Annotated in this window: 57 protein-coding genes and 1 other annotated feature (2 of these 58 cut by a window edge); of the genes, 52 read left to right on the top strand and 5 right to left on the bottom strand. The window is 29.8% G+C overall.

The genetic code is table 11. The features are described from left to right. The 13 genes from DWZ53_RS02410 to murD all read left to right on the top strand — a co-directional run. Nucleotides 1-402: the 3' portion of an aminodeoxychorismate/anthranilate synthase component II gene (locus tag DWZ53_RS02410; protein WP_118431642.1), read on the top strand. 168 nt of this gene lie to the left of the window's left edge; 402 of the gene's 570 nt are visible here — the last part of the coding sequence; its start codon lies off the left edge, out of view; it ends in the stop codon at nucleotides 400-402. A 1-nt stretch (nucleotide 403) separates the two neighbouring features. Then, complete coding sequence (trpD, locus tag DWZ53_RS02405) at nucleotides 404-1,411, top strand: anthranilate phosphoribosyltransferase (protein ID WP_118431640.1); 1,008 nt, start codon at nucleotides 404-406, stop codon at nucleotides 1,409-1,411. A 12-nt stretch (nucleotides 1,412-1,423) separates the two neighbouring features. Continuing rightward, entirely contained in the window at nucleotides 1,424-2,215 is a 792-nt protein-coding gene (trpC, locus tag DWZ53_RS02400) for an indole-3-glycerol phosphate synthase TrpC (RefSeq protein ID WP_118431638.1), read from the top strand. Further along, entirely contained in the window at nucleotides 2,205-2,798 is a 594-nt protein-coding gene (locus tag DWZ53_RS02395; RefSeq protein WP_118431636.1) for a phosphoribosylanthranilate isomerase, read from the top strand. The genes trpC and DWZ53_RS02395 overlap by 11 nt, the downstream gene beginning before the upstream one ends. Beyond that, on the top strand, nucleotides 2,785-3,969 hold the full coding sequence (gene trpB / locus DWZ53_RS02390; RefSeq protein ID WP_118431634.1) for a tryptophan synthase subunit beta: 1,185 nt from the start codon (nucleotides 2,785-2,787) through the stop codon (nucleotides 3,967-3,969). Before DWZ53_RS02395 ends, trpB begins: the two co-directional genes overlap by 14 nt. Further along, nucleotides 3,962-4,729, top strand: a complete 768-nt coding sequence (gene trpA / locus DWZ53_RS02385) for a tryptophan synthase subunit alpha (RefSeq protein ID WP_118431632.1) — start codon at nucleotides 3,962-3,964, stop codon at nucleotides 4,727-4,729. The genes trpB and trpA overlap by 8 nt, the downstream gene beginning before the upstream one ends. A gap of 103 nt (nucleotides 4,730-4,832) precedes the next feature. Continuing rightward, a complete protein-coding gene (locus tag DWZ53_RS02380; protein WP_118431630.1) occupies nucleotides 4,833-5,492 on the top strand; it encodes an HAD family phosphatase in 660 nt (219 codons plus the stop codon). Beyond that, the gene (locus tag DWZ53_RS02375) at nucleotides 5,485-5,952 is read left to right on the top strand and encodes a DNA-deoxyinosine glycosylase (protein WP_118431628.1); all 468 of its coding nucleotides are present in this window, start codon (nucleotides 5,485-5,487) and stop codon (nucleotides 5,950-5,952) included. Before DWZ53_RS02380 ends, DWZ53_RS02375 begins: the two co-directional genes overlap by 8 nt. After that, nucleotides 5,952-7,292, top strand: a complete 1,341-nt coding sequence (locus tag DWZ53_RS02370; protein WP_118431626.1) for an MATE family efflux transporter — start codon at nucleotides 5,952-5,954, stop codon at nucleotides 7,290-7,292. The genes DWZ53_RS02375 and DWZ53_RS02370 overlap by 1 nt, the downstream gene beginning before the upstream one ends. Then, nucleotides 7,276-7,803, top strand: coding sequence for a class I SAM-dependent methyltransferase (locus DWZ53_RS02365; RefSeq protein WP_118431624.1), 528 nt, complete (start codon nucleotides 7,276-7,278; stop codon nucleotides 7,801-7,803). Before DWZ53_RS02370 ends, DWZ53_RS02365 begins: the two co-directional genes overlap by 17 nt. A gap of 60 nt (nucleotides 7,804-7,863) precedes the next feature. Further along, complete coding sequence (locus DWZ53_RS02360) at nucleotides 7,864-8,142, top strand: HPr family phosphocarrier protein (protein ID WP_118431622.1); 279 nt, start codon at nucleotides 7,864-7,866, stop codon at nucleotides 8,140-8,142. A 91-nt stretch (nucleotides 8,143-8,233) separates the two neighbouring features. After that, on the top strand, nucleotides 8,234-9,223 hold the full coding sequence (gene mraY / locus DWZ53_RS02355) for a phospho-N-acetylmuramoyl-pentapeptide-transferase (protein ID WP_118431620.1): 990 nt from the start codon (nucleotides 8,234-8,236) through the stop codon (nucleotides 9,221-9,223). Between the two features lies 1 nt (nucleotide 9,224). Continuing rightward, complete coding sequence (gene murD / locus DWZ53_RS02350) at nucleotides 9,225-10,574, top strand: UDP-N-acetylmuramoyl-L-alanine--D-glutamate ligase (protein ID WP_118431618.1); 1,350 nt, start codon at nucleotides 9,225-9,227, stop codon at nucleotides 10,572-10,574. A 146-nt stretch (nucleotides 10,575-10,720) separates the two neighbouring features. On the opposite strand, the gene DWZ53_RS02345 is transcribed toward murD, so the two are convergent. Beyond that, a complete protein-coding gene (locus DWZ53_RS02345; protein ID WP_158568162.1) occupies nucleotides 10,721-11,569 on the bottom strand; it encodes a PleD family two-component system response regulator in 849 nt (282 codons plus the stop codon). 99 nt (nucleotides 11,570-11,668) lie between these two features. On the opposite strand from DWZ53_RS02345, the gene DWZ53_RS02340 reads away from it, so the two are divergent. Further along, nucleotides 11,669-12,664 (top strand): FtsW/RodA/SpoVE family cell cycle protein, encoded by a 996-nt coding sequence (locus DWZ53_RS02340; RefSeq protein ID WP_118431614.1) that lies wholly within the window; start codon nucleotides 11,669-11,671, stop codon nucleotides 12,662-12,664. Between the two features lie 28 nt (nucleotides 12,665-12,692). Here the strand turns inward: DWZ53_RS02340 and DWZ53_RS02335 are convergent, their stop codons facing one another. Further along, nucleotides 12,693-14,522 carry a diguanylate cyclase domain-containing protein gene (locus tag DWZ53_RS02335; protein WP_118431612.1) on the bottom strand — a complete coding sequence of 610 codons (1,830 nt, stop codon included), beginning with the start codon at nucleotides 14,520-14,522 and terminating at the stop codon, nucleotides 12,693-12,695. A gap of 199 nt (nucleotides 14,523-14,721) precedes the next feature. On the opposite strand from DWZ53_RS02335, the gene DWZ53_RS02330 reads away from it, so the two are divergent. The 25 genes from DWZ53_RS02330 (at nucleotide 14,722) to DWZ53_RS02210 (ending at nucleotide 43,492) form a co-directional block, all read left to right on the top strand. Then, nucleotides 14,722-16,254 (top strand): recombinase family protein, encoded by a 1,533-nt coding sequence (locus DWZ53_RS02330; protein WP_118431610.1) that lies wholly within the window; start codon nucleotides 14,722-14,724, stop codon nucleotides 16,252-16,254. Between the two features lie 20 nt (nucleotides 16,255-16,274). Continuing rightward, nucleotides 16,275-16,352, top strand: coding sequence for a hypothetical protein (locus DWZ53_RS11485; RefSeq protein WP_199589043.1), 78 nt, complete (start codon nucleotides 16,275-16,277; stop codon nucleotides 16,350-16,352). Nucleotides 16,353-16,384: 32 nt separating this feature from the next. Then, entirely contained in the window at nucleotides 16,385-17,461 is a 1,077-nt protein-coding gene (murG, locus tag DWZ53_RS02320; RefSeq protein ID WP_118431608.1) for an undecaprenyldiphospho-muramoylpentapeptide beta-N-acetylglucosaminyltransferase, read from the top strand. Then, complete coding sequence (gene murB / locus DWZ53_RS02315) at nucleotides 17,454-18,380, top strand: UDP-N-acetylmuramate dehydrogenase (protein WP_118431606.1); 927 nt, start codon at nucleotides 17,454-17,456, stop codon at nucleotides 18,378-18,380. Before murG ends, murB begins: the two co-directional genes overlap by 8 nt. Continuing rightward, on the top strand, nucleotides 18,380-19,144 hold the full coding sequence (locus DWZ53_RS02310; protein WP_118431604.1) for a cell division protein FtsQ/DivIB: 765 nt from the start codon (nucleotides 18,380-18,382) through the stop codon (nucleotides 19,142-19,144). Before murB ends, DWZ53_RS02310 begins: the two co-directional genes overlap by 1 nt. 87 nt (nucleotides 19,145-19,231) lie before the next feature. Continuing rightward, the gene (locus DWZ53_RS02305) at nucleotides 19,232-20,503 is read left to right on the top strand and encodes a cell division FtsA domain-containing protein (RefSeq protein WP_118431602.1); all 1,272 of its coding nucleotides are present in this window, start codon (nucleotides 19,232-19,234) and stop codon (nucleotides 20,501-20,503) included. A gap of 22 nt (nucleotides 20,504-20,525) precedes the next feature. Continuing rightward, complete coding sequence (gene ftsZ, locus DWZ53_RS02300; RefSeq protein WP_118431600.1) at nucleotides 20,526-21,611, top strand: cell division protein FtsZ; 1,086 nt, start codon at nucleotides 20,526-20,528, stop codon at nucleotides 21,609-21,611. Nucleotides 21,612-21,657: 46 nt separating this feature from the next. Next, a complete protein-coding gene (gene proC, locus DWZ53_RS02295) occupies nucleotides 21,658-22,431 on the top strand; it encodes a pyrroline-5-carboxylate reductase (protein ID WP_118431598.1) in 774 nt (257 codons plus the stop codon). A gap of 90 nt (nucleotides 22,432-22,521) precedes the next feature. Continuing rightward, complete coding sequence (gene sepF, locus DWZ53_RS02290; protein ID WP_118431597.1) at nucleotides 22,522-22,827, top strand: cell division protein SepF; 306 nt, start codon at nucleotides 22,522-22,524, stop codon at nucleotides 22,825-22,827. Nucleotides 22,828-22,926: 99 nt separating this feature from the next. Continuing rightward, nucleotides 22,927-24,570 (top strand): AAA family ATPase, encoded by a 1,644-nt coding sequence (locus DWZ53_RS02285; RefSeq protein ID WP_118431595.1) that lies wholly within the window; start codon nucleotides 22,927-22,929, stop codon nucleotides 24,568-24,570. A 323-nt stretch (nucleotides 24,571-24,893) separates the two neighbouring features. After that, the gene (locus tag DWZ53_RS02280) at nucleotides 24,894-25,631 is read left to right on the top strand and encodes a sigma-E processing peptidase SpoIIGA (RefSeq protein ID WP_158568161.1); all 738 of its coding nucleotides are present in this window, start codon (nucleotides 24,894-24,896) and stop codon (nucleotides 25,629-25,631) included. Continuing rightward, on the top strand, nucleotides 25,631-26,326 hold the full coding sequence (sigK, locus tag DWZ53_RS02275; RefSeq protein WP_118431688.1) for an RNA polymerase sporulation sigma factor SigK: 696 nt from the start codon (nucleotides 25,631-25,633) through the stop codon (nucleotides 26,324-26,326). The genes DWZ53_RS02280 and sigK overlap by 1 nt, the downstream gene beginning before the upstream one ends. Before the next feature lie 46 nt (nucleotides 26,327-26,372). Then, nucleotides 26,373-27,140: a sigma-70 family RNA polymerase sigma factor gene (locus DWZ53_RS02270; RefSeq protein ID WP_118431591.1), complete on the top strand. Its 768-nt coding sequence runs from the start codon at nucleotides 26,373-26,375 to the stop codon at nucleotides 27,138-27,140. Between the two features lie 24 nt (nucleotides 27,141-27,164). Beyond that, nucleotides 27,165-27,404 carry a YlmC/YmxH family sporulation protein gene (locus DWZ53_RS02265; RefSeq protein ID WP_118431589.1) on the top strand — a complete coding sequence of 80 codons (240 nt, stop codon included), beginning with the start codon at nucleotides 27,165-27,167 and terminating at the stop codon, nucleotides 27,402-27,404. A gap of 63 nt (nucleotides 27,405-27,467) precedes the next feature. Then, nucleotides 27,468-27,890 (top strand): cell division protein SepF, encoded by a 423-nt coding sequence (locus tag DWZ53_RS02260; RefSeq protein WP_118431587.1) that lies wholly within the window; start codon nucleotides 27,468-27,470, stop codon nucleotides 27,888-27,890. 28 nt (nucleotides 27,891-27,918) lie between these two features. Continuing rightward, nucleotides 27,919-28,677 (top strand): RNA-binding protein, encoded by a 759-nt coding sequence (locus DWZ53_RS02255; RefSeq protein ID WP_118431586.1) that lies wholly within the window; start codon nucleotides 27,919-27,921, stop codon nucleotides 28,675-28,677. 11 nt (nucleotides 28,678-28,688) lie between these two features. Beyond that, nucleotides 28,689-29,144: a DivIVA domain-containing protein gene (locus DWZ53_RS02250; protein WP_118431584.1), complete on the top strand. Its 456-nt coding sequence runs from the start codon at nucleotides 28,689-28,691 to the stop codon at nucleotides 29,142-29,144. Beyond that, nucleotides 29,116-29,312 (top strand) — a binding site (T-box leader). (Overlaps the previous gene by 29 nt.) A 36-nt stretch (nucleotides 29,313-29,348) precedes the next feature. After that, nucleotides 29,349-32,075 carry an isoleucine--tRNA ligase gene (gene ileS / locus DWZ53_RS02245; RefSeq protein ID WP_118431582.1) on the top strand — a complete coding sequence of 909 codons (2,727 nt, stop codon included), beginning with the start codon at nucleotides 29,349-29,351 and terminating at the stop codon, nucleotides 32,073-32,075. A 119-nt stretch (nucleotides 32,076-32,194) separates the two neighbouring features. Continuing rightward, a complete protein-coding gene (locus DWZ53_RS02240) occupies nucleotides 32,195-33,886 on the top strand; it encodes an ATP-binding protein (protein WP_118431580.1) in 1,692 nt (563 codons plus the stop codon). Next, a complete protein-coding gene (locus tag DWZ53_RS02235) occupies nucleotides 33,876-37,202 on the top strand; it encodes a leucine-rich repeat protein (RefSeq protein ID WP_158568160.1) in 3,327 nt (1,108 codons plus the stop codon). The genes DWZ53_RS02240 and DWZ53_RS02235 overlap by 11 nt, the downstream gene beginning before the upstream one ends. Then, the gene (locus DWZ53_RS02230) at nucleotides 37,199-38,140 is read left to right on the top strand and encodes a MoxR family ATPase (protein ID WP_118431576.1); all 942 of its coding nucleotides are present in this window, start codon (nucleotides 37,199-37,201) and stop codon (nucleotides 38,138-38,140) included. The genes DWZ53_RS02235 and DWZ53_RS02230 overlap by 4 nt, the downstream gene beginning before the upstream one ends. A gap of 1 nt (nucleotide 38,141) precedes the next feature. Continuing rightward, nucleotides 38,142-39,311, top strand: coding sequence for a DUF58 domain-containing protein (locus DWZ53_RS02225; RefSeq protein ID WP_118431574.1), 1,170 nt, complete (start codon nucleotides 38,142-38,144; stop codon nucleotides 39,309-39,311). A 14-nt stretch (nucleotides 39,312-39,325) separates the two neighbouring features. Next, the gene (locus tag DWZ53_RS02220) at nucleotides 39,326-41,644 is read left to right on the top strand and encodes a transglutaminase domain-containing protein (RefSeq protein WP_118431572.1); all 2,319 of its coding nucleotides are present in this window, start codon (nucleotides 39,326-39,328) and stop codon (nucleotides 41,642-41,644) included. Then, nucleotides 41,634-43,145 (top strand): HD domain-containing phosphohydrolase, encoded by a 1,512-nt coding sequence (locus tag DWZ53_RS02215; RefSeq protein ID WP_118431570.1) that lies wholly within the window; start codon nucleotides 41,634-41,636, stop codon nucleotides 43,143-43,145. The genes DWZ53_RS02220 and DWZ53_RS02215 overlap by 11 nt, the downstream gene beginning before the upstream one ends. Next, nucleotides 43,145-43,492, top strand: a complete 348-nt coding sequence (locus DWZ53_RS02210) for an Hpt domain-containing protein (protein ID WP_118431568.1) — start codon at nucleotides 43,145-43,147, stop codon at nucleotides 43,490-43,492. Before DWZ53_RS02215 ends, DWZ53_RS02210 begins: the two co-directional genes overlap by 1 nt. A gap of 22 nt (nucleotides 43,493-43,514) precedes the next feature. Here the strand turns inward: DWZ53_RS02210 and DWZ53_RS02205 are convergent, their stop codons facing one another. Next, the gene (locus DWZ53_RS02205) at nucleotides 43,515-45,152 is read right to left on the bottom strand and encodes a sensor domain-containing diguanylate cyclase (protein ID WP_118431566.1); all 1,638 of its coding nucleotides are present in this window, start codon (nucleotides 45,150-45,152) and stop codon (nucleotides 43,515-43,517) included. A 158-nt stretch (nucleotides 45,153-45,310) separates the two neighbouring features. Between DWZ53_RS02205 and DWZ53_RS02200 the strand changes: the two genes are divergently transcribed. The 8 genes from DWZ53_RS02200 to DWZ53_RS02170 all read left to right on the top strand — a co-directional run bounded on the left by DWZ53_RS02200 (nucleotide 45,311) and on the right by DWZ53_RS02170 (nucleotide 51,405). Beyond that, entirely contained in the window at nucleotides 45,311-46,186 is an 876-nt protein-coding gene (locus DWZ53_RS02200; RefSeq protein WP_118431564.1) for a DMT family transporter, read from the top strand. Further along, the gene (locus tag DWZ53_RS02195; RefSeq protein WP_118431562.1) at nucleotides 46,187-47,416 is read left to right on the top strand and encodes a D-alanyl-D-alanine carboxypeptidase family protein; all 1,230 of its coding nucleotides are present in this window, start codon (nucleotides 46,187-46,189) and stop codon (nucleotides 47,414-47,416) included. It abuts the gene before it with no gap. 92 nt (nucleotides 47,417-47,508) lie between these two features. Further along, nucleotides 47,509-48,159, top strand: a complete 651-nt coding sequence (locus DWZ53_RS02190) for an HAD family hydrolase (protein WP_233541813.1) — start codon at nucleotides 47,509-47,511, stop codon at nucleotides 48,157-48,159. Beyond that, complete coding sequence (locus DWZ53_RS11160; protein WP_118607472.1) at nucleotides 48,143-48,586, top strand: DUF523 domain-containing protein; 444 nt, start codon at nucleotides 48,143-48,145, stop codon at nucleotides 48,584-48,586. The genes DWZ53_RS02190 and DWZ53_RS11160 overlap by 17 nt, the downstream gene beginning before the upstream one ends. A gap of 3 nt (nucleotides 48,587-48,589) precedes the next feature. Then, complete coding sequence (locus DWZ53_RS02185) at nucleotides 48,590-49,525, top strand: type I phosphomannose isomerase catalytic subunit (protein ID WP_199589037.1); 936 nt, start codon at nucleotides 48,590-48,592, stop codon at nucleotides 49,523-49,525. Continuing rightward, the gene (locus tag DWZ53_RS02180) at nucleotides 49,525-49,812 is read left to right on the top strand and encodes a hypothetical protein (RefSeq protein WP_118431558.1); all 288 of its coding nucleotides are present in this window, start codon (nucleotides 49,525-49,527) and stop codon (nucleotides 49,810-49,812) included. The genes DWZ53_RS02185 and DWZ53_RS02180 overlap by 1 nt, the downstream gene beginning before the upstream one ends. A 90-nt stretch (nucleotides 49,813-49,902) precedes the next feature. Continuing rightward, nucleotides 49,903-51,024, top strand: coding sequence for an Ldh family oxidoreductase (locus DWZ53_RS02175; RefSeq protein ID WP_118431557.1), 1,122 nt, complete (start codon nucleotides 49,903-49,905; stop codon nucleotides 51,022-51,024). Between the two features lie 9 nt (nucleotides 51,025-51,033). Continuing rightward, entirely contained in the window at nucleotides 51,034-51,405 is a 372-nt protein-coding gene (locus tag DWZ53_RS02170) for a VOC family protein (protein WP_118431555.1), read from the top strand. Nucleotides 51,406-51,440: 35 nt separating this feature from the next. Here the strand turns inward: DWZ53_RS02170 and DWZ53_RS02165 are convergent, their stop codons facing one another. After that, a complete protein-coding gene (locus DWZ53_RS02165; RefSeq protein WP_233541812.1) occupies nucleotides 51,441-52,130 on the bottom strand; it encodes an MBL fold metallo-hydrolase in 690 nt (229 codons plus the stop codon). Then, a complete protein-coding gene (locus DWZ53_RS02160) occupies nucleotides 52,117-52,848 on the bottom strand; it encodes a YebC/PmpR family DNA-binding transcriptional regulator (protein WP_118431551.1) in 732 nt (243 codons plus the stop codon). Before DWZ53_RS02160 ends, DWZ53_RS02165 begins: the two co-directional genes overlap by 14 nt. A gap of 133 nt (nucleotides 52,849-52,981) precedes the next feature. Here DWZ53_RS02160 and DWZ53_RS02155 point away from each other — a divergent pair, with 133 nt between their 5' ends. The 5 genes from DWZ53_RS02155 to DWZ53_RS02135 all read left to right on the top strand — a co-directional run. Beyond that, entirely contained in the window at nucleotides 52,982-54,061 is a 1,080-nt protein-coding gene (locus tag DWZ53_RS02155) for an NAD(P)/FAD-dependent oxidoreductase (RefSeq protein ID WP_118431549.1), read from the top strand. Further along, nucleotides 54,055-55,629, top strand: coding sequence for an NAD(P)/FAD-dependent oxidoreductase (locus tag DWZ53_RS02150; protein ID WP_118431547.1), 1,575 nt, complete (start codon nucleotides 54,055-54,057; stop codon nucleotides 55,627-55,629). Before DWZ53_RS02155 ends, DWZ53_RS02150 begins: the two co-directional genes overlap by 7 nt. Continuing rightward, a complete protein-coding gene (locus DWZ53_RS02145; protein WP_199589035.1) occupies nucleotides 55,620-56,171 on the top strand; it encodes a manganese efflux pump MntP family protein in 552 nt (183 codons plus the stop codon). Before DWZ53_RS02150 ends, DWZ53_RS02145 begins: the two co-directional genes overlap by 10 nt. Before the next feature lie 63 nt (nucleotides 56,172-56,234). Continuing rightward, complete coding sequence (locus DWZ53_RS02140; protein ID WP_118431545.1) at nucleotides 56,235-57,638, top strand: TrkH family potassium uptake protein; 1,404 nt, start codon at nucleotides 56,235-56,237, stop codon at nucleotides 57,636-57,638. 11 nt (nucleotides 57,639-57,649) lie between these two features. Further along, nucleotides 57,650-57,671, top strand: the start of a protein-coding gene (locus DWZ53_RS02135; protein ID WP_118431543.1) for a TrkA family potassium uptake protein. Its footprint extends 644 nt past the window's final position; 22 of the gene's 666 nt are visible here — the first part of the coding sequence; its start codon is at nucleotides 57,650-57,652; the stop codon falls past the right edge of the window.

Raw genomic sequence — 57,671 nt, 5'->3', positions numbered from 1 at the left:
AGTGAAGCAGGTATTATTGAAGATGTTATTCAAACATTTTATCAAGAAATACCAATATTAGGAGTTTGTTTAGGGCATCAGGCTATTATTGAAAGTTTTGGGGGTACAGTGAGTTATGCTAAAAAAATTATGCATGGTAAAACATCAATGATTGATGTAGATCAACAGAGTCCTATTTTTAAGGGGGTTTCATCAAAAACACAAGTCGCCCGTTATCATTCTTTATCGGGCGTACAAAAAGATTTACCAACATGTTTAAAAATCATTGCTAAAAGTGATGATGATGAGATTATGGCAATTGAACATATTCATTATCCAGTTTATGGTTTACAGTTTCATCCCGAATCTTTTTTAAGTAAAGAGGGTAAACAGATGATAGAAAATTTTTTAGGGGGTTATTAAAATGATTAAAGAAGCGATTATTAAACTAACAAAGAAAGAAGATTTAACATTACAAGAAGCTTATCAATGTATGAATGAAATTATGGATGATCAAGCTTCAGATATTCAAAAATCAGCTTATTTAACAGCACTTTCTATGAAAGGGGAAACGATTGATGAGATCGTAGGAAGTGCTCGAGGAATGAGAGAACACTGTGTCAAGTTACTTAATGATGAAGATGTTTTAGAGATTGTAGGAACTGGTGGCGATGCATCTAATTCTTTCAATATTTCTACTACTTCATCTATTGTGATTGCCAGTGGTGGGGTTAAAGTAGCTAAACATGGTAATCGTGCAGCCACATCTAAAAGTGGGGCAGCTGATTGTTTAGAAGCATTAGGTGTCAATATTTATGTGAACAATCAAAAAAGTAAAGAATTGTTAGACAAGATCAATATCTGTTTCTTATTTGCTCAAAATTATCATTTAGCAATGAAGTATGTAGCGCCAATAAGAAAAGAACTCTCAATCCGTACGATCTTTAATATTTTAGGACCACTTACAAATCCAGCAGGGGCATCACTTCAAGTTATGGGAGTATATGATGAAACATTAGTTGAACCATTAGCTCATGTATTAAGTGAATTAGGAGTAAAAAGAGCAATGGTTGTTCATGGAACAGACGGTCTTGATGAAATCTCGGCTTCAGCGCCAACTCTTGTTTGTGAAGTGGACCATGGAACATATAAGACTTATACTATTACACCGGAACAATTTGGTATGGAAAGATGTAAAAAAGAGGATTTAGTAGGGGGAACACCTCAAGAAAATGCTCAAATTACAAGAGATATATTAAATGGTGTAACGGGACCTAAGATGAACGCTGTTTTATTAAATGCCGGTGCAGGTCTTTATATTGGCGGTAAAGCTGAAAATTTAGAAAAAGGTATTGACTTAGCTAGAAAATTGATTAATGATGATTGTGCAAAAAACAAACTTGAACAATTCATTCAAGAATCAAATAGCTAAGGAGATATATTTATGATATTAGAAGATATTGTAGAAACAACAAAAGAAAGAGTAGCAGAAAATAAAAAACGCCATTCGATTTATGAATTAAAAGAAAAGGCATTTAAAATGCCTATTTCAAATCAATTCCCATTTAAAAAAGCATTAGAAAAAGAAGGGATGTCTTATATTTTAGAAGTAAAAAGACATTCACCTTCTAAAGGACAAATCGTTTCTCATTTTGATTATAAAGCGATTGCTAAAGAATATGAAATGATCGGTGCTGATGCCATTTCAGTTGTAACGGAACCAACCTATTTTAAAGGTGATGACGATTTCTTAAGTGAAATTAAAAAAGTAGTAAAAGTACCAGTATTAAGAAAAGACTTTGTTGTAGATGAATATATGGTTTATGAAGCTAAGTTATTAGGAGCAGATGCCGTTTTATTAATTACAGGTATTTTAGATGAAATTACTTTAATGCGTTGTATTAATTTAGCTCATAATTTAGGAATGTCAGCATTAGTAGAAGCTCATAGTACAATGCAAATTCGTAAAGCATTACGTGTTGGTGCTAAAATTATTGGTGTTAATAACCGTGATTTAAGAGACTTCTCAGTGGATTTAAAAACTACTTTTGATTTAAGAGATACAGTCAGTGATGATGTTATCTTTGTATCAGAAAGTGGTATTAAAACAAGAGAAGATATTGAAAAATTAGAAGCACATCAAGTACAAGGTGTTTTAATTGGTGAAACTTTAATGAAATCACATAACCGTCAACATACTTTAAATGTTCTTAAAGGATTAGAAAGTGAAGATTAAGATTTGTGGTTTAAAAAGAATGGAAGATATTGATTATGTTAATCATTATCTTCCAGATTATATTGGTTTTGTTTTTGCTTCAAGTAAAAGACAAGTTGACTTAATTCAAGCAAAGCAATTAAAAGCTAAATTAAATCAAAAAATTAAAGCAGTAGGTGTTTTTGTAAATCAAGACATTGAATACATTACAACACTTGCGAATTTACATATTATTGATTTAATTCAATTACATGGTCAAGAAGACCAAAACTATATCAATGAATTAATAAAACAGACAACTTTGCCAATCATAAAAGCAATTTGTATGAAAGATGAAAATTCATATGAGACTTATCAAAATATTGATTATTATTTATTAGATAGTAGACAAGCAGGTAGTGGTCAAACATTTGATTGGAAGTGGATTAAGCAATTAGATAAACCAATATTTTTAGCAGGGGGAATTGATGATCATAATATTGATCAAGCTTTAAAACAAAATGTCTATAGTCTTGATGTTTCAAGTGGGGTTGAAACAAATGGTGTTAAAGATGAAAAGAAAATAGAAAAGTTAATAAGGAGAATTAGACATGACAAAGGGTAGATATGGTATACACGGGGGACAATATATACCAGAAACATTAATGAGTGAGATTCATAAGATTGAAGATGCTTATGAGTTTTATAAAAATGATCCCGAATTTAATGCAGAATTACAAAAATTATTAAATGAATATGCAGGAAGACCTTCTTTATTGTATTATGCAAAAAAGATGACTCAAGATTTAGGTGGTGCAAAAATCTATTTAAAAAGAGAAGATTTAAATCATACTGGATCACATAAAATTAATAATGTTCTTGGTCAAGCTTTAATGGCAAAAAAAATGGGTAAAACAAGAATTATTGCTGAAACTGGAGCGGGGCAACATGGAGTAGCTACAGCTACAGCTGCTGCTTTATTAGACTTAGAATGTGAAATCTTTATGGGAAAAGAAGATACAGATCGTCAAGCACTCAATGTTTATCGTATGGAATTATTAGGTGCGAAAGTTCATCCCGTAACAACAGGAACAATGACTTTAAAAGACGCTGTAAATGAAACCATGAGAGAATGGACAAAAAGAGTAGATGACACAATGTATGTCTTAGGTTCTGTTATGGGACCTCATCCTTTTCCGATGATGGTAAGAGATTTCCAAAGTGTCATTTCTAAAGAAGCAAGAGCACAAATCCTTGAATATGAAGGTAAATTACCAACAGCAGTGATGGCTTGTGTTGGTGGTGGAAGTAATGCAATGGGTATGTTCTATAATTTTATCAATGATAAAGATGTGGCTTTAATTGGTTGTGAAGCAGCAGGAAAAGGTGTTGATACAGCTTTAACAGCAGCAACAATTTCTACCGGTTCATTAGGTGTTTTTCATGGGATGAAGTCTTATTTCTGTCAAGATGAACATGGACAAATTGCTCCAGTTTATTCTATTTCAGCCGGATTAGATTATCCTGGCATTGGTCCTGAACATGCACATTTACATGATATTGGTCGAGCAAGTTATGTACCAGTTACCGATGATGAAGCAGTAAATGCTTTTGAATATTTAGCTAAAACAGAAGGTATCATTTGTGCCATTGAAAGTGCCCATGCTGTGGCACACGCTATGAAAATAGCGCCAAAGATGAATAAAGATGATATTTTAATTATTTGTTTATCAGGTCGTGGTGATAAAGATGTTGCTGCCATCGCAAGATATAGGGGGATTGATCTTCATGAATAGAATACAACAAGCATTTCAAAATAAAGCATTTATTGCCTTTTTAACAGCTGGGGACCCAGTGATTGATAAAACAGTAGATTACATATTAGATTTAGAAAAAGCGGGTGCGACTTTGATTGAAATAGGAATTCCTTTTAGTGATCCCATTGCTGAAGGACCTACTATTCAAGATGCTAATGTAAGAGCATTAAAAAATAAAGTGACTACTGATGATGTCTTTAATATGGTAAAAAAAGTAAGAGAAAAAACACAAATTCCTTTATGTTTTATGACTTATTTAAATGTTGTATTCCATTATGGATATGATCGTTTCTTTAAAAAATGTCAAGAAGTAGGCATTGATGGTATTATCTTACCTGATTTACCTTATGAAGAAAGCAAAGAAGTAAGTTCAGTTTGTACAAAATATGATGTGACTTTAATTTCGATGATTGCACCAACAAGTAAAGAAAGAGTAGAAATGATTGCTAGAGAAGCAAAAGGTTTTATTTATCTTGTTTCTTCAATGGGGGTAACAGGAACGAGAAGTTCATCTAATTTTTCTGATTCATTACCAGAAATTATAGATCATATCAAAAAAGTAACAGATACGCCGGTAGCTATTGGCTTTGGTATTAATACGGCTAAACAAGTACAAAACTTTTATCGTTATGCTGATGGTGTTATTGTGGGTAGTGCCATTGTTAATATTATTAAAGAATATCAAGATCATGCCGATCAACCTTTAATAGATTATGTTAAAGGCTTATTAGAAAAATAGATAATCTTAGATTATCTTTTTTTATGCCATGAATTAATGAGGGTACATTGAAAAGAAATTAAACTATGATAAAATAAATGCAATGAGTAAATGAGGTGGAAGGATGTTAAAGAAAAAAGCAGTCATCTTTGATATGGATGGTTTAATGATTGATAGTGAAAGAATTGCATTAAAAACAAATATAGAGGTACATCAAGAGTATGGTTATCCATTAGATGAATCGGTAGCATTGGATTTAGTAGGAAGAAATTTAGCGAATACGAAAGCTTATTTAGAAGATTATTTTGGTGAGGGTTATCCTTTTGATATCATTAGAAAAGAAACTGTTAAAAGAAGAATGGATTATTATAAAGAGAATCCTTTACAAATGAAAAAAGGATTAGTTCCTTTATTAGATTATTTAAAAAAAGAAAAGATTAAAACTGCGGTAGCATCATCAACAAGAAAAGCAAGAATTATTGAAAATCTAAAAGAAATTAAAGTATTAGAATACTTTGATTATATTGTTGGTGGTGACCAAATTGTTCATGGTAAACCGGCACCAGATATCTTTTTAGATGCTTGTCATGCTTTAAAAGTAAAGCCTCAAGAAGCATTGGTTTTAGAAGATAGTAAAAATGGAATTTTAGCTGCAGTAAATGGCAACATAGATGTGATTTGTATTCCTGATTTAGTACAACATCCTCAAGAAATATTAGATTTAACATACTGTACTTTAGATTCCTTAGATCAAGTCATTAACGAGGTAACCAGCGATGATTAATCACCCTATAGAGCCAGTTTATAATCAAGATTCTAAAATATTGATTTTAGGGTCTTTTCCTTCTGTCAAATCAAGAGAAGCTAAATTCTTTTATCATCATCCACAAAATCGTTTTTGGAAAGTCTTAGCAGCTATCTTTAAAGAAGAAGTACCTCAAACAATTGATGAAAAAAAGCAATTTTTACTTAGAAATCATATTGCTTTATGGGATGTCATTGCCAGTTGTGATATTAAAGGATCAAGTGATTCCAGTATTGAAAATGTTAAAGTCAATGATTTAGATTTAATTATGCAACATTGTTCTATTGAAAAGATCATCACTAATGGAAATACAGCTTATCGTTATTATCAACGTTATTTTCATTATTTACAGCCTGTTTATAAATTACCTTCTACTTCTCCAGCTAATGCTGCTTATTCTTTAGATAAGTTAATTTCAATATGGAAGGATTGTTTTTAATGGAAAGAGATTTAACGAAAGATAAAATTGCTTCGTCACTTATTTTATTCTCCATCCCTATGATTTTAGGTAATCTTCTACAACAACTTTATAATATTGTCGATACTTATATTGTAGGAAAGTTTGTAGGGAACGGTGCGATTGGAGCAGTAGGTTCAAGTTATACACTGATGACTTTTTTAACTTCGATTATTATTGGATTGTGTATGGGGAGTGGTATTTTATTTTCAATGTATTTTGGAGCTAGAAAAGAAAATCAAATGAAAGTTTCTTTCTTTGTTTCTTTTATTTCCATTGGTTTATTATCTCTTGTTTTAGAATTACTATGTTTTATTTTACTTCCTTTCATACTCAATTGGTTACAAATTCCACAATCTATTTATCATGATACTTATCTTTATTTAAAAATTATTTTTGTAGGTATTATTTTTACTTTTATTTATAATTATTTTGCTGCTTTGTTAAGAGCGTTGGGAAACTCTAAGACGCCACTTTTATTTTTAGCTCTTTCAACAATCAGTAACATTGTATTAGATCTAGTTTTTGTTTTGGTTTTAAAAAAAGGAGTAGCCGGTGCAGCGATAGCGACTGTCATATCACAAGTATTGAGTGCGTTAGGGATAATGCTTTATGTTTTCTTTTTTAAAAGAAAAATCTTGCCTGGTAAAGAACATTTTCATTTTGATTTAGAAATCTTTAAAAAATTAAAAGATTATTCATTAATGACGTGTTTACAACAAGGAATTATGAATTTTGGTATTTTAATGATTCAGGGATTAGTCAATAGTTTTGGTCTTGATGTGATGTCTGCTTTTAGTGTGGCTGTTAAAATAGATAGTTTTGCTTATATGCCAGTTCAAGATTTTGGTAATGCTTTTTCTACTTTTGTAGCACAAAATCAAGGAGCAAAACAAGAAACAAGAATTAAACAAGGATTATATGTAGCAAGTCTTTTATCTTTTGTTTTTTGTGTTTTTATAAGTTTAGGAGTTTGTCTATTTTCTTATCAACTTATGGCTTTATTTGTTTCAGGAAATAGTCATATTATTCAAATAGGCATGACTTATTTAAGAATTGAGGGATCATGTTATATTGGAATTGGATGCTTATTTTTATTATATGGATACTATCGTGGTGTTGGAAAAATGAAAATGTCACTTATCCTTACTGTGATTTCTTTAGGCACAAGAGTTGGATTGTCTTATATATTTGCGCCAATATGGGGTAAAGAAGTGATTTGGATATCAATTGTTATAGGGTGGATTTTAGCTGATCTTGTAGGAATTGTATATGGTATAAAAAAAGAAAATTGGAGGCATGTAAATGGAGTCAATGATTGAATTTGTTCATCAAAGAATAAGTCAAAATCAATATTCAATAGGTATTGATTTTACTATGGGGAATGGACATGATACATTATTTTTAGCAAAGTATTGTCAAACTGTTCACAGTTTTGATATTCAAGAACAGGCGCTTGTATCGTCGAGGCAGTTAGTAAAAGACCAAAGTCATGTTTTTTTACATCTTGATAGCCATGAACATTTTTTAAATTATGTTGATCATTTTGATGTGGGTATTTTTAATTTAGGTTACCTACCTCAAGGTGACCATCACATCACGACTCAAAGTGATGTCACTCTTAACACATTACGACAAGCTCTTATCGCATTGAACCCTTTAGGACATATTTATTTGGTTGTTTATATTGGTCATGAAGAAGGTTTAAAAGAAAGTGCACTTATTGATGCATATGTTGCTTCTTTAGATCATAAATTATATAACGTAGCGTTGTTTAAAATGATGAATAAAGATCATGCTCCTTATGTATTAGATATTGAAAAAAGAAAGTAAATATAATGCATTAAAGTAGTAACAATGTTATAATATAAATAGAAATAGGAGGGGATTGATATGGCAAAAGCAGTAACTATTATAGTCACTGATCCGGTCGGTCTTTATGCAACTCCGGCAACCGAATTAGTTGATACAATGAAGACATTTTCTAGTGACATTCAATTAGAATATGAATCAAAAAGTGTTAACATGAAATCTTTGATGGGGGTTTTATCTTTAGGGATTCCTTGTAAAGCAACAATCAAAGTCGAAGCTTCTGGTGATGATGAAGAAGCAGTTATTGAAAGTGTAATAAAAAAAATGACAGAACTTTCAATAGGAAAGGTACAACCATAAAAAAGCCTTTAGGCTTTTTTATTTTGGTTCAATTGAAGACATAATCTTTTTGTGTTATAGTGTTAAAGATAAATAATAAAGGGGAATTCGTATGGAAAATTTTATTAAATTAATAATGGCTTTTTTAATTGGATTATTACTTGTCATAATTGCAATGCCAAAAGTCATCCCATTTCTACATAAAATGAAGTTTGGACAAGTGGAAAGAGAAGAAGGATTAGAATCACATAAGAAAAAAGGTGGTACGCCAACAATGGGTGGTGTTGTCTTTGTGATTGCTGCTTTATTATCAGCACTTATTGTTAATTTTAGTCAATTAGCTAACCCTCAATTGATTTTAATTTCAATTGTTTTAGTTGGTTATAGTGCTATTGGTTTTATTGATGATGGTTTGATTATTTTAAAACACCAAAATGAAGGTTTAAAAGCATGGCAAAAATTTTTATTACAAGCTATTTTAGCTATTATTTGTTATTGGTTTTTAAAAGAATTTATTGTTCCAGCTAATGGTATGGCCTTTACTGAAATTCAAATTCCAATTGTTAAGGTCAATATTGATTTAGGTTACTTCTATGCTTTATTAGTATTTATTATGTTTACTGGAGAAAGTAATGGTGTAAATTTATCAGATGGGTTAGATGGACTAGCAACAGGACTTACAATGGTGGCAATTGCACCATTTATCATTTACGCTATTATGATTAAAGATTATGTCGTTGCAAGTTATGGAGCAGCTATGATTGGTGCTTTACTTGGATTTATGTTCTTTAATTATCATCCTGCACGTATTTTTATGGGTGATGTGGGATCACTTGGCTTAGGTGGTTTCTTAGCTATTTTAGCGATTCTTACAAAACAAGAGTTATTATTAATTTTAGTTGGTGGTGTATTCTTAATGGAAACATTATCTGTTATTATTCAAGTTGTTTCTTTTAAAACAAGAGGAAAACGTGTCTTTAAAATGGCACCTATTCATCATCATTTTGAAATGCTAGGATGGTCTGAACAACAAGTTACTATTTCATTTTGGTTTGTTGGTTTTATTTGTGGTATTTTAGCGATTGTGATAGGAGTGTTATAAGATGCTTACAGGAAAGAAAGTACTTGTTATTGGACTTGCTAGAAGTGGTAATGCAGCTGTTCATTTATTACAAAAATTAAATGCAACCATTACAATTAATGAAGGTAAAAATAAAGAAGATATTAAAGAATATGATGAATATGTAAGTCAAGGAATAGAAATGGTAACCGGTGGTCATCCTGATGAATTATTTGAACGTGATTTTGATTTTGTTATTAAAAATCCGGGAATTAATTACCATAAACCATTTATTTTAAGATTAAAAGAGCGTCATATTCCTGTTTATACAGAAATTGAATTAGCTTATCAAGTCGCCAAAAAGCAACATTATATTGCTGTAACAGGAACAAATGGTAAGACAACAACAGTTACATTAATTTATGAAATCTTAAAAAATCAATATTCTCATGTTCACTATGCAGGAAATATTGGTAAACCTTTATGTGATGTTGTTTTAGAAAACAACTTATTAGAAGAAGAAAATCATTATATCGTCTTAGAAATGTCAAATTTCCAATTATTAGATATCGATAAATTTAGACCAGAATTTTCTACAATTATTAATTTAACACCTGATCATTTGGATTATATGGCTTCTTTAGATGAATACTATGCTTCTAAAACAAATATTTATAAAAACTGTCAAGATGATGATGTCTATGTATGTAATTTAGATGATGAAACATTAAAAACATATTTAGATCGTTATCCTGTAAAATGTAAACAGGTAACACAATCTTTAAAACAAGATGCAACTTGTCATATTAAAGATCAAGCTATTTATTATCAAAATGAACATATCATTGATTTAGATGAAATAAAAATTGTAGGTGATCATAATGTTCAAAACATCATGTTAGCCTCGGCTCTTTGTAAATTAGCAGGCGTATCTAATCAAGTGCTTCATGATACGATTGCAGCTTTTAATGGTGTAGAACACCGTATTGAATATGTAAATGAAATTAATGGTGTTAAGATTTACAATGATTCTAAAGCAACGAATACCGATGCTTCTATTATTGCTTTAAAAGCATTTAAACAACCTGTTATTTTATTGATGGGTGGTTTTGAAAAGGGGTTAGATTTAACAGAATTAGCGTCATACAATGATCATATTAAGTATTTAGTTACTTTTGGTGTAGCAGGTCAACGTTTTAAACAAGATATGCATCATCCTCATAGTGATTACCAACCTCATTTAAAAGAAGCTGTTGATAAGGCTTTAGAGGTAGCTCAACCAGGAGATATTATTCTCCTTTCGCCATCTACAAGTTCTTTTGATGAATTTAGTGGTTATGAACAAAGAGGAACAGAATTTAAAAAAATGATTAATGAAAAATGTAAGAAATAGTTTCTTACATTTTTAGCATATATAAAGGAAAAATATGCTAAAACTCATTTTAAAAGATTTTTGATTTATATGACTATTGAAACAGTAGGACTAACGGTTGTTAATGAATATAACAAAAAAATAGCAAGGGTTCGTTTGAACTCTTGCTATTTTAAATCTTGTAAAGCTTGTTGATACATATTTTCAAATGTTGCTGCTTGATTAATATAAGTCATCCCTGCCATTAATATAATTTCATCAGGAAATTCTGTTAATTTTTTTTGATTATATAGACGAACAATGTCTTCTATTTTAGCGTAAAGGGCTTCTTTGGATTGAGGGTGAGTGACATAGACAGCAATCATATCCTCACTTATATGACCAATAATATCTTCTTTACTAAACTGGCTTGAAATAAAGACTGTTGTTTTTTGAATAATGGTATTTCCCAAAAGAGTTCCCTCATTTTGATAAATTTCATTTAGACCATGAATTTTAAAAATAGCAAGTGCTCTTTGATCATGAGGATGATGACTGCTTTTTTCATCAACGAGCCATTTTAAAGTATCAAAGTGAAAAACTTTAGTAAGTTGATTAACTTTTGATTCATCAATAGAATGATGTTCTTCCATAAGTTGTTTATAGCGATAATAAAATAATCCTGCATGATAAACACGATTGATGATAAGTTCACTCATAAATGGCTTAGTAATATAATCATAAGCTCCTGCATCAAAAGCTTCAATTAAATCATTTTCTTGGTTACTTGCCGCAATAACAATAACAGGTATTTTTTCAGTTCTTTCATTTTTTTTAATAAGTCTTAATAAATCGATAGCTCCGGGTGTTACTAAATCAAGTATAATGACATCAAATAAGTAATTAGGATCTTCTATATAATTTAAAGCATCTCTAATAGTATGTACACCGGTGGTAATGAAGTAAGGATTAAATATTTTTTGCATTAAAGCTTGATTTATTGTTGCGTCATCAACTAATAGTAAATGCATTTCCATATCTATCACCTCTGTACTTATTATAGTATAAATTTCATAAAAATAACGGAATAAAAAATAAAAAAGAATAATTTTCATATATTATTAGGGGTGAAATAAATGAAAACAAAAAGAATCATTCTCATCATTTCTATTATTGTAATGATTGGCTTAATGATGGTATATAGTGCCTCCCATATATGGGCTTATTATAAATTCAATGATCATTATTATTATTTCAAACGACAAGCCCTTTTTGCAATATTAGGAATCGTGATGATGTTTATTTTTTCAAAAATAGATTATCATCTTTATCAAAAATATAGTATTACTATTTTACTGGGAAGTTTGGTGTTATTAGGATTAGTTTTAATTCCTGGTGTAGGGGTTGTAAGAGGGGGTTCAAGAAGTTGGTTTAATTTTGGCTTATTTGCTTTACAACCTTCAGAAATATATAAAATTGCGATGATTATTTATGTAAGTGATTATTTAGCTCATCATTATCATCAAATGAAAAAGGTGAAAACAGCTTTTAAATTAGTTTTCATGAATTTAATAGGGTTTGGTTTAATTATGTTACAACCTGATTTTGGTAGTGGTTTAGTGATTATATGTTCAGTAGCATTAATGGTGATGGTGTCACCTTTTTTGTTTCGCTATTTTTTATCGGTAGGATTAATAGGTTTAGCTGGAATGGTCACAATGATTTTATCAGCGAGCTATCGTTTAAAAAGAATTACAGCTTATTTGAATCCGTTTGCTGATCCTTTGGGATCAGGATTTCAAATGATTCAATCACTTTATTCTATTGCTCCAGGAGGAATTTTAGGAGTAGGTTTTGATCATAGTATTCAAAAACATTTTTATTTACCAGAACCACAAACAGATTTTATTTTTGCTATCTATTTAGAAGAGTTTGGCTTAATAGGAGGTATGTTTTTAGTTTTACTTTATACTTGCTTTTTTGTTTATTGTTTTACACTTGCAAAGTATGTAGATGATCTTTTTGGTAGTTTTTTAATGTTAGGCATTGTTTTTATGATTGGTATTCAAACTTTTATGAATCTAGGGGTTGTAGTAGGATTGCTACCAGTTACAGGTGTAACGCATTTTTAGTGATAAAAAAATCAATCAAGATGACTGATTATACTCTTTGAGCTTTCTTTTGTTTTTTTACTTCATACATAATTGTATCAGCTTTATTGATGGCTGTTTCAAATTGATCTTTGTTGGAAGCTAAGTAATGTCCAACGCTTAATGATAAATCAAAGGGATAAGCATGAAGCTGATTAAATGCTTCAACTTTTTGATTAATGATTTGTGGTAATTGGTTTGACATTGCATTAGTAATGATAATAAATTCATCACCACCATAACGAATAATAAAATCATCCTGACTGCAAGAATCTAATAGAATTTGTGCTGTCTCTTTAATAGCGTAATCCCCCATATCATGACCGTATTCATCATTTATTTTTTTCATATAATCCATATCAATAAAATAAATAAGGGCTTGATGATCTTTTTTAATATAGGATTGAAAAAGTGATTTTCCTAAATGATTCATACCAAAACGATTGTATAAATGAGTGAGAGAATCTTTAATAGAAAGATCTTCTAATCTTTCATTAAGGATGCTTAAAACTTGTTCCTTACGAATTCCTTCTATTGTTAAACCAAGTAATTTTAAAATAATTGTCATAAAGTTAACAGAAATCATCGTAGAATAATGATCAAATGCTAAATAACCAATAGCGACACCATTATTGCTAAGAGAAGTATAGATCATATAACGTGATTTATAAGCTTGAGGAAGAATTTCTTTTTTAGGAAACTTTTGATAGATATGACGTTTATCGGGAATAAGTTGGTGATAAGAAATACCCATTAAATACATAATATCGGAAAATTGAGTAATATCTCCAGACATTGAATCAACATAGTCTGAATTCATAATGAGATAGACTTGTTTATAACCTAAATTCTGTGATTCTTTTTCAAATATATCAAGTAATTCAGAAAAGTTTGATGCTTTAGAAAAGAGAATTTCTAATCTTTCTAATGATTCAAAAAAGCAATTACTATTATAACTGTAAGATAAATATTCTTGTTTTAATTCACTATTATCTTCTTCACTTGCGGGGTAACCGCAACTGACGCTTTTAATAATCTTAAATGGGCTATAAACATGGGTAATCTGTTTACCAAAAATCAGTTCTCTAGCTGTTTTTAAGGCTGTATAAGTAATCGTCTGATAATCTCTTTTGATTGTTGTAATTCTTGGGTTTGCTGCTCTAGCAATAGTTAAATTATCAAAACCAGTTACATAAACATCTTTTCCTACTTCAATGTGATGCTGCAATAAAATATTGACAACACCATGTGCTAAATTGTCATTGGCACAAACAATCAGTTCAGGAAGATGATCTAATAACATTTTGGCTGCTTTTTCACCATCTTCTGTATTCCAGTTTCCATCAATAATTTGAATATTTTCAATTTGCTCTGTAGCTTGCAAAAAACCAGCTTTTCTAAGTCTGGCTTCTCTAGAAGTCATGGGACCAGAAACATAAGCAATATTTTGACAATGCTTTTCATCAATAATGGTCCTTGTTATATCATAGATGGCTTTTTGATTATCTGTTCCTACATAAACACAATTTTTAATAGGATCATTGATAGATATGACAGGAATATGATAACGATGGGCTGTTTCTATCATTTGTTGGCGATAGTCTTTATAAAAATTAGAGTTAGTTTGAAAAATTAATGCATCATAATCTTTAATATTGGGTAATTTATATAGTTCTAATAAGCTATCCATCGGATGAACAAGACCGTAATTTCCATAATTTTCAAACAAATCAATAGAAATATCTTGATATTCGTCTAAGAATTTTTGAATTCCTTTTTGTTTTTCTTGGACAATTTCAAATAGCCAATCCCAAGAAAAAAAGGCAATTTTATATCCCATAATGTTGTCCTCCTATCTCTATTATATCAATTTATGAAAGTGAAAAAAGGTATTTTTATAAAATGTAAAGAATACATTGGTAATGGAGGGATAAAATGACAAAATATACATTAGAATTTGAATATATAAGTGGTTTAGAAAATATGGCTAAAGTGATGGAACATTGTTTTCTTCAATATCTTATGAATAAGGAGAACGTGTGGAATATCGAGTAGGGGGGTATGAAAGACTTTCCAAAGAAGATGAACGATTAGATGAAAGTTCATCAATAGAAAGTCAGCGGATGATTATTGATAGTTATATTCATCAACACCATATGAAATTAGTTAAACATTATAGTGATGATGGCTTTTCTGGTTCACATTTTCAAAGACCAGGCTTTTTGAAATTAAAACAAGATATTGAACAAGGAAAAATTAATTGTGTGATTGTAAAAGATTTATCGAGGTTAGGAAGAGAATTGTATGAAACAGGTTTATATATTGAAGATTACTTTTTGATAAAAGGAATTCGTTTTATCGCCATCAGTGACCATTATGATTCACATGTGGGTGATGAAATGTTAGCTTTAAGGTTAAGTGTTAATGATTTATATTTACGGGATACTTCTAAAAAGATACGAATGGCTTTTGATGTTAAAAGAGAAAGGGGTGAGTATATTGCTTCAAAAGCAAAGTACGGCTATATAAAAGATCCGAGAAATCATCATCATTTAATCATTGATAAACAAGTATCATGTTATGTTAAAATGATTTTTATTTGGTTATCACAAGGTATAGGGACAACCCAAATTGCAAGAAGATTGACAAATTTACAAGTAACGATTCCTTCGATTTATCAAAAAAAGAGAATTCCTGTAAGTAAAGAAGGGGGAACTTGGAGTAGTCAAACAGTTCGTGAAATAGGTAGAAATCAGATGTATTTAGGACATATGGTACAAGGAAGATGGAAAAAGGTGAGTTATCATTCTAAAAAGCTGATGACACTTCCTGAAGATAAATGGATCATTGTAAAAAATACACACGAGGCGATCATATCTCAAGAATTGTATAATCAAGCACAAAGAATTTTAAATCAAAGTAAAAAGTATCGGAATAAAAACAATCGTTATTTATTTCAAGGGTTGATTTATTGTTTTGAATGTAAACATCACATGAGTATACATCAAAAACAAAAGCAACTCATGGTACAATGTAATTACTATACAAAATATAGTCGTCAGCAACTTTGTTGTAGTCATAGCTTTAATTATCAAATACTAGAAAATCATATACTCACATTTTTAAAGGATGTTGGAAAACAATTTTATGAACATTATCAAGAAGAATCTTTATTAAAACAAATAAAAAAGATGTTTGATCAACAAAATAATCAACAACTTACTCTTGCACATCAATTAAAAAAGGATATAATAAAAACTCAAAATATATTAAGTCAACTCTATGAAGATAAATTAAATCAAGTTATTTCTTTAAAACAATATCAACTTTTATCTGCAAAATATCAAGATACTTTATTGTCTTTAATAAAACAACAAGTTCAATTACAAAAGAGTTATCATTCATTTCCAATTAAAAGGTATCAAGAATTAATTAAACAATTTATGACTTTTCAAATAGTTGATCATGAATTACTTTTTCAAATTATTGACAAGATAGAAGTAGATAAAAATAGACATATTTATATCTATTTTAAGGTAGATATGAGTCCTTATATCACTAAGGTAAAGTGACAGGTGTCACTTTACCATTGATGTCTTATGGAGGAACTTCATTAGTAGTGACGCTTGTAGAAATTGGAATATTATTAAATATTTCAAAATCAATATAAATAGGTTATAATGACAACGAGGAGTGAAAAATATGAAAGTAATCGTAGCTGCAGGTGGAACTGGAGGACATTTATATCCAGCTTTAGCCTTAGTTGAATATATAAAAAAACAAGAACCCGATAGTGAGTTTTTATTTATTGGGACAAAAGACCGTTTAGAATCACAAGTTGTACCACAAATGGGATATCCTTATGTTGGTTTAAATGTAAAAGGATTAGTTGGTAATCCTATTCAAAAAGCAAAATCAGCTTTGTTGTTTATTAAATCAATTGGTGAAGCTAAAAAAGTAGTAAAGAAATTTAAACCAGATATTGTTGTTGGTTTTGGTGGTTATCCAAGTGCTAGTGCTGTTGAAGCAGCTTGTTCATTAAAGATTAAAACTTTAATTCATGAACAAAATTCTATTATTGGTTTAACAAATAAAATCTTAATTAAAAAAGTAGATAAAATAATTTGTTGTTATCAAAAGGCCTATCAAGCATTTCCTCATGATAAAACCTTATTATTAGGAAATCCAAGAGCAACTGTAGTAAGTGAGATAGAGCCTCATGATATTTATGATAAATATCAATTAGATCCTAACAAAAAGTTAATTACCATTGTTATGGGATCGCTTGGTTCAAGAAGTGTCAATGATGCTATGAAGGAAGCCATGCCATTATTTGAACAAAAAGATTATCAAGTTTTATATGTTACTGGGAAACCTTTTTATGAAGATATGAAGCAATATCAAAATGATCATGTAAAAATGGTACCTTATGTAGATGATATGCCATCCTTACTTAATCATACAGATTTGATTGTTTCTCGTGCTGGAGCCAGTACTATTGCGGAAATTACAGCAATTGGGGTTCCTGCCATTTTGATTCCAAGTCCTTATGTTGCTGCTAATCATCAAGAATACAATGCTTTAGAATTAGTTCAACAGGATGCAGCCAAAATGATTTTAGAGAAAGATTTAAATGCCCAAGCATTTGTTTCATTAATAGATGAAGTTATGGGGAATCAAGTGACGCTTGATTCATTAAAACAAAACGCTAAAAAGATAGGGAAACCACAAGCTTGTCATGACATGTATCGTGTAATTAAGGAGTTATTAAATGAATAAATTAAAATTTGAAAAATATTATGAAGATTTAAAAGCATTAGATGTAGGTGATATTTTACAAGATGAACCCCTTTATAAACATACGACTTATAAAGTAGGAGGACCTGCTAAAATCTTTATTAAAGTTAAAGATATTCAAGCACTTAGAAATATTATTAAGTATTGTCGTAAACATCGTATTCGTTTATTTGTTATTGGTAGAGGCTCTAATTTATTGTTTTCAGATAAAAGCTTTGATGGTATTATTGTTTCTTTAAATGATTATTTTAAACAATACACAATCAATGGAAATGTTGTTAAAGCACAATGTGGAGTTTCTATGATTAAACTAGCCTATGAATGTGCTAAAGTTGGCTTGAGTGGTTTTGAATTTATGGGTGGAATACCTGGTAATATTGGTGGTGGTGTTTATATGAATGCCGGAGCCTATAAATCACAATTATCGCATGTTATTAAAAAAGTAACAATCTTAAATGAGCATTTAGAAACAGTGACGTTAACTAAGGAACAAATGCACTTTGGTTATCGTTATTCAATCTTACAAGATCAAAAGAAATGGATTGTTTTAGAAGTAGAATTTGAATTAGAAACAAAAGATGTAAGTGAAATTACAGCTTTATTAGATAAGCGTAAAGAAAGAAGAATGTCCTCACAGCCATGGAATTTTCCTTGTGCGGGAAGTGTCTTTAGAAACCCGGTAGAAGGAAGTGCTTGGAAATATATTGATGATGCAGGGCTGAGAGGATATGAGATTGGTGGGGCTCAGGTTTCACCTAAACATTCTAACTTTATCGTTAATAATGGTTATGCTAGTGCTAAAGATATTCATGATTTAATTTTCTATGTTCAACAAATTGTTCAAGAACAATTTGGAATCACTTTAAAACCAGAAGTATGTTTTATTAATTGGCAAGACTAATGAAAAAGCAAAAACAAAAAGTCATTTATAATGAACATGATTATAATCAAGTACAAACAATGCGTCGAAAAATAAGAAACAAAAAGAAAAAAAGAAGACGTAGAGCTTTGGCTTTATTGATTATAATTGTTGCTTTTGTTGCTTTTTTGATGAGTGATTATAGTAAGATTAAATCAATTGATGTCACTGGAAATGAAAGGGTTTCTACTGACTATATTTTAAAAAATATCTCTGTACAAAAGAAAAAAACATTTATTTTTTCTATGAGTTGTCGACAAACAGAAAAAGAAATAGAAAAATTAGATTTTGTTAAAAAGGCAAATGTAAAAAAATCTTTATTAGGGCATGTTGATATTGATATTGTTGAATCACAACCACTTACATACGCAAAGATGAATAATGTATTGTATATCGTTGATGAAACAGGAAAAGTGATTAAAGATGAAAATCAATCTTGGCTAAGTTATGTTCAACGTTGTCCGGAAGCCTTAGAATTTGATGAAGATACATTAGTAAGATTTGCTAAAAATTATAAAAAAATCTCTTCGGTAGTGAGAAATCGTATTTCTGCTATCACGTTACTTAAAGAATCTAATGATCCAGATAAATGTCAGTTAGAATTGGATGATGGAAAAATATTTTATGTAAGAATTGACCAAATGGAAAAACAACTTACATCAAATAATTATTATTTAGTTATAAAAAAATATCCAGATGCAAAACATTATGATTTTCTAGGTCGAAATGTCTATGTAAATCAATAAAAAAGTATGAAGTCATGATAAAAGAAGCCTTTAATTATCATGACTTTTATGCTATTATTTATATATATGTAACAAGGGGAGATTGATGTGGAAGATATATATGCAGTTTTAGATATTGGTAGTGCAACAATAGAATTATTAGTTGGCGAAGTTGTCAATTCTAATTTGAATGTATTGTTCGCAAAAAAATTACCAAGTCATGGAGTAAAAAAAGGCATTGTTGAAGATGATCGTTTTTTAATTCGTGATATTCAAAAACTTGTTCAAGAAGCTAATGAATTTCTTGAATGTGATATCAAAGCGGTGGGATTGAATATTCCAACGATTAAATCGAAACTTTATCAAAGTGATAGTAGTATTTCTTTGAATGAAGGTGCCAAAGTTACATGTGAAGATGTTGTCAGAGTGTTAAAACTTGCAACTAAATTTAAAAGATCTAAGGAAGAAGAAGTGGTATCGGTTGTACCAGTGAGATTCCATAGTGATAGTGGGGCAACAACGACAGCCCCAATAGGTAAAACATCTAGAAATTTAATTGTTGATGCTTTAGTCATGACAACACAAAAACAACTTTTATATCCTTATTTGGCAGCAGTAGAAAAAGCAGGTTTAGAAGTTATTGAAATTTGCATTAATGCTTATTCTTGTGCTAAAGAAGCCTTTGATGCAGTTTACTTACAAGAAGGGGCTTTATTAATTGATATGGGATATAAAACATCAACAATCTCATTTTATAAAGATGGGTATTTAAAATATTTAACAGTTTGTCCGGTTGGGGGATATGATTTTACACGTAGTATTGCTCAAAATTTCCAAATATCAATGAATCAAGCAGAAACTTACAAGATTAAATATGGTTCATTAGATTATACAATTGGACAAGAAGATATTATTCATACAACATATATGCGTGATGGCAGAAAAGACTACACTCAAAAAGATTTAGCTAAAATACTAGCAGATACAGCAGTTGAGGTCCTTAATGTGATTAAAGAAAAGATTAAGATTATTGATGATAATCGTACTTATGAGACTTTAATTGTTGGTGGTGGTGGAGAACTTGAACTTTTAGATCAAATTGCTGGAGAGGTTCTTGAAGCGCCAGTTAGACTTTATCGACCTGATATTATAGGTATTCGTGATATGGCATTTGTTTCATCAGTAGGAATGATTTTTTATATGATGGATCGTGCTAAAGTATTAGGACCTTATGATCGATCATTAGTTTTACCCGATGTATCAGCGACAATGTCAATGCGATTAAAAGGTTTAACAAAGAACAAGGATAGACATCACGATGTTAAAAATACATCAAGATTTAATAAATTATTAGACACTTTCTTTAGTGAAGAAGATTAATATAAAAAGCGAGGATAAACGAATGAATGAAGAATTAGATTTTGAACAAGTTGCAAAAATAAAAGTCATCGGTGTTGGTGGCGGTGGAAATAACGCTGTAAATAGAATGGTAGAAGAAGGAGTAAGAGGTGTTGAATTTTATGTAGCTAATACAGATGTTCAAGTTCTTCGCCGTTCGCCAGTAGAAAATAAAATTGTTTTAGGTAAAGATTTAACTAAAGGATTAGGAGCAGGTGGAAATCCAGAAGTTGGGAAAAAAGCTGCTTTAGAATCAGAAGCTGAAATTAGAAAAGTGCTTGAAGGTGCTGATATGGTCTTTATCGCTGCTGGTATGGGTGGTGGAACTGGTACCGGTGCTGCACCTGTGTTCGCAAAAATTGCTCGTGAAATTGGAGCGTTAACTGTTGGGGTTATTACTAAACCTTTTACCTTTGAAGGTATGAAACGTAAAAAACAATCTATTGCTGGAATTGATGAATTACGTGCTAATGTAGATAGTATTATTGTGGTATCAAATGATCGTTTATTACAACTTATCGGTGGCAGACCAATGCAAGAAGCTTTTAGAGAAGCTGATAATGTATTGCGTCAAGGTGTTCAAACTATTACTGATTTAATTGCTGTACCAGCATTCATTAATCTTGATTTCGCTGATGTTTGTGCGGTTATGAAAAATAGAGGAAATGCATTAATTGGTATTGGTATGTCATCAGGTGATGATAAAGCTAAAGAAGCAGCAAAACGTGCTATTTCTTCACCTTTATTAGAAGTATCTGTAGCAGGTGCTAAAGATGCTATTATTAATGTTACTGGTGGACCTAATATTTCATTATTTGATGCTAATATTGCTCTTGAAACAATTACTCAAGAAGTTGGTGATGATATTAATACTTATTTAGGTATTGCTATTAATGAAAATCTTGATGATGATATTATTGTTACTGTTATTGCTACAGGATTTGAAGATGAAAAAGATGATGTTCAAGTACAACCATCTATTATTTCATCTGATGATGGATCATCATTTACTTCTTTTGGTTCAAATGATGATGTGGAAGATGAAGACGATGATTTTCCACCAGCATTTATTAAAAATAGAAGAATTTAAATAAGCTAACAACGTTAGCTTATTTTTTTAAAAGGAGGATATATTAATGAAAACAGTAGGATTTATAGGAATGGGGAATATGGCTGGAGCAATTGCCAGTGGTATTGTAAAAAGTGGGTTTATTGAAGGAAATCTTGTTTATGCGTATGATATTGATCAAACAAAACTTGATCAAATGAAACAAGATTATCAAATTAATCCAACGAAAAGTGAACTTGAAATTGTTAAAACATGTGATGTGATTGTTATGGCAGTTAAACCACAGGTTGTAGAATCAGTAATGGATAAAATTAAAAATGATGTTGGCAACAAACCAATTATTTCAATTGTATCAGGTTATAGCTATGATCGTTATGAACAATTAATGCCAGGGACACATCATCTTACAATTATGCCAAATACACCTGCAAAAGTGTTACAAGGGATGACATTGTTTGAAAAAACAAATTCACTTACAAAAGAAGAATTCGATTTTGCTTGTAAGATGTTTGAAAGTATCGGAGAAGTAGAAGTAATTGAAAATCATTACATGGTAGGAGCTGGTGCTTTAACTGGTTGTGGTCCGGCATTTGTTTATATGTTTATTGAAGCTTTGGCTGATGGTGCTGTTTTGCAAGGATTACCAAGAGATCTTGCTTATCGTCTTGCAAGTCAAATGGTACTTGGAAGTGCTGATATGGTTAAAGAAACAAAACTACATCCAGGTGTTTTAAAAGATCAGGTATGTTCACCAGGTGGGATTACGATTAAAGGTGTAAAAGCACTTGAAAGAGGATCTTTTAGAAATAGTGTAATGGATGCTATCATTGAATCAAAATAGACCAGAGTTTTTACTCTGGTTTTTGCTTAATTTATTTTTTTAGTGAACATTTCTTAAAATTTAAGGTACAATAATGTTGAGGTGAAAGATATGCTAGAAAATATAAAAAGCTGGTTATTTGATGAAAGTGGCGAAGATAATCAACAAGAGAGTCATCAAATCAAAAATGAAGTTGTACGATGGAATGTCAGTAATATAGATCAATTAGATAGTATTGGTGATGATTTTAAAAATCATAAAATTATTGTCTGTACTTTTAACGACAATGTTATTAAAAGAGCATTAGATTTTATATCTGGACTATGTTATGTTTTACAATATCAAGATATTAAAATCAATGATGATACGTATATGTTTTTACCATCATATATTAGTTATGAATCAAAGGGGCAATAAGTATTGCTCTTTTTAGTTGTGAGGAAAAGACGCATATTTATGAATTGAAAAGGAATAAATACATAGGGTATAATACAAATAGGAAAGAGAGTTGATTGTATGAAATTAGTCCCTACAGGAATTGAAAACTTTAAAGACATGATTGACAAAGATGCATACTATGTAGATAAAACAGATCTTATAAGTAATGTTTTAAATGAACAGGTTGTTTTATATACTAGACCAAGAAGATTTGGTAAGACTCTTAATATGTCGATGCTTTATTATTTCTTTTCTATCAAAGAAAAAGAAAATGCTTATTTGTTTGATAACTTAAATATTTCAAAAAACAAAGATGCACTAAAGCATCAAAATCAATATCCTGTTATTTTTATCTCTTTAAAAGATATGAAAAATAATTCTTATGAAGGACAAATGATTAGATTTAAAGAAATTATTTGTTTATGTGCGAAAAACTATCTTGAATTACTTGATGGTGATGATTTATTGGGTTCTGAAAAAGAATTGTTTCAAAGATATGTTGATAATAAAATGTGTGATGATGAATTAGAAAGTGCATTATTTAACATTTCATATTATCTTCGTAAATATTATCATCAAAAAGTCATCATTCTTATTGATGAATATGATGTTCCATTACAATCAGCTTATCAAAACAACTACTATGAGGATATGGTTAACTTTTTAAGAAATGTCTTTTCGATGGCTTTAAAAACAAACGATGCCTTAGAAAAGGGGATTATGACCGGATGTTTACGTATTTCTAAAGAAAGTATCTTTACGGGATTAAATAATTTTAGTTCTTATTCTATTTTAAATAATATCAGTAATGAATATTTTGGTTTTACTGAAAGAGAAGTGAAACAGTTATTAAAAGACTATCACTTATCTTCGTATATGGACGAAGTTAAAGAATGGTATGATGGCTATTTGTTTGGAAATTTAGAAATATACAATCCATGGAGTACGCTAACTTATGTAAAAAACAAGATATATGATGCTTGTTTCAAACCTGCATCATTTTGGGCTAATACGAGCAGTAATGACTTGGTAATCAATTATATTCAAAATGGTGATGATGAACTTCATAATGAATTTGAACAACTTATTCAAGGACATGCATTAACGAAGTATATTAAACCAGAACTGACATATCGAGAAATGGATAATATTAATAATGTATACAGTTTTTTATTACTTACAGGATATTTAAAAGTCATTAAGAATTTAGGAGAAAATCAGTATCAATTAGTGATTCCTAATAAAGAAGTCTATGAAATTTATAAACAGTCATTTATGAGTTATTTTGAAGACTATACAAGCAGTAGAAAGAATGAACTTTATCAAATGCTTATGAATGGTCAAATACGAGAAGCAAATGAATTGTTAAATGATATTTTATCTAGAAGTATTAGTTATTATGATAACGAGGAAAGTTTCTATCATGGATTTTTAGTAGGATTATTTAGTGGAAAGATGTTAAAATCAAATAGAGAAGCAATGAATGGACGGTTTGATATATGCATATTACCAAGACAAATATTTCAAATAGCACTTATATTAGAATGTAAACATTCTAGTCGAGTGAAAGACTTGATTAAAGATGCAAAAGAAGGGGCAAAACAAATCGTTGAACAAAGATATATGGATGAAGTGATTAATGATGGATATCCAAATGTAAAAGGATATGGTATCTCTTTTCATAAAAAACAATGTTATCTTGTTGAAGTGGATAAAGAATAAAGGCAAACGATCATATTCATTATTTGAATATTGAATTATTTTTCCGTTATGGTAATATACTGACTGTAGGTGGTTTTCCATCAAAAAGCGGTGTACCCTACCATAACTAAGTGGGAGCTAAAAAAGCGGTGTACCCCACCATAACCAAGTGGGAACTAAAAAAGCGGTGTACGCTACCAATTTAATGTAACATTGAAAAAATGCGAACTAAAAAGAAGGCATTCCAATTTGGAATGCTTTTTAAGTAAATGAATTTTAATATTCTATCTTTAATACGACATCCTTTTTATTACAATCAAGCTATGATAATAAGGGGTGTCAAGATGGATGTATATATAGAAATTACCTACTTGATTAATTTAATTGTTTTAATGATTGTTTTTGAAATGATGATCATGTTATTAAATTTAAATTGGTCTTTTAAAAGAATATGTGGCTATAGTTTTATATGTAATCTCTCATTAATGATGATATATATTGATTTATATAAAATTGTCCCCTTAATAATATGGCTTATCATATTTGCTTTTTTATTTAAAAAACAACTTTTTTTATATTATCCTACTTTTTTAACTCTCTATTTTTCTGTTTTATATTTTATAAAAGAACTTGTTGAAGATGGTTTTATATATCATAGCATCTTGATTATTCCCACTACTTATTATGCAATGAGTTTATTTGTGGTTGGTTTGTTTTTTTCTATGATTCAAGGAATATATTGTTTTTATTTGAAAAAGAAATTAACGAATCAACGTTTTTGTTATCAAATGAAAATGGAGTATCTTCATCATCAATACCAAATAACAGGTTTTTTAGATACTGGAAATGAGACTTATTATCATGGGTTTCCTTTAATTATTATAAAAAAAGAAATCTTAAAAGAATATCAGGTTATTGATCATTTGCTGATTACTTCACCAACCCATTTAGAGATAGAAATTATTATGATTGATACACTTACTATTAATCATCAACGATTAAATCATATTTATGCAGGCATAATAAGTCAGATTCAATATGATTGTTTATTAAATAAACAATTGATGGGAGGAATCTTATGATGTGGAAATGGCTTAGGGAATTAATAAATCATCATACATTTTTATATTATATTGGTCATCGTGATATCTTACCGGCACCGCTTAAAGGAAAAGAAGAATTAGACATGATTTTAAAAGCAGAACAAGGTGACTTATATGCAAGAGATCAGCTAATTGAACATAATTTACGGTTAGTTGTTTATGTGGCTAAAAGATATGATCATAATAATTCAGGTCATATTGAGGATTTAATAAGCATTGGTACGATAGGATTAGTTAAAGCAATCAATACTTTTAAAAGTGATAAAAATATTAAGCTTGCTACTTATGCATCACGTTGTATTGAAAATGAAATTTTAATGTTTTTAAGAAAAAATAATAAATTAAGATATGAAATATCTTTAGATGAACCTTTAAATGTTGATTATGATGGTAATGAACTTTTACTAAGTGATATTGTTGGAACTGATGATGATTTAATAGAACAAGAAATTTTAAAAAGTGATCAAAAAAAGATGTTTTATGATGCTTTAAAAGATCTCAATGATCGAGAAAAAGAAATTTTGATTTTAAGATATGGCTTAAGTAACCAAGATGAACTTACTCAAAAAGATGTCGCTTCATTAATGGGAATATCACAATCTTATATTTCTCGTTTAGAAAAGAAAATTATCAAAAAATTAAGACAACAATTAAATTATAACGAAACAAAATAAAAGTATAGAATTGTCAAAAAGGCTCAAAATATGATTGGTGATGATAATGAATGGACAAATTTATTTACAAAATGTGCCTGAACTTGACAAATTGACAACGAAAGAAACGTATACACTGATTGATCAATACCAAGAAAATCATGATCCAATGATTAAAGAACGTCTCGTCATTGATAATTTAAAATTAGTCATATCAATGACGAAACGTTTCTATCAAAAAAGTGAATTTTCACAGGATTTATTTCAAGTTGGCATCATTGGTTTAATCAAAGCTATTGATCATTTTGATACAAGCTATCAATTACAGTTTTCAACTTATGCTGTCCCTTTAATTATTGGAGAAATGAAACGCTTTTTAAGAGATAATGCCCCTATAAGGGTATCGAGAACATTAAAAGACTTAGCCTATAAAGTATTAAAATATAAAGATGAATATATAACTTATCATCAAAAAGAACCGACTATAGATCAATTAGTACAACATTTACATGTTTCTCGAAATGATATTATTGATGCTTTACTATCAACCCATCATGTTTCTTCTTTAGAAGATCAATTATCAAATGATGAAGATGATTTAAAGTTAGTAGATTCTATTACTTTAAATCCTCAACAAATGCAGCTTTATCATAGTCATTTAGATTTAATGAATGCTTTAAATCAATTAAATGTAAAACAAAGAAAAATTATTAATCAAAGGTATTTTTTAGGTATGTCACAAAGTGAAATCGCAAGAGAAATGAATATTTCTCAAGCACAAGTATCGAGAATAGAAAAAAAGGCGATAGAATTGTTACATAAAATGTTGAATTAAAGCATATTTTGTATTGGTGATATCATGCGATTTGTTAAAATGCAAACAAAAGAAGTTGTAAATGTCTGTGATGGTAAAAAAATTGGGTATGTGAGTGATATAGAGATATGTTGGAGCAGTAAATGTATTGAAGCAATTATTGTTGAAAAAATGAATATTTTTCGTTTTTTTTGTTTTTTTAAAGAACCACCTTGTCTCATTATTCCAGTTGAATGTGTTTTATCATTTGGTGGGGATGTGATTCTTGTAAATATTGAAATGTGACACCTTTTTATTATTTGTGTCTTGTGATATAATGTAGAAGTAAACATAAAGGAGGAGCACTTCATGGATAAAGTAAAAAGATGGTTTTTTGAAGAAGAAGGCGACGAAACTGAAGAATATGGGGAAACAGAAGTCGATACTGATCCAAAAACAAGTTTATTTGAACAAGCAAAATTTTCAAAAGCAAGTGAAGCTGTTAAAGCTTTAAACGCTAATAAAGATAGTCATTTAGTTTTATTTGAACCTCGTGCATATGGGGAAACTCAAGAAATTGCTAATTATTTAAAACAAAAGAAAGCAGCCGTTGTGAATTTACATCGTTTACAAAAAGATCAAGCAAAACGTGTTGTTGATTTCTTAAGTGGTGTTATCTATGCAATCGAAGGTGATATTCAAAGAATTGGACCTAAAATTTTCTTATGTACACCTCGTAATATTGGGGTTGCTGGAACAATTGATTTAGATGAAGATGAAATTGAAGAATAGTGTATTAGCTTAGCTAATACTCTTTTTCATGTTAGAACATTTTAAAGGTGAAGAAGTTTTTGTTAAAAAAGTACTTGAATATAAAGACCAAGCCCTTTATAAACAAAGACTTATTCTTACCTCTTTTCTAGATCCTTATCATCAATCAATTGTAAGAAGTATTATCGGTCAAAGTGATGAACTGCAAGTTTTAGCTTTTGGTGGCTTTTTAAATAATGAAAGTCAAAGAATGATTATTGCTCCTGATTTCTATGAAATAGAAAAAGATGATTTTGAAATTATTGTGTTGCAAATTCAATACCAACAAAAATTTGAAAAATTAACACATCGAGATGTCTTAGGAGCAGTGATGTCACTTGGTATTAAAAGAGAATTATTTGGCGATATAGCAAGTCAACAAGATGGATTTTATATTGCGATTGAAAAAAATCTATATCCCTATTTAAGTGCTAATTTAACAACTATTAAACATAGTCATGTCCATTTACATGTTTATACTGACCCTGTAGAAATTCAAAATCAATATCTTGTTAAATCTTTTATTGTTTCATCTTTAAGATTAGATAAAATTATATCTAGCTTTTATAAAATTCCTAGGACCAAAGCAGCAGATTATATAAGAGCAGGTTATGTAAAAGTTAATCATAAACCGGTTGAACAAATAAATTATTTGTGTAATAATAGTGATATAATATCCTTTAAAGGGCATGGAAGAGTCAAGTTTGTAGATTGTCATAGACAAACGAGATCAAATAATTACGTAGTAGAGGGATATTTTTATAAATAAGGAGTGATACGATGAGTGATATTAAAAAGCAGTTTAGAGGTTATGACATCAATACTGTAGATGCTTTATTAGAATCTAATCAAAAACAAATACAAGATCTTGAAAGTCAGTTAACAAGTCTTAACGAACAATATCAACATTTAAAAGAACAAAATTCTTTATTACAACATCGTGTCAATATTCAAGAACAGACCAATGAAGAAATTGCCCGTTTAGCATTAAAAGAAGCGAGTGAACTTATTGACAAAGCGAAAAAGAATGCTAATATGATACTGAGCGAATCATTAGAATATGTTCGATCATTATCTGATGAAATGAGTGATTTTAAATCACAAGCTATTCGATTTAGAGCTTCAGTTGAACAGATGTCAAAAGATATCCTTGAGTCAATTGATCATTCTGAAGTTTATAACTTAATAAATGAAGATCTAAAAAATGATAAATACGATGAAGGAGATAGTTTATAACAGGAGTTTGTAGAGAACTGATGGTTGGTGAAAATCAGTAATGAGCGTTATAATGAATCACTCTGGAGTAGCACTTTGAATCAAGTAGAAGTCGCCGTTAATCGCGTTAAGATAGAGTGCGTATGAAAATACGAATTAAGGTGGTACCGCGATCACATCGTCCTTAGGATGATGTGTTTTTTTATTTTGGAAAGGGAGAAAACAATGAATTACAAAGACACATTATTAATGCCAAAAACAAGCTTTGAAATGCGTGGAAACTTGCCTAAAAAAGAACCTAAATACGTTGAACGCTGGCAAGAAACAGACATGTATAACAAAGTAATTCAACAAAACGAAGGAAAAGAAAGTTTTATTTTTCATGATGGTCCTCCTTATGCAAATGGAAATATGCATATGGGACATATGTTAAATAAAGTAATTAAAGATGTTATTTGTCGTTATAAAAACATGAATGGTTTTTATACACCTTATATTCCAGGTTGGGATACTCATGGTTTACCTATTGAAAATGCAATTCAAAAATTAGGGGTTAACCGTAAAGAAATGTCTACAGCCGACTTTAGAAAAAAATGTGATGTTTATGCACATGAACAAGTTAAAAAACAAATGGAACAATGTATCCGTATGGGAACATTTGCAGATTATAAACATCCTTATTTGACTTTATTACCAGAATTTGAAGCAAATCAAATTGATGTTTTTGCTAAAATGGCGATGGATGGATTAATCTATAAAGGATTAAAACCAGTATATTGGTCACCATCTAGTGAATCAGCACTTGCTGAAGCAGAAGTAGAATATCATGATGTAAAGAGTCCAACAATCTTTGTTAAATTCCAAGTAAAAGATGGTAAAGGTATTTTAGATCAAGATACAAGTTTTGTTATTTGGACAACAACACCATGGACAATTCCTGCTAACCTTGCTATTTGTTTAAATCCTAATTATACTTATGCACTTGTTCAAAGTGAAAAAGGTAAATTAGTTGTATTAGAAGAATTAGTGGATTCATTATGGGGAAAATTTGGTTTACAAGAAAAAGAAATCTTACAAAGATTTAAAGGTAGCGACCTAGAAATGATCACATGTCAACATCCTTTATATGATCGTGAATCATTAGTTATTTTAGGAGAACATGTTACTGCTGATGCGGGTACTGGTTGTGTTCATACTGCTCCTGGATTTGGTATGGACGACTTTATTGTAGGTCAAAAATATGGATTAGATATTTACTGTAATGTTGATGAACATGGACGTATGATGGAAGATTGCGGTGAATGGCTTGCAGGACAATATGTTGATGATGCCAATAAAACAGTAACGATGAAATTAGATGAATTAGGTGTTTTATTAAAACTTGAATTCATTACCCATAGTTATCCACATGATTGGCGTACTAAAAAACCTATTATCTTTAGAGCAACAGATCAATGGTTCTGTTCAGTTGATAAAATTAGAGATAAATTATTAAATGAAATTGATCATGTTCAATGGTTAAATGAATGGGGTCATATTCGTATTTATAATATGATTAAAGATCGTGGAGACTGGTGTATTTCACGTCAAAGAACTTGGGGTGTACCAATTCCAATTTTCTATTGTGAAGATGGAACTCCAGTTATGGATGAAGCTGTATTTAAACGTATTTCTGAATTATTCAGAGAACATGGTTCAAATATTTGGTTTGAAAAAGATGAAAAATTCTTATTACCTGAAGGATACACAAATGAACATTCACCAAATGGTATCTTTAAAAAGGAAAAAGATATTATGGATGTATGGTTTGATTCTGGATCTTCACATACTGGATGTATGAAAGAAAGAGGATTTGATTATCCTGTTGATTTATACTTTGAAGGTAGTGACCAATATCGTGGATGGTTTAACTCATCATTAATTATTGGTACTGCAGTTCATGGTAGAGCACCATATAAAACAGTTCTTTCTCATGGGTTTGTTTTAGATGGTAAAGGAAATAAAATGTCTAAATCATTAGGTAATACAGTTGATCCAATTAAATTAGTTAACCAATATGGTGCTGATATTGTTAGACTTTGGGCTACTTCAGTTGCTTACCAACAAGATGTTCGTATTTCTGATGAAATCATGAAACAAATTGCTGAAGGATATCGTAAGATTAGAAATACAATGAGATTTGTATTAGGTAACTTAAATGATTTTAAAGAAAGTGATTTAGTAGATATTAAAGATTTACCTGGTGTTGATCAATATATGTTAGCTAAATTAAATCAATTAATGAAAGCTTATGATGAAGCTTACAATAATTATGATTTTGCTAGTGCAAACCAAGAAATCTTAAATTACTTTACAAATACATTAAGTTCATTCTATATGGACTTTACTAAAGATATTCTTTATATTGAAAAAGCTGATGCTTTAAGAAGAAGACAAGTACAAACAGTTTTATATCATCATGCTAAAACAATGATGAAATTATTATCAACAGTCTTAGTCTTTACAAGTGAAGAATTACATGATAACTTCACATGTGATGAAAACAAAGCAGAAAGTGTCTTCCTAGAACCTAAATATCAATTATTTGATATTCCTCAAGAAGAAGAGGTACTTGCTTATTTTGACAAATTCTTAGATGTGAGAAAAGATGTTTTAAGAGCTCTTGAAGGATTAAGAAATGATCAAGTTATTAAATCAAATATGGAAGCAAAAGTAACTTTAACTTTAAAAGAAGGTTACCAAGATGTTGCTCAACTTGCAGATGATTTAAAACAATTATTTATTGTTGCTAAAGTACAATTAAGTGATAATAAAGAATTACCTGAATATGATACAAGCTATATTCAAGTTGAAAAATTCCATGGTCATCAATGTCCACGTTGTTGGAATTACTTTGATGAAGATGAAATGGAAGGCGAATTATGCCATCGTTGTCATGATGTAGTTGAATAAAATACAAAGGATTGTGGTCAATTGACACAATCCTTTTTTCATATTTTGATGCTTACTTGCTATAGGGTAGGCTTTTTTCATATAATATAGGTAAGATGTGATGGAATGAGGTAAATATAATGAGTGATTTTTTTGTGTATTTTGCAAAAAATGGGCAAAACATATTCTTTTTTGTCATAATTATTGTTGTTATTGTTTTAGCGATTGATATTTTAGTATGGCATTTCTTTCACCTTAGAAGTGGTGAAAAGCAGGTTAAGGATATTTATAGTCGTATTTTTAAGCAAGAGCAAAGCCAAAAATATATATTATTAAGAAATAAAGATTTTAAAATTATCATGGTAAGTGATGGGTTTGATGATACTTTTCATGTTGATTTATCTTTATTAAAGAATGATGTTGATTATTTAGAAAATATCATTAATCAAGAAGATAGATATGCTCTAGAAAAGGGGATTGAAAAGTGGAATCATCAAGACGCTTTTTCTTATTTGTTTAAACAAAAAGGAACAGAACAGTATTTTACATTGACGATAAGTATAACAAAGGACAAAAAATACACGATTCTTTCATTTAGAGATGATACGAAGTATCAAAATGAAATCAATGATTTAAAACAACAACTTGTTCGAGCAAATGAAGTCAGCGACTATAAAGCAACTTTTTTGTCTAAAATGTCTCATGAAATTAGAACACCTATGAATGGGATTATTGGTATGTTGACACTTGCTAACCATGATGTAAGTCAAGATGGTCAAGCTGCTTATCATATTCATAAAGCACAAGAAATATCTCAATATTTATTATCATTAATTAATGAAGTTTTAGATATTTCTAGAATGGAAGCAGGTAAATTAGAATTAGAAGTTAAACCAATAGATATTTACCAATTTGAATCACAACTTAATACAATATTTAGAAAAATGATTGAAGAAAAAAATATTCAGTTTAACATTGAATATCATGATTTTGATGTTCGTTATGTCATGGGTGATGAATTACGCATTATGCAAATATTAGTTAATCTTGTTTCCAATGCTTATAAGTTTACTGAACATGGAGAAATAAAAGTTACTTTTAGACAAATGTATCGAGCAAAAGATAATATTAATTTTATGATGAAAGTACACGATACTGGAAAAGGAATGAAAAGAGATTTTATTTATTATTTATTCAAACCATTTGAACAAGAAAATGCTGAAATTAGTAAAAACTATGGTGGTTCAGGGTTAGGAATGGCTATTACTGATCAACTCGTAAGATTAATGGGTGGAGAAATTATTGTTGAAAGCTTACAAGGACAAGGAACAGACTTTACAGTCTTTTTAGATTTACCAATCGCAAGTAATCAAGTAGAAATAGAAGATAAACCACAGGTTGGTAAGGAACATATTCCTTTTACTTATGCAGGTAAGACTATTTTATTAGCTGAAGATAATGAAATTAACGCAGAAATTTGTTTAAGTGTTCTTGAACAAAAAGGTGCTTATGTAGAACATGTTCAGACAGGAAAACAAGCTATAGAACAATTTGAGAATCATCATCCTGGTTATTATGACTTTATTTTAATGGATATTCATATGCCGGAAATGGATGGTTATCAAGCAACACAAGAAATAAGAAAATTAGCACGACAAGATGCTAAAACTGTACCTATTTTTGCTTTATCAGCAGATGCTTATGTTGAAAATAAGCGTTATTCTAAAAAAATTGGCATGAATGGTCATTTTTCAAAACCAATTGATTTTGAGCAAATGGCTGAAGAATTAGAAGATTTTTTTAATGGAAGAGGTGATGAATATGAAATTTAATCCTAAAAATACATCTAAAATTATTGTTTCTAGTGTTATTTCTCTTTCATGTGCCTTTTCTGCATATCATCTTTATCAAAATGGATTAGTTTTTAATCCGAACGCTTTAAGTAATCAGTCTTTTAAGGGAAATCAAGTTGTTTTTAATCATCAACAACAAACACTAGATCAAAATCAAAATGGGAACCAAGATATTTATAAAAATAATAATCAGTCAAATGATGCAATGAATAATCAAGATAATCAATCAGGTTATTTATTCCAAAATGCTGCTCAACCATTTAAAAGTAATCAAAACCCTAATTATCTTATTAATAGTAGTGGTAGTCAATCAACAGTGGGTGGTACTGGATCAGGCTCAACTATTTTAGTTCCAGGAGAAAACGGGACGATTATCATACCTGGGGATATAGCCAATAATGGTAGTAGTGGTAATGGAAGTAATAATGGTCAATCGAATAATGGAAATGACACAACCAAAAAAGATGATTATGTTGATAAAGATACGCAGTATCAATTACCAGATGATCCTTTTTCAAGCATCGGTGTTGTTTCTGCTTTTAAGCCGACTACTTCAACAAAAGGTTATACTTTTAATCCAAATTATGAATCAGTAATGGATATGGTCGATATAGTAGATCCACTTTATTATGGATGTGTTATCACACCTTGGAAGTTATTATGTAATTCTGTTGTTTATGTATTAGATGGTGATACACCGGTTTATCGAATTACTGAATTATCTGATTGCTTTGAAATTGTGGATTATCCAACAATTGTTACTGGTGATTTCACAGCTACTTTTCGTTTTAGAGAAAATGTAAATGCACCATGGCAAGAAGCAAAGCATACTTTTAAAATAGAATATGATACACGTGTTACTTTACTTAATTATGATAATCAAGAAGCAGGACACTTTTATTTAAAGGAAGGACAAAGTGAAGACTTAAGAAAATATTATAATGTCATGATTGATGATCAATCTTCTGTATCTAAGTTGTTTTCAGGATGGTCAAATAAAAAAGATGGTGAACCTTTAGCACATCAATATTCTACAAATCAAAAAGGAAGAGTTGAACTTTACCCTTTAGAATTAGAAGATATTCCTGCAGGATTTGAAGTAGAGTTAAAAAGAAGTGGATTGCTATATCATTATGTACTGACTGGAATAGATGGTGAAAGAACCTATGATGATATATCAATTCCTAGTAGTATTGATGAGATTTGTTTAGAAGGAAATCAGACTATTGATGTAAATGGTGATTTTTATATTTCTTCTAGTATCAATAAAGTTGATTTTAAAACAACGACTTTAAATGTAAATGGTCAATTTAAAGTAGATCATCGTAATGAACAATACAGTTCTTTTGATGGCTTGCTTATGGATAAAAACCAAGAAACCATCATTTATATGCCATGTCATGATGAAATTTCGATACCTGAATCAGTAAAAGACATTAAAGAGGTTTATCCATGTGTATGGTCTCTTTATTTTGATGGACCATTAAAAATTAAAGATACAAGTTTTTTAAGTCAAATTCAATCTATGTTTACAACAATCAATGTAAAAGATAAATACTATTTAGATTATTATCGTTACGGTTATAGTAATGCCCATAATGTATTTTTATATGGTGAAACGCTAGATTTCAGTGATTATGAAGTTAAAAATGATTTAATTTTATCTGATAACGATACAAAAGTAGTAGGAACGATGGCAGAGGCTTCAGGTACGATTATTATTCCTAATACCGTGACTTCAATAGCAGATAATGCATTTAGTGATAATGATAAAATATCAAGACTCATCTTCCCTTATGCTACTCCATTAAAATTTGGTAAAGAAGTTTTTAAAGATAGTCATATTAAGGAATTATTATTTTTATCAAATACGATTCCTCATATATCTAGCGATACATTTGATGGATTAGATCAAGACGCTAAAATAGAAGTTTTACAAAATCAATATGAAGAATACTTAAAACAATGGTCAAAATATCAAAATCAAATTATAAAATCAAAATCTGAATTTTATGAAAAGAATGGCTTTGATATTATCAAAACAAGTGAAGATAATCAAACAGTTACAACTTTGCTTAATGCACCTAGTTCATTAAAAGAATTTAATAGTCAAACATTATCAGATATAGAAATCAATGAGATAGGTAGAAATGCCTTTAGCAATTGTAGTCAACTCACTTATGTAGAACTACCAGCGAGTGTAAATAAAATTGATGCCTATGCATTTTATGGATGTCATTCTTTAGAAGGAATTGTTTCTAATACAACAGATCAAATTGTTGTTGAAGAAGGTGGATTAGAGATAAACGGAAGTAACACAGGAGATTTAAGATTTGTTGTATTTAATGCTAACGTGGCTCAATTTGAAAATAACTATAATCCAACATGTCATTTATTAATGTATGTTCCTCAAAATAATGAGGGCTATCCTGAATTAGTTAATGTCAATTTTAGTGATCATTATTTTTGCGATTATCAAGGTGGAGGCTATATTCTTTATGGTGATTGGGAAGGAAGTACTTCAGCCTATTATTTATATGCTGCAACAACAACTGTTCATGGTCATATAGCGACTCAAGAAAATGTTATTGAAATATTAGAAGGCGCTTTTAAAGATGTTCCGATTACTCAAATTGATCTTCATGTTTATTCGCTTGGATATTTTATTGATGCGAAAGCTTTTGAAAATACAAAATTATCTGGAACATTAGAATTGCCTGATGGCTTAGCTAAAGTATTTGGAGGTGCTTTTGCGAATACTCAAATTGAAAAAGTTATTTTCCCACAAGAATACTCATGGATTTGGAGTTCTTCTATAGATACTGATGCCTTTTATGGAACAGATACTTTAAAAGAAGTTGTCTTTAATTCTGATCAAATTATAGATTTATGGGTTAATACACCAACTTTACCATTTTCATTTAATTCTCATATATCTCAAGAAAATATAAAAATATTACTTCAAAATAGCGCAGCTGGCAATGAAGAAATTTATATTGAAAGTTGGAAATATTTATTTGCTGGCGTTCCTTTTGGAAATGAACTTTTCTTTCCTGATGATATGGATAAATTAAATGAAGCTGTTTCTATGTTACAAATCATGTTTGGTTATAAACCACAAACTAATCAACAACCAGATAATGATCAACAAGTTGTACCACAAGTACCTGTTGAAGAATCTGTACCAGAAAATCAAGAATCTTCCAAACCAGATGAAAATCAAGAAACTGAAACAAATCAAAATAGTCAGGTAGAAAATAATGAAGAGGAAAGTAATGAGGGGGAAATAGAATGATTATTGAACAATCAAGATATATTATTAAAGAAGTAGCGAAAGCATTTATAGGGAAAGATGATATTATAGAAAAAGTTTTAATGACTATTTATGCTGGAGGTCATATTTTGTTAGAAGATAGTCCTGGTACTGGTAAAACAACATTAGCCTTAGCTTTTTCTAAGGCTTTAGGTATGGACTATAAAAGAATTCAGTTTACTACGGATACATTACCTTCTGATATTACTGGTTTTTCTATTTTAAATAATAAAACAAATAATTTTGAATATCGACCTGGAGCTGTTCATTGTAACTTATTATTAGCTGATGAAATAAATCGTACTTCACCAAAGACGCAAGCAGCCTTACTTGAAGCAATGGAAGAAAAACGTGTAACTGTTGATGGAATAACTTATGATTTGCCTTATCCTTTTATTTGTATAGCAACACAAAACCCATATGGGGCAGCAGGAACGCAACCATTACCAGAGTCTCAATTAGACCGTTTTATGATTCGTTTATCCATTGGTTATCCAGATTTACAACATCAAATGAATATTATTAAAGCACATCGTTATGATAATCCTTTGGATCATATTCAACCCGTCGCTTCTAAAGAAGATATGATGGAAGTACAAAATTACTTAACTTCGATCCATATACAAGATGATGTTTTAAAATATCTCATTCGCTTATGTGAAGAAACAAGAAAATCACCCTACGTTGAATTAGGTGTTTCACCACGTGGTGTTTTGGCTCTTACACAAATGGCTAAAGCGCACGCTATTATTAAAGAAAGAACATATGTCAACCCTGAAGATGTACAAGCTATTTTTAAAGATGTTTGTGCTCATCGTCTTATTTTAAAACCACAAGCAAGAGTTGAAGGAATTGATGCTGATAAAATTTTACAAAGTATTTTAGAAGACATTAAAGCACCACAATTAGAAAGAGTTTAAGATGAAAAAAGCAAGAATTTTATATGGAATGATTGTTCTTTTTACTCTCAGTGCTATGATTTATAGCCAATATCGATATTTTATAGCTTTGCTTATCATAGAAGCCATATTTCCAATTTTATTATATATGTTATTGAAATATGATTTAAATCATATTTCAATTCATTATTTAGGTGATTCTAATGGCTGGGTTGATGAAGATATTCATTTATATTTAGAAGTGATAAGTACAACTCTTTTTGCTATAGGAAGTGTTGAGTTTAATATTGCTTATCATAATATTGTTTTTGATGATTGTCGTACATTCCATTATCATCAAAACTTAAACCGTCATTCAACTCAAATTCCTTGTTCATTTAAAGCAAAACTTTGTGGCGATGTAACCATGACATGTAAAGAAGTCTATTTTTATGATTTATTTGGTCTATGCCGTATTCGTTTTCCTTTTAGCCAAAGGCAAAATATGACGATTATTCCTGAAAAATTAAAAATAGATATGACAAGAAAAAAAGATTTATCTTATTTTAAAGAGGGGAATCATGATTATTTACTACAAAAAGGATTTGACATGAGTGATATTTATGATTTAAGAAATTATCATGATGGTGATGATATACGTCATATTCATTGGAAGTTATCAGCTAAAATGCAACAAATGCTTTTAAAAGAAGGAAGTCATAATAGTAGTATTAATACGGTTATGTTAGTTGATATTGGTTTATATCAGCATCAAAAAAAACTAGATCCTGTTAAATTATCTCATGCTCTATCTTATGCAATGTCTTTAAGTGAGACCTTGATTCAACAAGGACTTCCTCATTATATTGTGGTATCTCATAGTGAAAAAATGAGTTGGATACCGGTATTAGGGATAGATGATTTAAATTATGCTAGAACATTATGGCTATGTTCACCTTTACAAAAGAATAATGGGACAACGCTACCATTATTTTTAAGTGAACAATATGAATTACCTTTTTCAAAAATGCTTTATTTTACTGTAGGTGATTTTATCTCAGATATAAATGTAGTATCTCAAGATATGGATTTAACAGCAATCACTGTTAAAGATTCTATTGATGATGTCAAATCATTAAAGAAAGGAACAGTTCAATTTATTGAGTTACCAAGTTCTCATTTAACACAAAATATATATCATTTTGATATTTAAGAAAGGAGGAAACCATGCAGTTACTCACAAAAAATGCAAAGAAGACTGTAAATCAAAAAGTTAATATTTATCATTTTATATTAAATCTCATATGGATTGCAGGTTTTCTCTTTTTCTATCAGTCAATAACAGGTTTAAACATAAGTTATTTAGGAATAATTTCTTTAGCTATTTTGAGTCTTTATACTTTAATAGACTATATGATGCATAGTAAAAAAAGTAAAATCATGATTTCTGTCATAGCACTTATAGTGATCATTTTATTTATACCGTTTATTTATCGAGGATTGTTAGGTTTAGTACAATGTATTATTCATTTATATAATATCAAGTATGAAGATGCTTTTAATCTTACAATGACAATTCAAACAAGTAACTTAGATATGATGATTTTTACTTTATTTTTCTTATTGCTGATTTGTTATTATGTATATCGATGTATTAAAAATAGATCTCTTATTTTTATTCATATTTTATTTTTTATTGTTATTTTTGCTTCAATGTGGTTAGGTGTATTCTCCTATATTGTCATGGGATTGATGACATTGAGTCAAGTTGGCTTATGGATCATGAATTATAATGATTTTATTAGTTGGCGTATTAGAATATGGCTTATGAGTTTTATGGCAGTATTTATAGCTTTAACGTCTATTTTTTCATATCGTGATGAACAAACAATAGGGATTATAAAAAATATGACAGCATCAAAGATAGATACTTTGCGTTATGGTGAAGATACCCTGCCTAAAGGAGATTTAACTCAGGCTACCAATATTCATCTAGATGATGAAATTCGTTTAAAAGTATCGACTTTACAGATTAAGGATTTCTATTTAAAAGGATATGTAGGAAGTCGTTTAGTTGATAATAAATGGACTGATTTAAAGAGGGCTGATTACAATGGTAATCACCAAGGTATGTTAAATTGGTTAGAAAATAAAGGCTTTTATACAACACAACAGTTCAATCAATATTTATCATATGATCATAGTCAAGATATAAAAAGCAATGAACTTACAATAGAGAATGTTGCCGCTAATAGAAAATACTACTATGCTCCTTATTCTATAGATTATTTATCACGAAAAAATGTTACTCAAGTTAAAGATCAAAATCTTGTATCGACTACTTTATTTGGTAGTGATAATTATGATTATCAAGAATATTCACAAAACCTTCCTTGTGAATTGTTAAATACAACAGATCTGACAAAACAAGCGCATCCAAGCAAAAAGTTAGTGAAATATAATAAAAGTGAAAATATTTATCGTCAATTTGTTTATGATAAATATTTAGATGTTGATCATTCATTACTTTCTTCTATTCAATCTTTATTTGATCAACAACAATTTAAAAACACAGGGATTTATTCTGTAAGTCAACATATTCGTTCTATCTTAAGTCAAAATATGACTTACAGTGAAAAGAGTATCCATCATAAAAATAAAAATGAATTGCTTGCATTTTTAAATGAAACAAGACAAGGAAATGATGTTTTATTTGCAAGTGTGGGAGTTGAAGCTTTTCGTTATTATGGAATTCCAGCACGTTATGTAGAAGGATATTTAGCTAAAAGTAGTAGTTTTAATAAACAAGGGAAAGTCACTTTAACTTCTAAGAATGCTCATGCTTGGGTAGAAGTCTATTTTGATGGAATTGGCTGGATGCCAATTGATGTTACACCTGGCTATTATTATGATACTTATGCCTTAATGAGTATGTTAGATCAATCACAGGGAGTTAAAGAAGCATCAGCTAAAAAAGATGATTCTAAAAAGGCTAAGGCAGTTGATAACCAAGGCAGTTCATCTGTGATTAAACAAGCAAAAAAGGTTATACAAAAATTAGAAAATATTTTTATTGGTTTTGCTTTCTTTTTAGGCATTATTCTTATTATTTTTGTTATAATATTAGAAATGAGAAGAACACTATATCAAATGAAACTTTATCGCTTATATAGACAATCATCTCAAGATCAACAAACACGGATACTCTACTTAATTATCAAACAGATACTCGCAATTTATGGAGTTGAATGTTATGTTGGCTGGAAAGATCAAGAAAATGACCAATTACTTTTACATAAACAGATGATACATGAAGGGGAATATTTAAGAGTTATTCATTTGTTAGAAAAGTTTTTCTATGGTGAGAAGTCTTTAGAAGTTTATGAGTTTAATATTATTTCTAGATTTGTAGAAACATTGTATCAGCACAAAAAAAATGTTTCTTTATATCAAAAATGTAAATTACATTTTGTTTTGGTAAGTAAGAAACTCTTTAAACAAATTGATAATATGAATAATAAGGGAGGTAAACAGCTTGAAAAGTAAGCAGACAATACTCATTGTTGATGATTCTTTGTTGAATCGAGAATTACTGTCAGACATTTTATATCAGTATGCTATTTATGAAGCTGATGATGGTAAGGAAGCTATTGATATAATTCATTCATATCAAGATCAAATTTCACTTATCTTGTTAGATGTATCAATGCCTAAAATGGATGGCTTTGATGTTTTAGATTATTTAAATAAAAATCAATTAATTGAAAAAATACCGGTCATGATTATTTCTGTTGATAATGACCCAGAAACGATTGAAGAAGCCTTTAGTAAAGGGGTCGTAGATTATATTACTCGCCCTTTTTCTTCAAAAATTATATTAAATCGAGTAAAGAATACACTCATGATTTATGCTAAGCAAAAGATGCTTATTTCTTTGGTAAGTAAACAAGTAACAGAAAGACAAAGATCTAATAATATCATGTCTTTAATATTAAGTCATATTGTTGAATCAAGAAATGGTGAAAGTGGTTTACATGTTCTTAACGTAAGAATGTTAACACAACAATTATTGAAAGTTTTAATGGAAAAAACGGATCGTTATCATTTGAGTCATAAAGATATTAATGAAATTGCGACAGCATCTACTTTACATGATATCGGTAAAATGGTTATACCAGAATCTATTTTAAATAAACCATCTAGATTAACTGATCAAGAGATGAAAATTATGCAGTCTCATGCTATCGAAGGGGCTAAAATGATTAAAGATTTACCATTCTATCAAAATGATCACTTTGTAGAATATGCTTATCAAATATGTCGTTGGCATCATGAAAGGTTTGATGGTCGTGGTTATCCCGATGGTTTAAAGGGTGATGATATTCCCATTGCTGCACAAGTGGTATCTCTTGCAGATGCTTATGATGCTCTTACTAGTATTAGAGTTTATAAAAAAGCATTTGATCATCAAGTGGCTTTACAAATGATTAAAGAAGGGCAATGTGGTCAATTTAATCCATTATTATTAGAATGTTTAATGAGCATTGAACCTGCGATTAAAAAAGATGAAATTGCACATATACTGTCAGAAAATAACAAACAAGATATAGAAAATGAAATTAGGGATTTATTGAATGATGGTCAAGTATTTTATGATGATGGTACATTACAAATGATAGATTATGATCACGAAAAAACAGATTTCTTTTATCAATATTCTAAAGAAATCCGTTTTGAATATTCAATTATGCCACCGGTGCTCCATTTATCAAAATGGGGTAGTCAACAATTACAATTACCAGAAAAAATATCTAATCCACTTATTTATATAAAAGATCATCATATTTTAGATGACAAACAATTAGATGAATTAAAAGAAAAAGTGAAACATTTAAGCTTTTATCATCCAATATGTAAACATCATCTATGCTTAAATACAAATGATAAACAGGATACTTTAGATTTAGTTATTCGTGGGGTATTTGATCGTCATGATCGTAATCGATTAACTCATATAATTGCTACGAGTAATAAGGAGGAACGATAATGAATTTAAAAGAAGCATATCAACAATTTGGTGGAGACTATCAAGGAGTCATGACACGTTTACAAAATGAAGAAATGATAACCAGACTTGCGAAAAAGTTTATTGATGATGAGTCTTATCAAAGTTTAAAAGAAAATTTAGAGAAGAATAATATAGATGAAGCTTTTCGTTTTGTTCATACTTTAAAAGGTATTTGTTCTAACTTTGGTTTTAATGATTTATATGAATCAAGTTGTTTACTAACAGAAGAATTAAGAAATCGTCAAACTGAACATGTTGAAGAGTACTTTAAAAAGATAACAAATGATTATGAAAAAGTTATTCAAGCATTAAAACAACTAGATTAAAAAAATCTCTCTTATGAGAGATTTAGAGGATGTGATTGGTTACAGTGTAACAATCACGTCCTTTTTTCTTAGCTTTATATAAAACATTATCAGCTGCTTTAAAGATTTGAGTGTAGGAATATTTTTCTTGACTGTAGAAGCATCCCATTGAAATCGTAGCGTGATAATCTGTTTGAGGATAAGAAATATTTTTAATACCCTCATTAATGTGTTGACATAATTCATTGACTTTAGATGGATTAACATGGCTAAAGAAGACTACGAATTCATCACCACCCATTCTAATGATAATGTCATCTTTCTTTTTTAAATCAATAAAGTATTGTGAAATAGAAATAAGTACCTGATTACCGAAAAGATGACCATATGTATCGTTGACACCTTTAAAATGATCAACATCAAAAACAATAAAGGCATAAGTTTCATCTGGATCTTTAATAGAAAGATAATCTTCAATTTTCATTGAACCTGTTTCTAAATTATAAAGATGAGTAAGGGGATCACGTTCTGCTTTTTGTTTTAATACATTATTTTGTTGCCATTCTTCAGTAATATTTTTTGCTGTTGCTAAAACAATAATTGGTCGATTTAAATTATCATAAATAATATGAGAATCAATTCTTTTAATAAAATAATGTTTATTTCCTCGCATATGCTCTCGAATAATGATAGGACCAGGTATTTTACGAGTAAACAAACTAATTAAAGCAGGTTTATCTTCGTCAAAGACTGTAGAGCGACTTGATTGAATGTAATCTAGATAATGATTATAGATTTTCTTTTTATCCTCTTCTTGAATATCAATAATCATTTGATCATCATCAATACGATATTCTAGAATCGCAATAGAATTATCTTTTAATATCATTTGATATTTCTCTTTTTGTACCAATAAATCTAATTCATTTTGCTTGATAGAATTAACATCACTAATCAACATATCAAAAATAATTTGAAGTGAAGAATCAAGTATAATCTGTCCTTGTTCAATAACCCAAATATAATCACCATTCTTCTTTCTTAGACGATATTCATTTTGTAAGCGATGATGAGACATTGTTGCTTGTTGTAATACTTCTTTAAAAGATTTAACATCATCAGGATGAATTAATTCGATAAAATGATGCTGACAAGTCGTTAATAATTCATCATGGTCATGATATCCTAGCATATCAACAAAACACGAGTTCATCTCTTTAATTGTCAAGTTTTCATCATAATTGAATTTACATGATGAAACAATATTTAAATATTCATTAGTATTGGTATCTTGAATACTTTGATGACGCATAGAAAATGAAGTGTGAATATGTTTAATTTTAATTTGATCATCATGAATCTTATATAAAATAGTATAAAAATGTTTCGTTTCTTGTTTAAATTGTTCTAAATGTAAAAGATATTCTCCTTCAACAAGACACATAGATTCATTTTTTTCAATAATATGACAATGATATTGATCAAGCTGATAAGAAATGTGTGTTTTTTTAAGTTTATTGATTTGCAAAAGAATATCATTTTTATAACAAACATGATCAAGATATGGTGAAAAACCAGATGTAGATTCATCAAAGCATGAATATAAAAAAGATTCATCTTGTAGATGATAAATATGATCTAAAATTTGAAATGTTAAATCAGAATAATCGAATACCCTCATAATCACATACTCCTTTGATACTATATAAAATATTATATCACAAGCTATCCTATTATCAATTAAGCAAAGATGTAATTATTATATAATTTAAAAAAAGATTTTAATGAAAAATGAGTAAAGATGTGGTATGATTTGTTGGATTATGTAAGGAGAAAAGAATGAAACGAAAAGGTATAGGACAATTCATGCTCATCATGGCCGCTTTGATATGGGGTAGTTCTTTTGTTGTAATGAAAGATGCTGTCAGCAATTTACCTACACCTATGTTGCTTTGTATTCGTTTTACATTAGGAACATTATTTATGATTTTATTATTTTTTAAACAAATCAAGACAATTTGTTTAAAGGATCTAAAAGGTGGTCTTTTAGCAGGAATCGCTTTATATTTGGCTTATACAGTACAAACAATAGGGCTTACTATGACTACACCAGGGAAAAATGCTTTTTTAACAGCTGTGTATTGTGCCATTGTGCCTTTTTTAGTATGGCTTTTAGAAAGAAAAAAACCTGATCGTTTTCAAATGATGGCTGCTTTGATGTGTTTTGTTGGTGTTGGGATGGTATCTTTAGATAGTTCTCTAACGATGAATAAAGGAGATTTTCTTACTTTAGTAGGAGGCTTCTTTTATGCTTTACATATGATTGTTGTTAAGCGTTTTATGAAAGAAACATCACCAGTTAAACTTACAACAATGCAGTTTTTTATGGTTGCTTTACTTTCTTTTGTTCAAGCCGTTTTTGTTGGTGATTTATATAGCTTAAAATTAATTCACAGGGATATGATTTTACAGTTATTTTATCTTGCTTTTTTTGCAACTACTTTGGCTTTATTGTTTCAAAATATGGGACAAAATTTAGTAAGTGAATGTCAGGCTTCGATATTACTTAGTTTAGAATCTGTTTTTGGTGTATTTTTTTCAGTACTATGTGGTCAAGAATATTTAAATGGACAAATAGTTTTTGGATTTATTATTATCTTTTTTGCGATTATTATATCGGAAACAAAGTTATCGTTTTTAAGGGGGAAAGGATAGATGAAAAAGAAAATATTTTCTGTCATGTTGTTTTTTACAATGATGATTTCGGGGTTAGTACCCGTATATGGTTTTGAAAGTCCTGATTTAGGAATCAGTGGACAAAGTGCTATTATGATTGATCAAGATAGTGGTCAAGTCATTTATGATAAAAATGCAAATAATCGTATTTATCCAGCAAGTATTACTAAAATTGTAACTTGTATTACAGCAATTGAAATGATTAAAGATTTTAATGCGACAACAACTATTACTGATGATGATATCGCAACAGTATGGGAAACTGGTGCCAGTGCCGCTAACTTTATGCCAGGTGAAGTAGTTACTTATCGTGATTTAATTATGGGAGCAATGCTTCCTTCTGGTGCTGATGCAACACGTGCTTTAGCTAATAATACTTGTGGTAATCAAGAAAAATTCGTTGAAAAAATGAATCAATTAGCTTCTAAGTTAGGATGTAAAGATACTCATTTTGTCAATACAACAGGTATTCATGATGATAATCATTATACGACTGTTGCTGATATGGCTTTATTGACTCAATATGCTTTAAAAAATGAAGATTTTAAGGAAGCATTTAATCGTTATCAGTATACAAGTTCAAATTCACAACATTCATGGGTTAAAAAGAATATTAGAAATGCTAAAATTCGTGGTGTTGATACAACGATGATTGAAGGATGTAAAAGTGGTTTTACTGATGAAGCCCAACATACTTTATCTAGTTTATTAAATATCAATGATCATCATTATATTTGTGTAGTGGCTCATTGTCAAAATAGTCCAACTTATGGTAACTGTGCTGTTAATGATACCCTTACTTTAGCTAACTATGTAGGAAGTCATTATCAATATGTTGAACTTCATAAACAAGGTGATCATTTAGCTAATAAAAAAGTCACTCAAGGTAAACAAAAGACTTTAAAAGTTGTTGCTCCTGAAAGCATTGGTGCTATTGTTCCTACAGGATATAATGAAAAAGATATAAAAGAAAAAGTGAGTATCAAAACATTAAAAGCCCCTCTTAAAAAAGGTGATGTCATTGGAACAATGACAATCACTTATCAAAATGAACAATTATCGACAATTAATTTGATTAGTCAACAAACAATTAAAAAAGTAAAACCAAAACCTCAAGCACATGTTTCTTCTATTTTGATGCCTTATGGTTTAGCAGTTGTCTTAATTATTGTTTATATTATCATATTTAAAATTAAACCAAAAAAATAATCTCTATCACTTCTTATGAAGTGATATTTTATTGTATAATCAATTCGTTGTGATAGAATATGAAAAGAATAATAAATAAAGGAGTGAGAATGATGAATACCCTTATATTTGATTTAGATGGAACTCTTGTAGATTCCTTAGAAGATTTAGCTCATACAACAAATCTTGTATTAGAAGAATATGGATTTAAAACGCATGAATTAGAAAAATATCGTCATTTTGTTGGTAATGGTGCGACTAAATTAATAGAAAGAGCCTTACCAGATGATCATAAAGATTTAGTTAATGAAGCCAGAGCTCGTTTTGATAAGCTTTATGCACTTCATTGTTTAGATCACACAGTGCCTTATCCTGGAATGAAAAAAGTCATTGATGATTTAAAAGAAGCCGGTTATCATTTAGCGGTGGTAACTAATAAGCCAAAAGCTCATGCTGTTAAAATTGTTAAACATTTATTCCCAGATACTTTTGAATATGTTTTTGGAAATACTCCTTATCAACCTAAAAAACCAGATCCTACATTGGTTGTTTTAGCGATGAACCTAATGGATGTAAGCAAGCATGATGTTTTTTATGTCGGTGATAGTGATGTCGATATTCAAACAGCAATCAACGCTAAAGTCAAATCAATTGGTTGTAGTTGGGGATTTAGAGGTAAAGCAGAGTTATTAAAAGCAGGTGCTAACTTTGTTGTTGATCATCCTCATGAAATTAAGGAGATTATTGATGATCGCCGTAAGTAGTTGTCTTGCTGGTATTAATTGTACATATGCCGGAAAGAATAACCTTCAAGAAAAAATAAAAGAGTTAGTTGATCAAGGTGAAGCGATTGTCGTTTGTCCAGAAGTATTAGGTGGTTTACCGATACCACGTACTCCTTGTGAAATCATTGGTAATCAAGTTATTGATCAAAATGGCATTGATCGAACATATGAATATCAATTAGGTGCTAAAAAGGCGTTAGATATTTGTTTGAAACATCACGTTACTACTGTTATTTTAAAAAGTAAAAGTCCTAGTTGTGGTAAAGATCAAATTTATGATGGAACATTTTGTCATAAGTTAGTAAATGGACAAGGAATATTTGTAAAATTACTTCAAGAAAAGGGAATAATGGTTTATAATGAAAATGATATTGATACTTTTTTAAAAGAAAGAGAAAAGAGGTAAACTATGGGACATATTTTATGGGTAAAACCTGTATTTCATGAAAAAATCTGGGGTGGACATCGTTTAAGAGATGTTTATGGTTATGATATTCCTAGTGATCAAACTGGAGAATGTTGGGCACCATCCGCACATAAAAATGGGGATAATACGATTATTGAAGGTGAATTTGCTGGAAAAACATTATCTCAAGTATTTGATGAACATCGTGAATTGTTTGGAAATATCAAAGATAAAGAATTTCCTTTATTAGTTAAAATTATTGATGCCTGTGATGATTTATCAGTTCAAGTTCATCCTAATGATGAATATGCTGGTATCCATGAAAATTCGTTAGGTAAAACTGAATGCTGGTATGTATTAGGTACTGAAGAAAATACTAAAATGGTCATGGGACATCATGCTAAAACAAAAGAAGAATTAGTTAAAGCAATTGAAAATGATGATTATGATCATTTATTAAATTCTTTTAAAATCAAAGAAGGAGATTTTTTCTATATTCCTAGTGGTACAATTCATGCTATTTGTAGTGGATCATTAATTTATGAAGCACAACAATCATCAGACATTACTTATCGTGTTTATGATTATCATCGTAAAGATAAAGATGGTAATGAAAGAGATTTACATGTTAAACAATCTATAGATGTAACAACTGTACCTTACCAACCCTATGATTTAGCTAATCAAGTAGTGGAAAATATTGAAAATGGAACACGTACTTTAATGGTTTCATCAGAATTTTTAACATTAAATAAATATGATTTAACTGGTAAAAATACAATTAAAAATGATAAACCATTCCAATTAGTAAATATTATTAAAGGTCAAGGAACAGTGGATGGAAAAGAAGTTCGTTTAGGAGATCACTTTGTTGTATGTTCAGATCAAACAGAAGTTGTTTATGATGGTGATATGACAGTGATGATTTGTACATTATAATGAAATGTAGACATTGTAGTTATGAATTTAAAGATTCATCATATGCTTATAAATCAAGACAACGTTGTCCTAAGTGTGGAACAATTTATCAAATTCATTTCCCTTCAGGGGTTGGCTTTATTCCTGCTATTATTTCAGTAGTTCCAGCATTATATATGGTATTAGGATTAAAGTTTTCAATTTTAGTTGGCTTGAGTGTCTTTATTCTATTTTATTGGCCTATTGATATTATTATGAATATCATACTTATTTATAAAAATCAGTATAACTTAGAAGAAATAAAATAATTATTTCTTCTTTTTTTAATTTTGATACAAATTGACGAATTTACAATTATATGATAGTTTATTTTTATAAATTATATTGGGGGAAAATAAATGGCACATTTAAAATTTAAGTATGAAACTTTAAATGCTTTTTGTAATGAAGCGTTTGAAAAATTTGGTTTTACTAAAGAAGAAAGTCAAATTATTACGGATGTATTATTATTATCGGATATTTATGGAATTGAATCGCATGGAATGCAACGATTATCAAGATATCATAAAGGAATTGAAAAAGGTTTAATTCATGTTGATGCCAAACCTGAAGTCGTATTTGAAACACCGGTTTCAGCAGTTATTGATGGTCATGCCGGAATGGGACAATTAATTGGTCGTTTTGCAATGGAAAAATGTATTGAAAAAGCAAAACAAACAGGAATGGCAGTTGTAACAGTACGTAATTCTAACCATTATGGAATTGCAGGATATTATGCAAAGATGGCTTGTGATCAAGGATTAATGGGGATGTCTTTTACTAATTCGGAAGCCATCATGGTTCCTACATTTGCTAGAAAAGCGATGCTTGGATCTAATCCTATTGCTATTGCTATGCCAGCAAAACCTTATCCATTTTTCTTTGATGCTTCGACAACTGTTGTTACTCGTGGAAAATTAGAAATGTATCGAAAAGCTGAAAAAGAATTACCAGAAGGTTGGGCTTTAGATAAAGATGGAAATCCTTCAACTGATGCCCCAGATGTTTTAGATAATATTGTCAATAAAGTCGGTGGGGGGATTATGCCTTTAGGTGGTTCTACTGAACAATTAGGAAGTCATAAAGGATATGGTTATGGTATGCTTTGTGAAATCTTCTGTTCGATTTTATCTCAAGGGTTAACTTCTAATCATACACATATCGGTGGTGTTGGTGGAACATGTCATGGTTTTATCGCTATTGATCCAAAAGTATTTGGTAATCCAGAAGATATAGAAAATCATTTATCAACATTCTTACAAGAATTAAGGGATGCTCCTAAAGCCAAAGGACAACCACGTATTTACACTCATGGTGAAAAAGAAATTGAAGCTGTAAAAGATCGTCAAATTAATGGTATTGATGTTGATGTAAAAACTGTACTAGAAATGAAAGATTTATCAAAATATGTAGGTGTTGATTTTGAAAAATATTTTGGTGACTTAGATATTGATGATCAAAACTATCATACTGTTTATTAGGAGAAATATATGAAATTTAGATGTATTCACTGTAATATTAATGTTACTAATTTAAATGAAAGTATTGAGTTTTATAAAAAAGCCTTAAATATGCAAGTTGTAAGAGAAAAAGAAGCCAGTGATGGTAGTTTTAAACTTGTTTATTTAAATGATGGACAAAGTGATTTTGAAATAGAATTAACATGGTTAAAAGATCATCCTCAAGCATATGAATTAGGTGAAAATGAAAGTCATATTTGTTTTGAAGTAGAAGACTTTGACCAAGCTCATCAATTACATCAAGATATGGGATGCATTTGTTTTGAAAATACTGCTATGGGATTGTATTTCATTCATGATCCGGATGATTACTGGTTAGAAATCATTCCTAGTAAAAAATAATGAAAAAACACTTTATCTGTAATAGGTAAAGTGTTTTAATTTAATGTCCAAATTTGATGACGCTTTTCTATTTTAAAAATGGAATATTGATTAAGAGGTGGTAAATTAAGAAGTTGAGACATTTCTTTATGATGAGAAAAACAATGCATTGGAAAAACATAGTGAGGCTTCATATGACTTAAAATATAATTCATACCATCACTAGCGTGATTTTCTAAACGAATGTCTAAAGGAATCATCATGATATCAAAATGAATATCTTTAATGGAATTGATTTCCTGTTTAAAGATTCTTTCTTGATCATCTAGAAAGTCTTGAGGTTCTCCTTCCCAGTTCCACCAGTTTAAATCACCGGCATGGTAAATCGTTTTATTTTCTACATTAACAACAAAAGCGACGCCTTCATCAGTAGATAAAAGGGTTTTAATTGAAAGATCATCTATATGATATGTTTGATGAGGCTTAACTTTAAAACCATCGTGATCAATATCATCGGATAGGATATAGGTAATAGAAGGATGCTTGAAGTTAAAAATATCAGGATTATAGTGGTCTTCATGACGATGGCTAGAAAAGACATAAACTTTTTTATGAGGATCTAAATGATCAATGGCTCCTTTAAAATAATCAAAGATGAGAATATGTTTTTCTAATTCAACAACAAAACCACTATTAAATAAATAAGTAACTTTCATAAAAAAAGAGAGAGAATTATTCTCCCTCATAGTTTGAAACGTTATGATAGATTTTATCTACATCATCACATTCATTTAATAAATTCATTAAACGTTCAAATAGAGCCATATCTTCACCTTCAAGCTCAACATAATCTTGAGGTGCTGTTGTAATTTCTTCAACATCGAATTCAGCATCAGGACATGCAGCTTCAATAGCATCTTTCATTTTATATAAATCAGTAGGTGCACCTGTTAATTCGATTGTTCCATCTTCATGAGCTTCGATTTCTTGACAATCTGCATCACCTTCCATTAAAGCTTCTAAAGTTTGTTCTTCATCTAATCCTTTAAAAGTTAAAATAGAGAAAGTATCATATAAATAAGATACAGAACCTTCATTTCCTAATTTTGCTTTTGATTTAGTAAAAGCAGGACGTACTTGTGAAATAGTACGATTAATATTATCAGTTAAACATTTAACAATAACTGTTGAACCATTTGGACCATATCCTTCAAAAGTTTTTTCTTGATAGTCTTCAGTGGCACCACTTTTTACTTTATCAACTGCACGTTTAATAACATCTGCAGGGACTTGTTCTTTTTTTGCTTTAGCGATTAATCTTCTTAAAGCTAAGTTACCATCAGGATCTGTTCCTCCTGCTTTTGCTGCTAAAAAGATTTCTTTTCCATAACGAGAATATAATTTTGCTTTTGCAGCAGCTGTTTTAGCCATGGCTACTTTACGCACTTCATGCGCTCTTCCCATATATAATTCCTCCTTATTGTCTTAAATACTTTGTAATTATACTCTTAACATCATGCTTTTTCAAGGTTTGACATTTTATAAATGATATAAATATAGTATAATAAGGCAAGATAAAAAATGAAAGGGTGAAATCATGGAAACAATTATTGTTGTTGGCGGAGGTGCTAGTGGTTTAGTCGCTGCTGGAATATTATCACAAAGTGATAATTATGATGTGATTATTTTAGATCAGGCAAGTAAACTCGCAAGAAAGGTTTTAGCCAGCGGAAATGGGCGTTGTAATCTCTCACATACTCCCATTACAATGGATCACTATAATACAAACCATCCTTTAATTACAAAGATTGTTAAAGAATTTGATGTTGTTGAATTTTTTAAAAAGAATAAAATGATGGTTAGATATGACCATGAGCTCATTTATCCTTATTCTTTATCTAGTTTAACTGTTAAAAATACATTGTTAAGTGCTTTAAAGGATGTTTCTATTATTACTGACTGTACAGTTTATCAAATTATCAAAAATAATCAGTATGAAGTTAAAACCAATCAAGGAACATATTACGGTGATAAAGTTATTATTGCTAGTGGTTCACCAGCCAGTGAACTATCAGGTGTCCATAATTTAGATATGTTAAAAGATTTTTCAATTAAAATTATTCCTTTTAAAGAAAGTTTAGTGCAATTAGAAACGAAGCCGGTTTATAAATCATTAAAAGGACAACGGGTCAAATGCAAAGCTTCTTTATATGATCATAATAAAAAAATAGATGAAGTATCTGGTGAAGTTTTATTTACTGATTATGGCTTATCAGGAATTTGTATTATGCAATTATCTAGACATATTTATCGTTTGAAACAGCCAGTTATTCATTTGGATTTATTACCTGAATATGATTTATCTTTGTTGAAAGATTATCAAATTGAAGGACTTTATCATGAAAAAGTGGCTAAAGTAATCATTGAAAAGCAACTTAATATTAAAGATTTATCTTTTAAAGTAGAAAAGAGTCACGGTATGAAACATGCCCAAGTATGTCATGGGGGAGTTTCTTTAGATGAAATAGACCATCATCTACAATTAAAAAAGTATCCTGGTATTTATGTTATTGGTGAAGCTTTAGATGTTGATGGTGATTGTGGTGGATATAATTTACATTTTGCTTTTGCTAGTGGCGAATATGTGGCAAGGGCAATCAAGGAGGAAATATGTTAAAAATAAGTGATGTAAGTATAGATTTAGATCAACATGATTATAAAGGAAAGATTGCATCTATGTTGAATCTTAGAAAATCAAAGATTCATCATGTCAAATTAGTTAAACAAGGCGTTGATGCTAGAAGAAAAAATCATGTTCATTTTAATTGTGCTTTTACATTTGAAACTGAAAATGAAGCGCAAGTTATCAAAAATAATCCTAAAAAGAAATTAACTGTGGTTAAAGATTATCATTATCCACTTTTAAAACCAAATCATCAAAAAGTAGTTGTTGTAGGGAGTGGTCCGGCTGGTTTGTTTTGTGCCTATAATCTAGCGAGAAGTGGTCAAAAAGTAACCTTGATTGAAAGAGGAAAACCGGTTGATCAAAGAAAAAAAGATATTGATACTTATTTAAATACCGGAAAACTTAATATACAAAGTAATGTTCAATTTGGGGAAGGAGGCGCTGGTACTTTTTCTGATGGTAAATTGACAACGGGAGTTAAAGATCATCGTGCCCGTTTTATTTTAGAAACTTTTGTTAAACATGGTGCTCATGATGATATTTTGTATCTAAATAAACCACATATTGGAACAGATGTTTTAATTGAAGTTGTTAAAAATATGCGTGAATATATTATTAATCATCAAGGAGAAGTTTTATTTGAAACAACTTTAACTGATATCAATATTGAAAATAATAAAATCGAAAGTATTGTTATGAAACAAAATAATGAAATGAAAGTCATGCCGGTTGACCAACTTGTTTTAGCAATAGGGCATAGTGCTCGTGATACATATCAAATGCTTTATCAAAAAGGTATCAATATGGATGCGAAAGCTTTTGCGGTTGGTTTACGAATTGAACATCTACAACAATTTATTAATGAACATCAATATGGTCGTTTTGCCAATCATCCTGCTTTAAAAGCTGCTGATTATAAGTTAGCTGTTAAAACGAGTGAAGGTAGAGGTGTTTATAGTTTTTGTATGTGTCCAGGTGGTGAAGTGATGAACGCATCAAGTGAAATAGAAAGTGTTGTTGTTAATGGTATGTCTAATTATAAACGTGATGGAAAGTTTGCTAATAGTGCTATTTTAGTGACAGTCAATCCTAGTGATTTTAAAGATGATCATCCTTTAGCTGGAATTGCTTTTCAACGTCAATTAGAACATCAGGCTTTTATTTTAGGTGGTAAAGATTATTCGGTACCAGTACAAAAAGTAGAGGACTATTTAAATGATACTTTTAATGAAGAAGATGTTGAATGCAGTGTAAAAAGAATTAAATATGCCCCATTAAACGAATTATTTCCAAGCTTCTTGAATAAGAATTTAAAAGAAGGCTTAGCCTTAATGAATCAAAAGTTTTCTGGTTTTACATCCAATGCTTTATTATTAGGTGTAGAATCTAGAAGTTCTGCTCCAGTACGCTTTGAACGTCATCAAGATTATCAAAGTAATATTGAAGGAATTTATCCAATCGGTGAAGGTGCTGGATATGCTGGAGGAATTATGTCAAGTGCAATTGATGGTTTAAAATGTAGTGAAATGTTAATGAGGGGAAATGATAAGTGTCAATAATTGAACTGATTTTTATTGGTTTATCATTAGCGATGGACGCCTGTGCTGTATCTATGATTTATGGCATGATGCCATCGCTTTTTCTTTATCAAAGATTATTTATTACGAGTTATTTTGGCTTTTTTCAAGCTATGATGACTTTTATTGGTTATCATTTAGGATGTTTATTTGCTGATAAAATTGCTAAAATAGATCATTATGTTGCTTTTATTCTATTATTTATTTTAGGTTTAAATATGATTAAAGAATCTTTTGAACAAGAAAGTCAAAATCAATTTATTATTGAATGGAAGTCTTTGACTTTACTTGCTCTTGCTACAAGTATAGATGCTTTAGCAATTGGTGTTACTTTTGCTTTTTTAGAAGTTCATCTTTATTTATCTGTGATTTTAATTGGTTTAACAACCTTTCTGGTTTGTATGATGGGAAGTTATGTAGGTACATTTATTGGAAAAAGATTTCAAAATCATGCTGTTTTTTTAGGCGGTATTATTTTGATTATTTTGTCTTTTAAAGTCTTAATTGATCATTTCTTTTCTTAAAAATAAATTGTATTTGTTTAATTTGTGTGATTGGTATATGATATAGTCATTGGAGGAAGGAAAATGATAGCTGAATCTGTTATTTCAAAAGTTAAAAAACAAAATCATATGTTACCAACAAGACAGATTGCATTAAGCTTTTTAGGTGTCATCTTTGTAGGATCATTGCTTTTATCTTTACCTATTGCTAATGCAAAAACATCAACAAGTTATATCAATCATTTGTTTATTGCGGTTTCAGCAACATGTGTAACCGGACTTGTCACGGTTGTACCAGCTCAGCAGTATACCTTGTTTGGTCAAATTGTCATTATGATTATGATTCAAATAGGAGGATTAGGTTTTTTAACTTTTCTATATATTTTATTAATTAAAATTAAGCGTAAGCTCACTTTAAATAGTAAAATCGTATTACAAGAAGCTTTAAATCAAAGTTCCATGAATAAATTACCTCACTTTATCAAAAAAGTATTATGTTTTACTTTTGGGGTGGAAGCTATCGGTGCTATTTTATTATCAAGTCAGTTTATTAGTCGTTATGGTTGGATCAAAGGCATTTATTTTGGTATTTTTCATTCTGTTTCAGCTTTTTGTAATGCGGGATTTGACGTGTTAGGAAGTCAGTCAATGATGCCTTATCAAAATAATATGATAGTCAATTTAACGATAGATTTTTTAATTGTTGCAGGAGGATTAGGTTTTATTGTCTGGTTTGACTTAGCTGATAAAATAAAGAAGTATTTTAAATGTCGTCATCAAAATCGTCGTCCGCTGTTTAAGACACTGACAGTACATAGTAAAATTGTATTGACGATGACTTCATTTTTGATTGTATTTGCTGCTGTTGTCTTTTTTCTATGTGAAATGAATAATCCAAAAACGATAGGGAATCTATCACCATTTGATCAATTCCTTGCCTCATTATTCCAATCTATCACTTTAAGAACAGCAGGGTTTGCAAGTGTACCAATGGATTGTTTAAATGATGCAACAAAACTCATGATGTCCATTGTGATGTTTATAGGTGGTTCTCCAGCTGGAACAGCAGGAGGAATTAAAACAGTGGTTTTTGCGATAGCCATTTTGTTAGTTTATCATGTTTATTGTGGTCGAAAAGAAATAACGGTCTTTTCTAGAAGAATACCCAAACATGTGATATTAAGAGCATTTACTATTATGTTTATTTCTTTAATGATCACTTTTGTGGGAATATTTATTTTATCAATAAGTGAGCAAGCTCCATTTATTGATATTGTTTTTGAATGTGTATCGGCTTTTGCAACAGTGGGATTAAGTGCTTCACTTACTCCACAACTTACAATAGTGGGTAAAATTGTTATTATGATTTTAATGTTTATTGGTCGTATTGGACCAATTACAATGGTGATTTCTTTTGCCCGTAAGTCAAATATGCATGATGGTAAAAAAGAAATTATGTATTCAGATGGACATATATTATTAGGATAGGAGAGAGCATAATGAAGGGAAAACAATTTGCTG

It is taken from the genome of Coprobacillus sp. AF33-1AC, from assembly GCF_003475785.1.
Classification (GTDB): Bacteria; Bacillota_I; Bacilli_A; order Erysipelotrichales; family Coprobacillaceae; genus Faecalibacillus.
Note: the sequence above shows the minus strand (reverse complement) of the source record. Positions and strands in the feature narration are given on the sequence as shown.

What these genes read in the sequence shown, in the direction of transcription:
- trpD (WP_118431640.1), top strand. Translation starts at nt 404, where the DNA reads ATGATTAAAGAAGCGATTATTAAACTAACAAAGAAAGAAGATTTAACA.
- trpC (WP_118431638.1), top strand. Translation starts at nt 1,424, where the DNA reads ATGATATTAGAAGATATTGTAGAAACAACAAAAGAAAGAGTAGCAGAA.
- trpB (WP_118431634.1), top strand. Translation starts at nt 2,785, where the DNA reads ATGACAAAGGGTAGATATGGTATACACGGGGGACAATATATACCAGAA.
- trpA (WP_118431632.1), top strand. Translation starts at nt 3,962, where the DNA reads ATGAATAGAATACAACAAGCATTTCAAAATAAAGCATTTATTGCCTTT.
- DWZ53_RS02380 (WP_118431630.1), top strand. Translation starts at nt 4,833, where the DNA reads ATGTTAAAGAAAAAAGCAGTCATCTTTGATATGGATGGTTTAATGATT.
- DWZ53_RS02375 (WP_118431628.1), top strand. Translation starts at nt 5,485, where the DNA reads ATGATTAATCACCCTATAGAGCCAGTTTATAATCAAGATTCTAAAATA.
- DWZ53_RS02370 (WP_118431626.1), top strand. Translation starts at nt 5,952, where the DNA reads ATGGAAAGAGATTTAACGAAAGATAAAATTGCTTCGTCACTTATTTTA.
- DWZ53_RS02365 (WP_118431624.1), top strand. Translation starts at nt 7,276, where the DNA reads ATGGAGTCAATGATTGAATTTGTTCATCAAAGAATAAGTCAAAATCAA.
- DWZ53_RS02360 (WP_118431622.1), top strand. Translation starts at nt 7,864, where the DNA reads ATGGCAAAAGCAGTAACTATTATAGTCACTGATCCGGTCGGTCTTTAT.
- mraY (WP_118431620.1), top strand. Translation starts at nt 8,234, where the DNA reads ATGGAAAATTTTATTAAATTAATAATGGCTTTTTTAATTGGATTATTA.
- murD (WP_118431618.1), top strand. Translation starts at nt 9,225, where the DNA reads ATGCTTACAGGAAAGAAAGTACTTGTTATTGGACTTGCTAGAAGTGGT.
- DWZ53_RS02345 (WP_158568162.1), bottom strand. Translation starts at nt 11,569, where the DNA reads ATGGAAATGCATTTACTATTAGTTGATGACGCAACAATAAATCAAGCT.
- DWZ53_RS02340 (WP_118431614.1), top strand. Translation starts at nt 11,669, where the DNA reads ATGAAAACAAAAAGAATCATTCTCATCATTTCTATTATTGTAATGATT.
- DWZ53_RS02335 (WP_118431612.1), bottom strand. Translation starts at nt 14,522, where the DNA reads ATGGGATATAAAATTGCCTTTTTTTCTTGGGATTGGCTATTTGAAATT.
- DWZ53_RS11485 (WP_199589043.1), top strand. Translation starts at nt 16,275, where the DNA reads ATGTCTTATGGAGGAACTTCATTAGTAGTGACGCTTGTAGAAATTGGA.
- murG (WP_118431608.1), top strand. Translation starts at nt 16,385, where the DNA reads ATGAAAGTAATCGTAGCTGCAGGTGGAACTGGAGGACATTTATATCCA.
- murB (WP_118431606.1), top strand. Translation starts at nt 17,454, where the DNA reads ATGAATAAATTAAAATTTGAAAAATATTATGAAGATTTAAAAGCATTA.
- DWZ53_RS02310 (WP_118431604.1), top strand. Translation starts at nt 18,380, where the DNA reads ATGAAAAAGCAAAAACAAAAAGTCATTTATAATGAACATGATTATAAT.
- ftsZ (WP_118431600.1), top strand. Translation starts at nt 20,526, where the DNA reads ATGAATGAAGAATTAGATTTTGAACAAGTTGCAAAAATAAAAGTCATC.
- proC (WP_118431598.1), top strand. Translation starts at nt 21,658, where the DNA reads ATGAAAACAGTAGGATTTATAGGAATGGGGAATATGGCTGGAGCAATT.
- sepF (WP_118431597.1), top strand. Translation starts at nt 22,522, where the DNA reads ATGCTAGAAAATATAAAAAGCTGGTTATTTGATGAAAGTGGCGAAGAT.
- DWZ53_RS02285 (WP_118431595.1), top strand. Translation starts at nt 22,927, where the DNA reads ATGAAATTAGTCCCTACAGGAATTGAAAACTTTAAAGACATGATTGAC.
- DWZ53_RS02280 (WP_158568161.1), top strand. Translation starts at nt 24,894, where the DNA reads ATGGATGTATATATAGAAATTACCTACTTGATTAATTTAATTGTTTTA.
- sigK (WP_118431688.1), top strand. Translation starts at nt 25,631, where the DNA reads ATGTGGAAATGGCTTAGGGAATTAATAAATCATCATACATTTTTATAT.
- DWZ53_RS02270 (WP_118431591.1), top strand. Translation starts at nt 26,373, where the DNA reads ATGAATGGACAAATTTATTTACAAAATGTGCCTGAACTTGACAAATTG.
- DWZ53_RS02265 (WP_118431589.1), top strand. Translation starts at nt 27,165, where the DNA reads ATGCGATTTGTTAAAATGCAAACAAAAGAAGTTGTAAATGTCTGTGAT.
- DWZ53_RS02260 (WP_118431587.1), top strand. Translation starts at nt 27,468, where the DNA reads ATGGATAAAGTAAAAAGATGGTTTTTTGAAGAAGAAGGCGACGAAACT.
- DWZ53_RS02255 (WP_118431586.1), top strand. Translation starts at nt 27,919, where the DNA reads ATGTTAGAACATTTTAAAGGTGAAGAAGTTTTTGTTAAAAAAGTACTT.
- DWZ53_RS02250 (WP_118431584.1), top strand. Translation starts at nt 28,689, where the DNA reads ATGAGTGATATTAAAAAGCAGTTTAGAGGTTATGACATCAATACTGTA.
- ileS (WP_118431582.1), top strand. Translation starts at nt 29,349, where the DNA reads ATGAATTACAAAGACACATTATTAATGCCAAAAACAAGCTTTGAAATG.
- DWZ53_RS02240 (WP_118431580.1), top strand. Translation starts at nt 32,195, where the DNA reads ATGAGTGATTTTTTTGTGTATTTTGCAAAAAATGGGCAAAACATATTC.
- DWZ53_RS02235 (WP_158568160.1), top strand. Translation starts at nt 33,876, where the DNA reads ATGAAATTTAATCCTAAAAATACATCTAAAATTATTGTTTCTAGTGTT.
- DWZ53_RS02230 (WP_118431576.1), top strand. Translation starts at nt 37,199, where the DNA reads ATGATTATTGAACAATCAAGATATATTATTAAAGAAGTAGCGAAAGCA.
- DWZ53_RS02225 (WP_118431574.1), top strand. Translation starts at nt 38,142, where the DNA reads ATGAAAAAAGCAAGAATTTTATATGGAATGATTGTTCTTTTTACTCTC.
- DWZ53_RS02220 (WP_118431572.1), top strand. Translation starts at nt 39,326, where the DNA reads ATGCAGTTACTCACAAAAAATGCAAAGAAGACTGTAAATCAAAAAGTT.
- DWZ53_RS02210 (WP_118431568.1), top strand. Translation starts at nt 43,145, where the DNA reads ATGAATTTAAAAGAAGCATATCAACAATTTGGTGGAGACTATCAAGGA.
- DWZ53_RS02205 (WP_118431566.1), bottom strand. Translation starts at nt 45,152, where the DNA reads ATGAGGGTATTCGATTATTCTGATTTAACATTTCAAATTTTAGATCAT.
- DWZ53_RS02200 (WP_118431564.1), top strand. Translation starts at nt 45,311, where the DNA reads ATGAAACGAAAAGGTATAGGACAATTCATGCTCATCATGGCCGCTTTG.
- DWZ53_RS02195 (WP_118431562.1), top strand. Translation starts at nt 46,187, where the DNA reads ATGAAAAAGAAAATATTTTCTGTCATGTTGTTTTTTACAATGATGATT.
- DWZ53_RS02190 (WP_233541813.1), top strand. Translation starts at nt 47,509, where the DNA reads ATGAATACCCTTATATTTGATTTAGATGGAACTCTTGTAGATTCCTTA.
- DWZ53_RS11160 (WP_118607472.1), top strand. Translation starts at nt 48,143, where the DNA reads ATGATCGCCGTAAGTAGTTGTCTTGCTGGTATTAATTGTACATATGCC.
- DWZ53_RS02185 (WP_199589037.1), top strand. Translation starts at nt 48,590, where the DNA reads ATGGGACATATTTTATGGGTAAAACCTGTATTTCATGAAAAAATCTGG.
- DWZ53_RS02180 (WP_118431558.1), top strand. Translation starts at nt 49,525, where the DNA reads ATGAAATGTAGACATTGTAGTTATGAATTTAAAGATTCATCATATGCT.
- DWZ53_RS02175 (WP_118431557.1), top strand. Translation starts at nt 49,903, where the DNA reads ATGGCACATTTAAAATTTAAGTATGAAACTTTAAATGCTTTTTGTAAT.
- DWZ53_RS02170 (WP_118431555.1), top strand. Translation starts at nt 51,034, where the DNA reads ATGAAATTTAGATGTATTCACTGTAATATTAATGTTACTAATTTAAAT.
- DWZ53_RS02165 (WP_233541812.1), bottom strand. Translation starts at nt 52,130, where the DNA reads ATGAGGGAGAATAATTCTCTCTCTTTTTTTATGAAAGTTACTTATTTA.
- DWZ53_RS02160 (WP_118431551.1), bottom strand. Translation starts at nt 52,848, where the DNA reads ATGGGAAGAGCGCATGAAGTGCGTAAAGTAGCCATGGCTAAAACAGCT.
- DWZ53_RS02155 (WP_118431549.1), top strand. Translation starts at nt 52,982, where the DNA reads ATGGAAACAATTATTGTTGTTGGCGGAGGTGCTAGTGGTTTAGTCGCT.
- DWZ53_RS02150 (WP_118431547.1), top strand. Translation starts at nt 54,055, where the DNA reads ATGTTAAAAATAAGTGATGTAAGTATAGATTTAGATCAACATGATTAT.
- DWZ53_RS02140 (WP_118431545.1), top strand. Translation starts at nt 56,235, where the DNA reads ATGATAGCTGAATCTGTTATTTCAAAAGTTAAAAAACAAAATCATATG.